The 45,514-nt window shown below is 70.8% G+C and carries 31 protein-coding genes and 4 pseudogenes (1 of these 35 only partly in view); 15 read left to right on the top strand and 20 right to left on the bottom strand.

Annotated features, from left to right (window positions below; translation table 11 throughout):
- The 3 genes from IPJ59_RS20940 to IPJ59_RS20930 all read right to left on the bottom strand — a co-directional run.
- Positions 1-2,346 (bottom strand): LamG domain-containing protein (locus IPJ59_RS20940; RefSeq protein WP_293273039.1); only part of this gene is annotated, 2,346 nt, incomplete at its 3' end.
- Positions 2,324-4,132 (bottom strand): LamG domain-containing protein, encoded by a 1,809-nt coding sequence (locus tag IPJ59_RS20935; RefSeq protein ID WP_293273038.1) that lies wholly within the window; start codon positions 4,130-4,132, stop codon positions 2,324-2,326. The genes IPJ59_RS20935 and IPJ59_RS20940, both read right to left, overlap by 23 nt.
- A 370-nt stretch (positions 4,133-4,502) precedes the next feature.
- Positions 4,503-5,237 carry a metallophosphoesterase gene (locus IPJ59_RS20930; RefSeq protein WP_293273037.1) on the bottom strand — a complete coding sequence of 245 codons (735 nt, stop codon included), beginning with the start codon at positions 5,235-5,237 and terminating at the stop codon, positions 4,503-4,505.
- A 115-nt stretch (positions 5,238-5,352) separates the two neighbouring features.
- Here IPJ59_RS20930 and IPJ59_RS20925 point away from each other — a divergent pair, with 115 nt between their 5' ends.
- Complete coding sequence (locus tag IPJ59_RS20925; RefSeq protein WP_293273036.1) at positions 5,353-7,206, top strand: IgGFc-binding protein; 1,854 nt, start codon at positions 5,353-5,355, stop codon at positions 7,204-7,206.
- A 50-nt stretch (positions 7,207-7,256) separates the two neighbouring features.
- On the opposite strand, the gene IPJ59_RS20920 is transcribed toward IPJ59_RS20925, so the two are convergent.
- From IPJ59_RS20920 to IPJ59_RS20905, 4 genes are all read right to left on the bottom strand, one after another.
- Positions 7,257-9,428, bottom strand: a complete 2,172-nt coding sequence (locus IPJ59_RS20920; RefSeq protein WP_293273035.1) for a CHAT domain-containing protein — start codon at positions 9,426-9,428, stop codon at positions 7,257-7,259.
- Between the two features lie 69 nt (positions 9,429-9,497).
- Positions 9,498-10,502, bottom strand: coding sequence for a hypothetical protein (locus IPJ59_RS20915; RefSeq protein WP_293273034.1), 1,005 nt, complete (start codon positions 10,500-10,502; stop codon positions 9,498-9,500).
- Positions 10,503-10,581: 79 nt separating this feature from the next.
- Complete coding sequence (locus tag IPJ59_RS20910) at positions 10,582-11,304, bottom strand: SIR2 family NAD-dependent protein deacylase (protein ID WP_293258466.1); 723 nt, start codon at positions 11,302-11,304, stop codon at positions 10,582-10,584.
- A gap of 56 nt (positions 11,305-11,360) precedes the next feature.
- On the bottom strand, positions 11,361-12,302 hold the full coding sequence (locus IPJ59_RS20905; RefSeq protein ID WP_293273033.1) for a hypothetical protein: 942 nt from the start codon (positions 12,300-12,302) through the stop codon (positions 11,361-11,363).
- A 289-nt stretch (positions 12,303-12,591) separates the two neighbouring features.
- Here IPJ59_RS20905 and IPJ59_RS20900 point away from each other — a divergent pair, with 289 nt between their 5' ends.
- From IPJ59_RS20900 to IPJ59_RS20890, 3 genes are all read left to right on the top strand, one after another.
- Entirely contained in the window at positions 12,592-13,692 is a 1,101-nt protein-coding gene (locus tag IPJ59_RS20900) for a hypothetical protein (protein ID WP_293258462.1), read from the top strand.
- A 135-nt stretch (positions 13,693-13,827) separates the two neighbouring features.
- Complete coding sequence (locus tag IPJ59_RS20895; protein WP_293273032.1) at positions 13,828-14,616, top strand: sulfite exporter TauE/SafE family protein; 789 nt, start codon at positions 13,828-13,830, stop codon at positions 14,614-14,616.
- 61 nt (positions 14,617-14,677) lie between these two features.
- Positions 14,678-16,369, top strand: coding sequence for a dipeptidase (locus IPJ59_RS20890; RefSeq protein WP_366524651.1), 1,692 nt, complete (start codon positions 14,678-14,680; stop codon positions 16,367-16,369).
- Between the two features lie 57 nt (positions 16,370-16,426).
- Here IPJ59_RS20890 and IPJ59_RS20885 read toward each other — a convergent pair whose 3' ends face one another.
- From IPJ59_RS20885 to IPJ59_RS20875, 3 genes are read right to left on the bottom strand one after another with little or no spacing between them, the layout of a single operon-like run.
- Positions 16,427-18,379 (bottom strand): D-arabinono-1,4-lactone oxidase, encoded by a 1,953-nt coding sequence (locus tag IPJ59_RS20885; RefSeq protein WP_293273030.1) that lies wholly within the window; start codon positions 18,377-18,379, stop codon positions 16,427-16,429.
- Positions 18,380-18,402: 23 nt separating this feature from the next.
- On the bottom strand, positions 18,403-19,059 hold the full coding sequence (locus IPJ59_RS20880; RefSeq protein WP_293258454.1) for a hypothetical protein: 657 nt from the start codon (positions 19,057-19,059) through the stop codon (positions 18,403-18,405).
- Positions 19,060-19,115: 56 nt separating this feature from the next.
- The gene (locus tag IPJ59_RS20875; protein ID WP_293273029.1) at positions 19,116-21,206 is read right to left on the bottom strand and encodes a PQQ-dependent sugar dehydrogenase; all 2,091 of its coding nucleotides are present in this window, start codon (positions 21,204-21,206) and stop codon (positions 19,116-19,118) included.
- A gap of 168 nt (positions 21,207-21,374) precedes the next feature.
- On the opposite strand from IPJ59_RS20875, the gene IPJ59_RS20870 reads away from it, so the two are divergent.
- The 3 genes and pseudogenes from IPJ59_RS20870 to IPJ59_RS20865 all read left to right on the top strand — a co-directional run bounded on the left by IPJ59_RS20870 (position 21,375) and on the right by IPJ59_RS20865 (position 24,202).
- Positions 21,375-22,442: a lipocalin/fatty acid-binding family protein gene (locus IPJ59_RS20870; RefSeq protein WP_293273028.1), complete on the top strand. Its 1,068-nt coding sequence runs from the start codon at positions 21,375-21,377 to the stop codon at positions 22,440-22,442.
- A 156-nt stretch (positions 22,443-22,598) separates the two neighbouring features.
- Positions 22,599-23,021: pseudogene (locus tag IPJ59_RS37995) on the top strand (hypothetical protein); the annotation flags it as partial.
- Between the two features lie 20 nt (positions 23,022-23,041).
- Positions 23,042-24,202, top strand: a complete 1,161-nt coding sequence (locus tag IPJ59_RS20865) for a DUF4215 domain-containing protein (RefSeq protein WP_293273027.1) — start codon at positions 23,042-23,044, stop codon at positions 24,200-24,202.
- A 72-nt stretch (positions 24,203-24,274) separates the two neighbouring features.
- On the opposite strand, the gene IPJ59_RS20860 is transcribed toward IPJ59_RS20865, so the two are convergent.
- From IPJ59_RS20860 to IPJ59_RS20835, 6 genes are all read right to left on the bottom strand, one after another.
- Positions 24,275-26,710, bottom strand: a complete 2,436-nt coding sequence (locus IPJ59_RS20860) for a DUF4215 domain-containing protein (protein ID WP_293273026.1) — start codon at positions 26,708-26,710, stop codon at positions 24,275-24,277.
- A 159-nt stretch (positions 26,711-26,869) separates the two neighbouring features.
- Positions 26,870-28,753 carry an IgGFc-binding protein gene (locus IPJ59_RS20855; protein ID WP_293258418.1) on the bottom strand — a complete coding sequence of 628 codons (1,884 nt, stop codon included), beginning with the start codon at positions 28,751-28,753 and terminating at the stop codon, positions 26,870-26,872.
- Between the two features lie 89 nt (positions 28,754-28,842).
- Positions 28,843-29,118 carry a DUF5989 family protein gene (locus IPJ59_RS20850; protein ID WP_293258416.1) on the bottom strand — a complete coding sequence of 92 codons (276 nt, stop codon included), beginning with the start codon at positions 29,116-29,118 and terminating at the stop codon, positions 28,843-28,845.
- Positions 29,115-30,824: a carbamoyltransferase family protein gene (locus IPJ59_RS20845; RefSeq protein WP_293273025.1), complete on the bottom strand. Its 1,710-nt coding sequence runs from the start codon at positions 30,822-30,824 to the stop codon at positions 29,115-29,117. Before IPJ59_RS20845 ends, IPJ59_RS20850 begins: the two co-directional genes overlap by 4 nt.
- 3 nt (positions 30,825-30,827) lie before the next feature.
- On the bottom strand, positions 30,828-31,538 hold the full coding sequence (locus tag IPJ59_RS20840) for a ferritin-like domain-containing protein (protein WP_293273024.1): 711 nt from the start codon (positions 31,536-31,538) through the stop codon (positions 30,828-30,830).
- Positions 31,539-31,591: 53 nt separating this feature from the next.
- A complete protein-coding gene (locus IPJ59_RS20835) occupies positions 31,592-33,904 on the bottom strand; it encodes an alginate O-acetyltransferase AlgX-related protein (RefSeq protein WP_293273023.1) in 2,313 nt (770 codons plus the stop codon).
- A 198-nt stretch (positions 33,905-34,102) separates the two neighbouring features.
- On the opposite strand from IPJ59_RS20835, the gene IPJ59_RS20830 reads away from it, so the two are divergent.
- Positions 34,103-34,972, top strand: a complete 870-nt coding sequence (locus tag IPJ59_RS20830) for an aldo/keto reductase (protein ID WP_293258409.1) — start codon at positions 34,103-34,105, stop codon at positions 34,970-34,972.
- Positions 34,973-34,988: 16 nt separating this feature from the next.
- Positions 34,989-37,064, top strand: a complete 2,076-nt coding sequence (locus IPJ59_RS20825) for a carbon starvation CstA family protein (RefSeq protein WP_293273022.1) — start codon at positions 34,989-34,991, stop codon at positions 37,062-37,064.
- On the opposite strand, the gene IPJ59_RS20820 is transcribed toward IPJ59_RS20825, so the two are convergent.
- Positions 37,042-37,815 carry a tetratricopeptide repeat protein gene (locus IPJ59_RS20820; RefSeq protein WP_293273021.1) on the bottom strand — a complete coding sequence of 258 codons (774 nt, stop codon included), beginning with the start codon at positions 37,813-37,815 and terminating at the stop codon, positions 37,042-37,044. The genes IPJ59_RS20825 and IPJ59_RS20820 overlap by 23 nt on opposite strands.
- A 508-nt stretch (positions 37,816-38,323) precedes the next feature.
- Between IPJ59_RS20820 and IPJ59_RS20815 the strand changes: the two genes are divergently transcribed.
- The 5 genes and pseudogenes from IPJ59_RS20815 (at position 38,324) to IPJ59_RS20800 (ending at position 41,775) form a co-directional block, all read left to right on the top strand.
- Positions 38,324-38,740: a hypothetical protein gene (locus IPJ59_RS20815; RefSeq protein ID WP_293258403.1), complete on the top strand. Its 417-nt coding sequence runs from the start codon at positions 38,324-38,326 to the stop codon at positions 38,738-38,740.
- Between the two features lie 731 nt (positions 38,741-39,471).
- Positions 39,472-40,014 (top strand): annotated as a pseudogene (locus tag IPJ59_RS38735) (collagen-like domain-containing protein); the annotation flags it as partial.
- Positions 40,015-40,041: 27 nt separating this feature from the next.
- On the top strand, positions 40,042-40,374 hold the full coding sequence (locus IPJ59_RS20810; RefSeq protein ID WP_293258401.1) for a hypothetical protein: 333 nt from the start codon (positions 40,042-40,044) through the stop codon (positions 40,372-40,374).
- A gap of 54 nt (positions 40,375-40,428) precedes the next feature.
- Positions 40,429-41,013, top strand: a complete 585-nt coding sequence (locus IPJ59_RS20805; protein ID WP_293273020.1) for a hypothetical protein — start codon at positions 40,429-40,431, stop codon at positions 41,011-41,013.
- A gap of 339 nt (positions 41,014-41,352) precedes the next feature.
- Positions 41,353-41,775: a hypothetical protein gene (locus IPJ59_RS20800; RefSeq protein WP_293258397.1), complete on the top strand. Its 423-nt coding sequence runs from the start codon at positions 41,353-41,355 to the stop codon at positions 41,773-41,775.
- A gap of 526 nt (positions 41,776-42,301) precedes the next feature.
- Here IPJ59_RS20800 and IPJ59_RS37990 read toward each other — a convergent pair.
- Positions 42,302-42,496: pseudogene (locus tag IPJ59_RS37990) on the bottom strand (hypothetical protein); the annotation flags it as partial.
- Between the two features lie 595 nt (positions 42,497-43,091).
- Here IPJ59_RS37990 and IPJ59_RS20790 point away from each other — a divergent pair.
- Complete coding sequence (locus tag IPJ59_RS20790) at positions 43,092-43,538, top strand: hypothetical protein (RefSeq protein WP_293273018.1); 447 nt, start codon at positions 43,092-43,094, stop codon at positions 43,536-43,538.
- A gap of 18 nt (positions 43,539-43,556) precedes the next feature.
- Here the strand turns inward: IPJ59_RS20790 and glgA are convergent.
- Both glgA and glgC read right to left on the bottom strand, forming a co-directional pair.
- Positions 43,557-45,010 (bottom strand): annotated as a pseudogene (glgA, locus tag IPJ59_RS37985) (glycogen synthase GlgA).
- 76 nt (positions 45,011-45,086) lie between these two features.
- Positions 45,087-45,514, bottom strand: partial view of a glucose-1-phosphate adenylyltransferase gene (glgC, locus tag IPJ59_RS20775; protein WP_293273015.1) — the 3' portion only. Its footprint extends 835 nt past the window's final position; 428 of the gene's 1,263 nt are visible here — the last part of the coding sequence; its start codon lies off the right edge, out of view; the stop codon is at positions 45,087-45,089.

Below are 45,514 nucleotides of genomic sequence, written 5' to 3'. Positions count from 1 at the left end.
GCTGGATTTGTCGTAGACAAAGGCCCAGTGGTGCCAGATGCCGTCGCGGTTGGCGTTGCTGGTCACGTTCAGGTCGTTGTTGTAGAACGCGAATTGAACCTGGTTATCACAGTTCTCGCCGCGCACCCCCATGAACCCGATGAACAGGCATTGGTTCGTCCCCGGGTTCGCCGTATTCTGCGTGAGGATGAAGCCCTCACGCAACGAGTCGCTGCGCCTGCACCAGAATTCGATGGTGAAGCTCGACGTGAGTTGGATGTTCGGCGCCACGACGGTCGCCGAGGTCTGGCCGTTCCAGTACATCGCGTTCAGCGGTGCCGGGGCCAGGGTACCGCTGCCGCTCAGGCTGCGATCGACGACCTTCGGGACCGAGCTCCAGCCTGACGCGCTGTCCAGCGCGTAGTACGCGAGGAGGTCGCCGCCGTCCTCCAGGACCTGGCCCGACGGATCACGCGCGAGTGGGCGATAGATGTTGTTTGCGATCGCCTGCGGGGTGCGCTCGGTGCTCCAGATGCGCACCTCGGCGACCTGGCCAGCCGGGGCCGTGACTGGGCTGAAGTCGCCGAGGGAGAGGTTTGCCGGGGGGATGTACGCCACCCAGGAAATCGGCGCCGTCCGCTGGGCCACGCCGTTGAGGTAGAGCGTCCAGCCGGACAGCGACGGGTCGGGGCTCGGCACCCAGGTGTAGCCATTCATGAGCATCGCGGAGCTGCGGCCCGTGGGGCCCTCGTCGATCGCTTGCGACCCGCTGCGCTCCTCAAAGCGCCAGCGCGAGGCCAGGCCGTTGGTGGTGGCGTCGGCGCTGTCGAGGTTGGCCCATGGGGGGTTCTGGACTGCGCTCCAGAGCCGCACCTCGCTGAGCACTCCGGTGAACGAGCTCGCGGCTGCGGGGGTCGGGGGCGTTGCGGTCATTCCCTTGCCACCGGGGGCCGCAGCGTGCGTCAGGGCGGGCGTGCAGCGGCCCAGGATCAGCGAGGCGCTGTTGCCCACGATCGGGCTGGTGTCCGAGACTGTGGGCGCGCTCGTCGGGTTGATTGTGTAGACGACCTTGGGGGCCGTGGGCGTCTGGCCGCGGATGTAGAAGGTGATTTCATCCCAGATGAACACGTTGCCGTTTGTGTCGGTCCTAGAGAGGTTGCAGCGGCGGGTGACGGCGATCGCGGTCGGGCCGGTCGGCAGGGGCGGGCCTTCCGCGTAGCAGAGATTGACGCTGGTACGCGAATAGACGAAGGTCAGATTTCCGGTGTCATTGACATAGAGCGCGTAAGGCACCCGCGATACCGTCGCGGCGCGCGTGAGCGGGTCGACCGCACCGTTACCGAGGAGGCCCCGGCTGAGGATACCCAGGGGCCAGGTCTGGTTGGCGGGAACAGACAGCCACGCCTCGATCGTCAGATCGCCGGTGATGTTGGTGCCGTCGTCGTCGCCGCAGTCGGCGAACGCGCTGGTGCCGTCGAAGCGCACCGCCGACTTCTGGCGGAACGCCGCGGCCACGTGGCTCCACTCGCCCGCCGGGATCAGGGTCGAGAGCTGAGTCGGGTCCGGGGTGGTCTGGGCCTGGATCGTCCATTGGGCGCCGGACGAATTCGCCTTGATCATGGAAGCGGCGGCGGCGAGGCCGTTGGCGGTCGATCGGAGGCCGAGCACGTACCCCGTCGCGGGGGTCGAGCCTGCGGTGGGGACATTCTGGCCGATCAGGATCTGTCCATTCGCGTTGACGGGCTTCACCCACGTCTCCAGCGTCAGATCCCAGGGCGGGGTCGCCGGGACCGCAGCGCCTTGCGCGGGTGGGGTCGCCAGCTGGAGCGGCACGTCCAAGGAGATTGCGTTCGCGATGGGCACGGCGCGAAAGCAGGCTGGCGTGCCCGCCGTCGTCGCCGTCGACTGGCTGTTGTTCAAGACGGTGACGGTGCTCGTGGAGGGCTGGACCGACACCCACAGCGATCCGCCGCTGAGCTCCGCGCCGGGCCAGGTCGACGACGCTTTCGTGTAATCGTAGGTCTGCGGGACGATCGACCCGGCTGGCGGCGGCAGCGGGGTTCCGTTGAGCACCGCCGCGAAGCTCGGAGAGTCGGTGGGCACGAGCGGCCAGGTCTCGGTCCCCAGGGTGCCATGGCTGATCAGCACAGTGCAGGTGGCGCCGCTCACCGCCGAGATCGACACGACGACGTCGTTCAGGTCGGCGCCCGCCACGGTGCCGATGAGCGCGATCGTTCCGTTCTGCCCGACGAGCTGATATTGCGGGCGGGTGACCCTCGTGTCGTAGGTCAGTGAGGAGAGGGTGGGGGAGTTCGTGCTCGTGGTGCCCCAGTAGAGGCGCAGGTCACCCGTGCTGCTGTCGAGCAATTGCGGCGACAGGGCACCTGGCGCGACGTCGAGGCGGCCGCCCGAGAGCGAGAGATAGTGCCCGTCGCTGAAGATGCGGGTGAGGGCGACGGCGCTCTGCCCGGTCAAGGATTCCAGCGTGACGACGCCCGGCGCCGCGACCAGGCGTCCGTCGGCCCCGATCGCGAAGTCGAGGACGCCGAGGTTGATGCCGACCGAGCCGCCGTCGAGGGCGAGCATCAGGTGGGCGGCGGACTTCTGCGGCTTGCTGCCGCCCGGCGGGGTCTCCTGCTGGTAGTAGAGTTGTGCGGCCAGGTTCTTGTGCCCCCCGATCACCGTGAAGCGGCTGTGGCGGAAAGCCGTGGGTCTGGAAGCTGTTGTGACGGACGCCGCCGCTCGGGGTGACTGTCGGAGCGGCGGCCTGCGGCCCGGCCCAGCCGCTGGCGGCGCTGAGGGTGCCGCTCTCCCAGATGCCATCGGGCGCCAGATCCATGAGCGTGGTCCCCTTCCCTTCATTGAGCCGGAAATAGTGCAGGAGCCCCTTTTCGTGGCCGGCGCGGCGGGCCTGCATGCCGGTCTGGATCTCGGCGGCGGAGAGGCCGATGTTCCACACCCGCAGTTCGTCGACGTAGATCGTCGAATTCGTCGTACTCGTCCCCAGGGTGAGCAACTGGCTGCCGATGGAGGCGGAGAACGAGCCGTTCGAATCACTGGCGACGGCGAGGCCATCGATGTAGAGGGTCCGCGTCGCGCCGGCATAGACGACGGCATAATGGTGCCAGTACGTATCCGGGGTCTTCGTGGACGCGAGCGCCGCAGCGCCGCCCCCGGTGCACTGGAAGCCCGTGGTAGCCGCGAAGCCGAGGACCAGTCCACCGCCGCCCTGGGTGAGGCACGAATCAGCCAGCGAGGCCTGGGATCGCCGGCACCACAGTTCAATGGTGAAGTTGCTCGGCAGCTGGACGCCCGGGAGGGTGGCCGAGACTCCGCCGCCGAGGGCGACACAGGCGTCCGCGCTGGTGGCCGTGGAGACCTGGGCCAGCGCGAGCCCGCAGGCGTGGGACAGGGGGAGGGGCGCCGCTCCCCAGTCGGCGGGTTTGGTCCACGTGTGGCCGTTGGGACAGGTGTACGTCGTGCTGCTGCCGACCTGCGTGAGCGTGCTATTGCAGGGCCGGCCGCAGGTCCCGGGATGGGGTTGAAAGTCCGGGTGGTCCCGGTTGGGACAGGCGAAGGAGAGCGAGCCGGCGAAGTCGAAGAGGCCGTCCTGCGCCTGCAAGACGCTGTATGCGTCGATCGGCCCCGCGGTGCTGTGGGCGAAGATCTGCCAGTACGATGTGCTCGCGACCGCGGTCGGGATGAGCGAGACGGTGAAGCTGTCGAAGTTCTGGACGAAGCCGAGCTCGATCGTGGGCTCGTAGAACGGTTTGCTGTTCATGTCCTTCGGGGAGAGGCAGTCCTTGTTGTTGGCCGGGAAGTCCTTGCTCCGGCTGCGCTGATAGCGGGCCTCGGACTTCTGCAGGAGCGACCCGCCCGAGAGCGAGTAGCGGTCGACGAGGAGGGCGCCATCGCCGAAGGTCCAGTTGGCCACGGCGGTGCTGGTGTTTGGCTGGTTGGACTTGCGGAAGACGAAGACGGAGGAGCCGTCGGAGATGGCACAGAACGGCGCGGGGGCGGTGAACTGCCCGGTGCTGGCGATGGTGAGGAGGTGACGGTGGTCTGGCCGAAGCTGCCCTGGCCCGCCTTGCGGATCTCCGTCGGGAAGGCGAGCGGGATGGGGCTTGTGCCGTCGGGAAGGCGGGTGGACCAATACTTCACGTCGAGCTGGGCCGGGGGGAGCGTCGGATCGTTGAAGTTGAGGACGGAGTAATAGATCACCCCGGCGGCGTCCATGGCGAAGGCGATCATCGTGCCTTGATGCAGGACGGTGGTCGTGTACGCGTAGGTCGTGCCTGCCGGTGCAGGGAAGGTCTTTGTGAAGGCCGCGTTGGTGATCAAACCGGGCATGGGACTCTCCAGATTGTTATCTACGCCGGGTGCCGCCGCTCGGCCGCACTCGCCCACCGCAATATGCGACCTGGGGGCGACGGAAAGCCAGTGATATTATCGCAAGGTGGACGTCGCCGATTCGCGGATGCGCTCAATTGGTGCGGGTATCATCCGCAATGCGCACAATCGCGTCAGTAGGCGCGGGCCGCCTCGACTTGGACGACGCGGTCCTCTTCCTGGCACCACGCGGTGAGCTGGCCGCCGTAGACGCAGCCCGAGTCGAGGCCGATCGTGTGCTTGCCGCGGTAGTGGCCGCGCCAGGCCCAGTGTCCGTGAGCGACCATGGCGGGGCCGCGATAGAAGGCGTCCCAGGGGCGGTAGGGCGGCGGGCAATCGGCGGGATCGCGGTCGAACTTGCTGCGCTCGCCGGCGGCGGTGCAGCAGCGGATCCGGGTGGCGGTGTTCACCTGCGGGGAGACCAGCCAGGCGTCGTCGTGGGGCAGGGCGTTGATGGTGGCGGCGAGCGTGGGGAGGTCGGTCCAGCGGGGGTCGAGGCCGGCGTGCACGACCCACAGATCGGGGACCTTCGCGCCTTGCGGGCCGGGCAGGTGGGCGAGGGCCGGGAGGGCGCGCAGGCGGGCCAGCAGGTCGTCGGCGTCCGGGGCAGCGAACAGGGCGGCGAGGGTGTCGCGCTTGCGGGGCCAGGCGCCGCTGTGGGTGAGCAGGGCGTAGACGTCGTGGTTGCCGAGCACGCCGTGGCCGCCGACGTCGCGCCACAGGCGGAGGGCGGCGAGCGAGTCGGGGCCGCGGTTGACGAGGTCGCCGAGGCACCACAGCTCGTCGCGCGCCGGGTCGAAGGCGATCGCGTGCAGCAGGCGCTCGAACTCCGAGGCGCAGCCCTGCAGGTCGCCGATGCACCAGCGCATGGCGTGGGAGTGTACCTGTCCTTGCGGTCCGTCATGGGTCGGGGGTGGGGAGAGGCGAGAGCATCCGCACGCGTGTGGGGTGGCTCGGCGAGCGCAGAGGCGCGACGCTGCGGCGATGTCAATCAGGTCCCCTCAGCTCCCCCTCGCGCTCCTGCTCGCCGCGGCCTGCGGCGACAGCGGTGACGCATCGACCACCAGCGTCTCGTCGACCGGCGCGACGGATCCAACGGTTGGCCCGACGGTGGGCACGACCGAGAGCAGCGCCAGCACGCCGACCACCGGCGATGTGCCGACGACCGCCGATGTGACGAGCAGCGGGTCGCAGAGCGGGACGACCGACGAGTCGGCGAGCACGACCAGCCCGCCGGCGACGACGACCGGGGTGTCGGCGACGGACGCCACGAGCGTCGGCAGCACCGGGGTGGACTGCGTGTGCGAGCCCGGCAGCAGCAACGGCTGCGACCCGGAGGGGCTCCTGACCTGCAAGCAGGACTGCAGCGGCTACGAGCCGGTCGCCTGTCCCATGGGCCAGAATTGCCTCGGCGACGCCTGCGTGGCGCAGCTGTGTCTGCCGGATGAGGTGGTGTGCGAGGGCATCGACCAGACCAAGAAGTGCAACGCGCAGGGGGACGCCTTCGAGCCGCCGGTCGCGTGCGGCCTGACCCAGCAGTGCAGCGGGGGCGCGTGCATTGAGCTTTGCGAGCTGATCAAGAGCGACCCGAGCAGCGTCGGCTGCGTGTTCCGCGGCAACAAGATGCAGAACTTCATCGAGGAGCCGTCGGCGGTGACGGTCGGCAACGTGTCGAAGACGCTGACCGCGAGCGTCTCGATGTACTACTTCGAGAACGGCGCCGAGCAGCTGGTGTCGGGGCCGCTCATGGTGATGCCGGGGAAGAGCGCGCAGTTCGACCTGCTCAAGCCAGCGCAGCCGGGGCCGGTGAGCGTGCTGCGCCCGGACTCGACCTTCAAGATCGTCAGCAACGTGCCGCTGGTGGCGTATCTGCACAGCCCGATCAAGGCGGCGGCGCACAACGACTCGTCGATGCTGCTGCCGGACCACGCGCAGCAGAAGAACTACATCATCCCGGCGTTCACGCCGAGCGTGGGCGGCAACCCGGCCTACTTCAACGTGGTGGGCCTGAAGGACGGCACCGAGGTGTCGTGGACGCCGCCGGTGGCGACGGCGGCCGGCAACGGGGTGCCGGCGGTGGCGGCGAAGGCGACGGGCAAGGTGGTGATCGGCGACTATGATCTGTTGCAGGTGAGCTCGGGGCAGAGCGACCTGTCGGGCACGATCGTCTCGCTGTCGGAGCCGGCGTGGGTGGTGGGGGCGGTGCAGTGCGTCAACGTGCCGGCCGGCGTGACCTTCTGCGACCATATCGAGGAGCAGGCGATCCCGCTCGAGTACTGGGGGCTGACCTACGTGGGGGCGCACGCGCCCAAGCGCGGCAACGAGAGCTACTGGTGGCGGGTCTACGCCGGCGAGGACAACACCACGGTCTCGATCGTGCCGGCCCAGCCGGGCTTCCCGAAGGTTCTGAACAAGGGGCAGTTCACCGAGTTCAAGACCAAGGACAGCCTCATCTTCGACGCCGACAAGCCGATCATGCCGGTGCAGTACCTCGAGGGGCAGGACGGGGGCGCGGGCACCGGTGACCCGGCGTCGTACCAGATGGTGCCGGTCGAGCAGTTCCTCGACCGCTACGTGTTCGTCACCGGCATCGGCTACAACCTGCATTACGCGCAGGTGGTGCGCGACAAGGGTGGGGCGGACGTGAAGGTCGACGGAGTGGTGGTCACCGGGTACTACGCGGTCGGGGCGTACGAGGTCGCCGACTGGAAGATCAACGAGGGTAGCCACCTGGCCGAGAGCGACGCGCCGTTCGGCATCTACCAGGTCGGCTACACGGGGGTGACCTCGTACGCGTACCCGGGCGGGCTGCGGCTGAAGGTCATCAACCCGCAGTAGCGCGGCGCGGTCTCTGAAGACGCGGTGAGCTGGCCGGAGGGACAGGTCCCTCAGAGCAGGTCGCGGCGCTCGTGGAGGGTGCCGGCGTGGTCGAGGGCGAGGCGTATGAGCTCGCCCTTGCGGCCCTCGAGGGCGAGGATGCTGGTGCAGGCGGGGCCGCCGAGGGGGGCCCAGGTGTCGGGGCCGAGCCAGTGCGCGGCGCCGTCGCCGTCGATGGTATGGACGACGATGGTGTCGCGGAGGGGCGCGACGTGGACGTCCAGCAGGTCGAGCTCGTGGTGTCGCCACGGGGTCCAGGGGCCGCCGACGCTGCGCTGTGTGCGGGTCCGCAGGCTGCGGTCCTGGGCGATGCCGGCGAGGAAGAGGCGGCCCTGGAGGTCGGCGGCGACGGTGAAGCGATGGAGCTCCTCGCCGATCTGCTCCCACTCGCCGAAGTCGTCCTCCGCTTCATGGGACCCCCAGAGGGTGTGGTCGGCGTGCAGGCTGAAGACGGTGAATCGGCCGCGGGCGTCGCGGACCAGCGCGATCTGCAGGTGGGTTTCGTCGTCGTTCTCCCAGTCGCCGGCCCACTCGCCCCAGGGTCCGCCGGGGTGGTCCTCGGTGCAGGTGTACATGAGGCCGTCGCGGCCGACGATGAGGGCCATGAGCTGCCCGGTGGCGTGGCAGGCGGCGGTGAGCTGCGCGGCGTCCGTGCCGAAGCGGACCCAGCGGGCCCACTCGCCGGCGGCGACGCGCCGGCGGATCCACACCTGGCCGCCGGGGTCGAGGGCGAACAGGGCGACCTGGCCGCGGGCGTCGAGGGTGACGTGCACGCTGGCGACCAGCGGCTCGGGCGGCTCCCACGGGCCCCAGGGGCCGCCCGGCTGCTGCTGGCGGCGCACGTGCAGGGTCTTGTTGCTGGCGAGGGCGAAGAGCTCGACGCAGCCGTCGCGCCCGCGGATCGCGGTGACCTCGCGGAAGGGGCCGCCGATCGCCTGCCACGGGCTGGCGGTCTGGATGGCGGGCGGAGCCGGCCGGGGTTGTGCGATCGGTGACTGTGCGATCGGTGATTGTGCGATCGGTGATTGTGCGATCGGTGATTGTGCGGTGGATTGTGCGATCGGCGATTGTGCGATCGGTGATTGTGCGGTGGATTGTGCGATCGGCGATTGTGCGGCGGGGTCGCGGGTGAACAGCTGGTTGCTGGCGAGGGCGCTGTAGAGCACCGGGACGGCGCTGCCGCGCAGGCGGCTGGTCAGGAGGGTGGCGCGGGCCCGGTTGGCGGCGCGGTCGACCTCGCCGGTGCTCCACAGCTCGCTGTAGAGGGCGCGGGTGAAGGCGCGGCCGGTGTCGACGGGCATGAGGTCCTGCATGGCGAGCACCGCGGGCACGCCAGCGGCGAGGACGCGCGGGGCGAGGCCGACGCTTGCGTCGCCGGGGCTGCGGAGCGCGCTGCTACAGACCATGAGCACGACCAGGCGCAGGCCGCTGCCGAGGCGCTCGAGCATGGCGGCGAAGCTGCTGTCGTCGACGCGGTCGACGCTGCCGTCGTCGCGCTCGAGGAAGATGGCGAGTTGGCCGTCGCGGCGGGCGACGCCGTGGGCGACGAGGTGGAGCACGTGGTAGCCGCGCTCGAGGGCGGCCTCGAGCGCGGCGAGGGTGCAGGGGCCGGGGAGGGCGTCGTGGTGGACGAGGCCGGCGGGCGCGAGGGCCATGACACCGGCGAGCGCGTGGGCCTCGGCCTCACGGTCGATCGGGGGCAGGCGGTAGACGTCGAGGTCGCCGGGGGCCGCGACGGCGCTGAGGATCCGCAGCGGGCGCTCATCGACCGCGGGGGGCAGGGCCAGCGACCACGGGACCAGGCGCGAGAAGGGCGTGTCGCGGTCGGCCGCGGGCTCGCGCTCGCTGGCGCCGGGCGAGGCGTCGCGCAGGGCCTCCCACGGGAGCGCGTGCAGCCCGGGCGCGTCGTCGTCGATGCGCAGGCGGATCCGTCGGCGAGGCGCGAGCGCTGCGGCGAGGTTCCAGGCCATGCGCACGCGCTCGTCGGCGGTGAAGCCGGCGAACAGGCGGGCGCCGGCCTCGTCGGGGCTGGCCTCGGCGACGGCGGCGACGAGCGCCGGGTCGAGCGCGCCGTCCGGGAACTCGCGGTCACCGAGGCGCAGCTCGACGTAGTAACCCAGGTCGCGGCCGCGGCCGATGCGGATGTCCAGCGTGTCGACAATCGTGGCTTGTTGCATCACCATCCACCGCGGCTCCCGCTGCGAGTGTAGGCCGGGCGATGCGGCGACGTCACCGCGCGAGGGCGCGCGAGCTCAGCGGCGCGATCGCTCGAGCAGCAGGAGTGCGCCGGCCATCACCTCGAGGTGGCCGTGGAAGCGGGCCATGCGGAAGTAGCCGTGGCTGGCGTGCATGAGGTCGAAGGCGGCCCACACGGCGATGCCGAGGGCGAGCAGGCCGGCGATGGCGAGGCCGGGGCCGCCGAAGTCGGCGCGCAGGTCCTCGTAGCTGGCGCGGAAGGTCGGCGGGGTGGCGCGCTGGCGGTCCTCGTCGGGGAGCAGCTGCAGCCACACGGCGTAGTGGATCGACTGGGCGAAGCAGAACAGGAGGACCAGGCGTAGCGCGAGGTCCGGGGCGACGCCGGGCGAGAGGCGCCAGACCTGGTAGTCGGGGCCCATGCGGCCGGCGAACCACGCGAGGCCGCCGCTGTGCTGCGCGAGCCAGAGGGCGGCGTCGCTGAGGAGGAACAGGCTGGCGGCGACCAGCAGCGCGAGCGGGAGCCAGTGCAGTCGGCCTGAGCGCGGGCGCCACAGCCACCACAGGGCGACGGCGATGAAGTTGTGGGCGTGGGCGAAGGCGACGTCGCCGAGGCGGCCCATGACGACGAAGCCGGCGCCGCCGAGGGCGAGCAGGCCGACGGCGAGCAGGCGCGGGGCGAGGCGGGCGCGGGCGCAGGCGGCCGCGAGGGCGGCGCCGACGAAGCCCCACACGAGGCCGCCGCCGAGGCCGACCCACAGCAGCGGCGCGCCGGCGACCAGCCACAGCAGCGGGCGCCGGTGATAACCTGTCCGAATGACCAGGTAGCGAAGATCACTGACGAGGTGGGGCACGCCCCACAGGAGGGGCCCGAGGATGAGCAGCCACAGCGGGGCGACGAGGGTGGCGGCGAGGGCGGTGCAGATCATCGCCGAGAACATCAGCGTGACCCGCAGCTCGCGGCGGCGGACGAGCGGCCGGGCGAGGTCGCCGAGCAGGTGCAACCAGCGGCGACGTAACCAGTCGGCGGCGGCGATCGGCGCGTGCGTGGCGGCGCTCGGCATGCGGGCTGGCAGTCTCGCACGAGGGCCCGGCGCGCGAGCAGCGGAAAGTGCGAGGTGGCCGCCAACCGGGCGCTCGCGCTCAGGTGAGCAGCGCGGGGTCGCCGGCGGCCAGGCGGGCCAGCATCGCGGTCGCCGGGCCGCGCAGGTGCAGCGAGTAGAGGTGCGAGGCGGGGGTGGGGTCGGGGTTGATCTCGACGCAGAGGGCGCCGTTGTCGGCGGCGTAGGCGGGCAGCGATGCGGCGGGGTAGACGACGGCGGAGGTGCCGATCGAGATGAACAGGTCGCAGCCCATGATCGCCTCCGTGGCGGCCTGGACGACGGCGTCGTCGAGGTAGTCCTCGAACCACACGATGTCGGGGCGCCACCAGCTGTTGCAGGTCGGGCAGCGCAGCTCGTCGCGCAGGACGGGGCCGTCCTGGACCTTGACGCCGCAGCGATCGCAGCGGACCCGCCAGAGGTTGCCGTGCAGCTCGTGGATGCTGCGGCTGCCGGCGCGGGCGTGCAGGCCGTCGATGTTCTGGGTGACGATCGTGACCTGCGGGAGCTGCTGCTCGGCGCGGACGATCAGGCGGTGGCCGGGGTTCGGGTCGCAGCGGGCGACCAGGCCGCGGCGGAAGTTGTGGAACTCCCACACCGCCGCGGGGTCGCGGACGAAGGCGTTCTGGCAGGCGTAGCGGCGGTAGTCGTACTCCTTCCAGATGCCGCCGGCGCCGCGGTAGGTCGGCACGCCGCTCTCGGCCGACATGCCGGCGCCGGTGAAGAAGACGATGCGCTGATAGTCGCGGAGGCGCGGGTCGGGCATGGAGTTGGGGATGATACGCCGGGGCGCGGAGCGGCGGCGCGTCAGGTCATCCTCCGTCAACAAGTCTGTTGACAACAGATCTGTTGACGGAGTCGCCGCGGTCGCCACGCATGCCCGACCGTGCGCCCGAACGGAGGCTGTTTCAGGCGCGGCGGCGGCGGCGGCTCACGCCGAGGGCGCCGAGCGTGAGCAGCAGGGCGCCCAGGCCCTGTCCGGTGCGGTCCACCGAGCAGCTGCCGAGGTTGCAGCCGAGGGCACCGTCGGCGTCGGCCTTCGGCCTTGAGCATGACCTCGACGTGGATCGAGAACTCGGCCTCGATCTCGTCGGCGCAGGCCTGCACGTCGGTCGCGTTCATGAACTGGCCGCTGCAGAAGATCGCGCCGCCGGTCTGCTCGCACTCCTCGTGGCAACGGTCCACCAGCTCCGTCTTGCACACGGTGTATTGCTCGGCCTGGCACGAGATCTGACACTCGCTGCTGGCCCGGGCCCAGCACGAGCCCTGGCAGGAGGTCTCGCACTTCGGGGTGCACTCGACGTCGTCGTCGTCGTCGCGGCACTTCGCGCGGTCGCACTTCTCGCCGCAGTTCTGCGCGCAGGTCGAGCGGCACTCCCCGTGGGCCCCGACGCCGTCACAGGTGGTGTTGCACTCCTGCTGGCAGCTCGACACGCACAGCCCCATCGAATTCGGCGGGGTGGCGCTGGCCTGCTGCACGTCGCAGTCGGTGCTGCAGTCGGTTTGGCAGGTTTCGGTGCACCCGGCTTCGGCCGTCGCGGTGCATGAGGTATCGCAGTCGATGGAGAGCCGCGCCGCGCAGGACTCCTCCATAGCGACCGGCTCGCACGAGGTGGTGCAGGTCTCGGTCGGTACGAATTTGCAGTCTTGCTCGCCGAACAGCCAGAGGCCGCCGCAGGCCTCGAGGTCGGCGCGTGCGACTGACGGCGCGAACAGGGTCAACAATGCAGCTGCCGCGATTCCAAGGATGTTCAGATTGGCCATGAGTTGGTTCCTGGCCGGACCGTGGCGGCCCTGTCCAGGCGCCGCCAACAATACGGCGCAGCGGGCCACGGGGGGATGATGGCGACGGATGGCTGGGGCGGGCCCCGATGTGCGAGGTCTGCGGCGGCAACGCAGCGGCCGCGGGCGCGTCCGCGGCATGCCCCGCCCGCCTCGGTCGCGTCCCGAGCCGTGGGATTGATGCATGGATAATGGCTCTCGGTGGAATGGTGGGTTTCGAGCGTCGCGTTGCCTGGCGAGCCCGTCAGGGATACGATTGCGAGGATCGAAAATGACCGCGTATCTCAATAAAACGATCACAAAGACCCAGACGATCCCGCCGGGAAAGAGCGTGGAGCTGTGGTTCCAGCCGGGCTCCGCCGGCGTGGTCACGCTGACGGCCGTCGTGAGCGCGAAGCCACCGCCGAAGTCGGCGCCTGGCGCCCATCCTGCGGTCGTGGCGGCGGTCCTGCCTGCGCGGCACCGGTTGCAGCTATTTTGTGCCGGGGTCGACCGGCCGTTGGTCGACGCGACGAGGGACGACGCGAGCTCGACGCTCACGCACGCGGTCTCGGCCCAGGAGGCCGGCCACGTCAAGTGGTACTACCGGCTGAGCAACCTGGATCGCGCCATCGCATACACCGCGACGGTGCGATATCCGACCGCGATCGAGCTCCGGACGGAGTCGATCGAGCTGGCGCTGATCCATCAATTGGCCGGGCCGACGGTCGCGTCGCTCCAGCTTCATTTGCAGAGCGGGGCGGCCAATGGCGATAAGGCCAGCTGGCTCGACGTCGATGATGACGATATCCGCAGGGTCTTGAAGAACCGGGGGGTGAAGCTGCCGCTGGCGTTCGAGGTGCCGCGGATCCGGGCGTGGGACGCCCCGGGGAAGCTCAAGGACACCATGGCGTCGGTGCACGACCTCAACAGCAGTTCGATCGCGCTGGCCATCGAGGCGGCGTCGGCCGAGCTCCCCCGCGGAGCGCTGCACGTGTGGGCCAGCTTCGAGGAGGCCGGCCCGGAACTGGTGCTGGAGGGCTGGTCGAACATCCAATTGACGCCCTTGAAGATCGACGTGCGCCTGGGGCTCGCGGTCCGCGGCGGGCTCATCTCCTGGGACACCGTGGAGGTCGACTTCTCGACCAGCGCGGAGGCGGTGACGTGGCCGGGTTGGTTGGTCGCGCTGATCGTCAACACGCGGGACATCATTCGCACGGGCGTCGAGGGCTTCATCAAGCAGTCGCTCACGCACGGCAAGACGCGCAAGAAGGTGGCCAAGACCGTCACGAAGTTCGTGCGGGGGCTCGCTCACTCGCTCACGGCGAAGGTGACGATCTACGGGGTGACGGTGACGGAGGCCGCGCTTGTCGTCACGTATTATGAGGATTGAAGTGCTCGCCGCTCACGAGCTGCCGGGCCCTCGGCCGTGGATTTTGCGGGATCGATCTCCGCCGGCTCCGCTGTGCTCGTCGGGGCGGGGACGATTGTCGGGGCGCGCGGCGGCGTGATCGCGTAGGGTGGGCGGGTGCTGCCGGGCGAGGCGATGGCGTGGCCGCTGGGCGATCCGGTCGCGGGCGTGGTGGTGCTCGTGCTCGTGGGGGTGCTCGCGGGGGTCGCCAACACGCTGGCGGGGGGCGGGTCCTTCGTGGTGTTGCCGATCTTGATCGGGCTCGGGTTGACGCCGGGGGTGGCCAACGCGACCAGCAGGATCGGGGTGCTGGCGCACGGGTCGGCGGCGGCGTTGACCTTCGCGCGGGCGGGCGCGCTGTCACGGAGCCTGGTGGGCGGGCTGGTGCTGCGGGTGGCGCCGATGATGTGCGTCGGGGCGCTGGGCGGGGCGTGGCTGGCGACGCGGCTGGACGACGCGCTGTTGCGGCCGCTGTTCGGGGCGATCCTCGTGGTGTGGGCGGTGCTGCTATTGGTGCGGCCGGGTCGCTTCCTCAAGCCGCCGCCGGAGCCGCGGGCGCCCGGGTTGGTGGCGCAGCTGGTGGCGCTGCTCATCGGGGTCTATGGCGGGTTTCTCCAGGCGGGGGTCGGGTTCCCGTTGATGGCGCTGTTCGTGTCGCTGCTGGGATACCCTGCCTTGCAGGCGAATGCAGCGAAGGTGACGGTGGTTTTTATCTACACCTTGCTGGCGATGGGTGTGTTCGCGGCGGCGGGGCAGGTGGCGTGGCGCGAGGGGGCGATCCTCGCGGCGGGGATGGTGCTCGGCGGGGTCCTGGGGGCGCGCCTGCAGCTGAGCGTGGGGCCCGGGCTGGTGCGCTGGGCGATGGTGGTGATGGTGGCGATCAGCGGGGCGGCGCTATTGCTGTGACGCGCGCAGGCGAGGTCATTCCCCCAACACAATCGCGGCCGGCTGCGATAACATCGGCGGCATGATCCGAGGCACTCTGGCCCTGTGCACCGCCGTCGTCCTGACGGCGGCTCTGGCGACTCCACCCGTTCAAGCGTGCACGAGCATGCTCGTGACGAAGGGGGCGACGACGGACGGCGCCACCATGATCACGTACAACGCCGACGCGCACGAGCTCTACGGGGAGCTGTACTACACGCCGGCAGGGCGGCATCGGCCGGGGGCCCAGCGCGACGTCATCGAGTGGGACACCGGGAAGCTCCTCGGGCGGATCGCCCAGGCGCCGGTGACCTACACGGTGGTGGGCAACATGAACGAGCACCAGCTCACGATCGCCGAGTCGACCTTCACCGGGCGCAAGGAGCTCGAAGCGCCGGCCGGCATCGTCGATTACGGCTCGCTGATCTACATCACGCTGGGGCGGGCCAGGACGGCGCGCGAGGCCATCACGGTGATGACGAAGCTCGTGGCGGAGTACGGCTATGCCTCCACCGGCGAGTCGTTCTCGATCGCCGATCCGAACGAGGTGTGGCTGATGGAGATGATCGGCAAGGGCGAAGGCAACAAGGGCGCGGTGTGGGTGGCGCGTCGCCTGCCCGAGGGCACCATCTCGGCGCACGCCAACCATGCCAGGATCCGCCAGTTCCCGCTGAACGAGCCGGACACGCTCTATTCGCCCGATGTCATCTCATTCGCGCGGGAGAAGGGCTGGTACAAGGGGGCGGACAAGGACTTCAGCTTCGCGGACACCTACAACCCGCTCGGCTTCGAGGCGCAGCGGTTCTCCGAATCGCGGGTGTGGAGCATCTACCGCCGCGCGGCGCCCTCGCTGGGTCTGGGGCCCGAGTACGCGGACGGCTCGGCGCCGGACAAGCGATTGCCGCTGTGGATCAAGCCCGATCGCCAGCTGACCGTGCAGGACGCGATGGCGCTGATGCGTGATCATTTCGAGGGCACGCCGCTCGACCTCGCGAAGGACGTGGGAGCCGGTCCGTACGCGGCGCCCTACCGCTGGCGCCCGATGACGTGGGAGGTGGACGGCAAGAAGTACCTCCACGAGCGCGCGATCTCCACCCAGCAGACGGGGTTCACGTTCGTGGCCCAGATGCGTGCGTGGCTGCCGGCCCCGATCGGCGGCGTGCTGTGGTTCGGCGTCGATGACACCGCCACGACGGTGTACACGCCGATGTACGCGGGCATCCGCAAGGTGCCGAGGAACTTCGCGGTGGGGGTGGCCGACCGCGGCACGTTCTCGTGGGACTCCTCTTTTTGGGTGTTCAACTGGGTGGCTAACCAGGCCTACGCGCGCTGGAGCGACATCGTGGTCGACGTGCAGAAGGAGCAGCGGGCGCTGGAAGGCGGATTTTTCGCCGACCAGGCGGAGGTGGAAAAGACCGCCGTCGAAAAGTACCGGCGCAGCCCCGAAGCCGCGCGCAAGTACCTCACCGAGTATTCGGTCCGCCAGGGCGAGAAGGTCCACGCGCACTGGCGAAGGTTCGGCGAGCAGCTCCTCGTGAAGTATATCGACGGGAACGTCCGGGACGCCTCGGGCAAGGTAGATCATCCCAGGCACACGGATTCGTGGTACCGCCATATCGTGCGCGACACCGGGAAGCGGCTCTTGGTGCGCGAGGCTCCGCCGGTCGCCACACCCGCCACGAAGCCGGCGCCAACGCCGGCGCCGAAGCCCGGCGCCGACCCGCGCAAGGGATAGGGCCCGAGTTGCCGCGGGCGTGTGGGCGTGACAGCCGACGTGCGCCGGGAGGCGCGGTCAGGGCGGGGCGTGATGCGCCGCCGTCACGCGGTCGAGGATCTGCTCTGGCAGCAGGTGCTGCGAGGGGGTGACGGTGGTGTAGTGCAGCTGGTGGGTCGCGGGGTCGTGCTGGACGGCGAGGACGTTGACCTCGCCGTGCGCGGTGAGGAGGTAGGCGACGCCGTGGGCGACGTCGTGGGCCAGCTCGACGGGGCCAGTGGCGAGCGTGCGGGTCCACGGCGAGGAGAGATTGGGGAGGCGCTGGAGGTCGAGCGGCGGCAGCGGGACGCTGCGGGTTGAGGGGGCCGTGGGGGTGGCGATTGGGGAAGCGATTGGGGAGGCGATGGGGGCGGCGAGCGGGGAGGCGATGGGGGCGGCGCGGGCGGGCAGGTCGGTGCCGGTGAAGAATGCGGCGAGGTAGTCGTTGGTGAAGGTCTTGCCGCCGGGGTCGATGCGGTCGCGGACCTGCAGGAATTGTTGCAGGCGGGTGCCGAGGCGCCCGTGCACGTAGCTGGCGACTTTGGGCACGCTGGCGAGGTCCTTGCCCCAATTGGGGATACCGCCGTACTTCTTCCAGCCATCGGCGTGGGCGGGGCTGTAGAAGTCGCGGCTGAAATCGTCGTAGTCGGCGGTGAGGCGGCCGTGGGAGTAGCTGAGGTATTCGATGTAGCAGGTGTGAGTGGAGGAGCCGGCGGGGGCGAAGGCGGGGGAGAGCGCGGCCTGGCTGTTCTTGACGAAGCGGGCGTGGACGTTGAGGTTGATCGGGTAGGGCTGGTCGCCGCCGCTGTTGCGCCAGGCCTCCATGCGGTCGACCAGCTGGTAGAAGCCGGCGACGACGTCGGCGAAGCCCTGGCCGCCTGGGTCGCTATTCATGGGGATCGTGAACTCGAGGTCGAGGAAGCTGCGAAAGTAGCGCTTCTGGTAGAGGAAGGCGTCGCGGGGCTTGAAGACCACGCCGTCGTTGAAGAGGTTCTTCCACTTCATGCTGCCGAGGGCGAGGCTCGAGTACATCGGGGCGGCGTCGGGGCGGCGCGAGAGGACCCAGCCGTTGGCCTCGCCGATGACGGCCAGCACGCCCATGGCGTCGTTCCACAGGTTGATGAGGGCGTCGGTCGCGGTCGGCGGGTCGCTGGTGCGATCGAAGATCATGACCCAGAGGGTGTCGGTCTCGGGCCCGAGGGGCTCGGCGTGCAGGCCCTTCCACTTCCAGTTGTTGTAGGGGAACCAGAACAGCTCGACATAATCGTGGCCCTCGATCAGGGCCTTGAGCTTGCCGGGGTCGTTGCGATCGAGGACTTCGGTGAGGCGGACGAATTTGTTGGTCGCGCGCAGGTTGAACGGCTGGATCGGGAGTTTGAAGGTGATCCGCGAGAGCACGCCGAGCGCGCCGAGGTGCACGCGCACGAGGTTGAGCATGTCGGGGCCGGAGATGCCGAGGCTGCGCAGAGACTCGGGCATGCTGGTGGCGTCGAAATGTAGGGTCTCGCCGCCGGGGCCCTGGAGCTCGATGGCGTGGACCAGCTCGGCGATGGTCGGCTGCTGCCAGCCGGTGCCGTGGCAGCCGTTGGCCGTGAAGCCGCTGAGGGTGATGTCGGGCGCGGGGCCCTGGGTGGGCAGCGGGCAGCCGTGCTGCTGGGCCAGCAGCGAGAAGTCGCCCTGATTCATGCCGGGCGGGACGCTGAGCAGGCAGTACGGCTTGCCGTCGGCGCCGGTGATGATCTGCGTCGTATACGGGACCTTCGGCGGGGCGAGGCGGTTCGTGTTGATCGAGCATTCGCGGGTGACGATGGCGTCATTCCACGAGTGACCGGTGCCGCGCGGGCGGACCTTGCGGCCCTGCTGCTGCGCGGCCTTGAGGATCTGCTTGAGCTCATCGACGCTCGCGGGCTGGGCGACGCTCGCGGGGGTGTAGGTGATCGTGCCCGCCCAGTTGGACTGCGGGCTGGGCTTGCGGTCGCGTGCGTCGCTCATTGTTGGCTCCTTGCTCGGGGGTATCAGCCGAGGCAAGCGTAGAGGTCGGCGAACTGGGTCTCGCAGCCGGCGACGTTCGGGTGGCCGTCGGCGTCGCAGATGAAGCTGGGGGCGCCGCCGATGCAGGCGAGCATGATGTTGTAGACGAGGCCGCAATTGCCCGCCTGGGTGGTCTGGCAGCCGGTGACGCAGGTGTCCATGTCGGGCGGGCCGGCCATGCAGGCGAGCGGGACGACGAGGGCGCATACCGTCTCGCAATCGGGGCAGTCGGCGGGGAACACCTCGAGCTGGGCCCACTTGCCCCCCTCGCAGCGGATGACGTTGCAGAAGGAGCAGGGGTCCTCGCAGGGGCCGCCGCAGGTGAGGCCCTCGGCGTCGCAGGGGGCGCCGTCCTCGGGGAAGACGTCGGGGCAGACGGGCTCGCCGGTGGTGGCGTCGGCGGTGGTGGCCTCGGAGGTGGCGCTCGAGGTGGCGCTCGAGGTTGCCAGGGTCGGATCGCTGGTGTTGTTGGCGGTGGTCGGCGTGTCGGTGGTGGGGGTGTCGCCGGTGGAGGCCGCCTGGGTGGTGCCGGGGCCGCTGTCGGTGGTGTCGGTGCCGGCGTCGCTGGTGTTGGTGCCGGGGCCGCACGCCGCGAGCAGCGCGAGGGAGAGGACGAGGGGGGAATGCTTCGAGAAAGCCATGCGCGCGAGGGTACCGCCTCGGCGTCGCGGCGGGCAATGTAACTTTGTTAATGATGTCAGGGGCACGCGGTGAGGCCGGAGATCCAGGCGTCGATCACGGCGAGGCCGGCGGTGTCGACCTGCGCGGAGCCGAGGGCGGGCATGCGCGTGCTGCCGAGGGTGTGCATGCGGGTCGAGACGATCGATCGCGCGGGATCGCCGGGGACGAGCAGGCGAGCCTCGGCGAGGTCGAGATCGCCGGCGCGGGGGGCCGCATCGCAGACGCCGAGCTCGGCGAGGGTGAGGCCGACGCGGAGGTCGATGCGGGCGCGGCCGCTGGGGGCGTCCGGGCGGTGGCATTGCGAGCAGTTGGCGTGGAGGTAGGCGCGGGCGCGGGCCTCGAGCGAGGCGTCGCTATCGAGGGCGGGGAGCGGGACGATCGGGGGGTGTTCGGGGAGCAGGCCGAGCGTAGCGAGGTGTTCGAGCTGGTCGATCGGGGCGCCGTCGGGGCCGGCGATGGTGCGCGCGAGCTGGGCGAGCTCGAGGCCGAGCGTGCGGCCGGCGGCGTCGCTGTGGCAGAACAGGCACTCGTCGCGGCCGGGGAAGATCCACGGCTGGCCGGCGATCTCGCGGGTCTCGCCGGCGGCGAGCAGGGTGGCGTCGCGCCCGTCGGCGTCCCACGCGTAGCTGTAGCCGGCCCAGGCGCCGTCGTCGTGGCGCACGAGCAGGCGGGTCTCGATCGGGGTGTCGTCGCGGCGGAAGTGCTTGACGACGACGCTGCCGGGCGGGAGATCGAGGTCCCCGTCGGCGAGCAGGCCGAGCTCGCCGTCGTCGGGGAGCATCATGTAGCGCTGCTTGTCGGCGCCGTCGGACCAGAAGGGGTGATTGATCTCGTAGGCGACTGCGCCAGCGGGCGGGGTGCGCAGATCGACGGGGTCGACGCAGCCGGTGCGGGACAGCTTGTCGGGCAGGCCGGGGCCGCTGGGCGGCTCGGCGGGGGCGAGGCGGTAGATGCCGCCCTGGTAGTCGAGCGCGTAGAGCTCGTTGCCGGGGCCCTCGGCGAAGTTGACGAGGCCGCGGACGTCGGTCTGCGCGAGCGTGACGGGGAGGTCGCCGGGGGCGACGCCCGAGAGGGTGCTGGCATAGAAATCGGTGTAGACGAATGTGCCGACGAGGTCGGGGATATCGCTGCCACGATAGACGAGGCCGGCGATCACGGAGGCGCCGCCGGTGTTGCGGTAGGCGGTGACGGGGGGCGAGAGGCCGGCGGCGTCGCACTCGTCCTGGCCGAAGCAGACGGGGCCCTCCTGGATGTTCCAGCCGTAGTTGCCGCCGCGCTCGATGCGGTCGACCTCCTCCCACAGGTTCTGGCCGACGTCGCCGGCCCACAGCTCGCCGGTGGCGCGGTCGAAGCTGAAGCGCCAGGGGTTGCGCAGGCCCATGGCGTAGATCTCGGGGCGGCCGCCGCCGGCGGCGAAGGGGTTGTCGGGCGGGCTCGCGTAGGGCTCGCCGCCGTCGATGTCGATGCGGAGGATCTTGCCGAGCAGGCTGTCGGGGTTCTGCGCGTTGCCCTGGGGGTCGCCGCCGCTGCCGCCGTCGCCGAGGCCGAAGTAGAGGAAGCCATCTGGCCCAAAGGCCAGGTCGCCGCCGTTGTGGTTGCTGTACGGTTGGGCCTGCTCGAGGACGATGGTCTCGCTGGCGAGGTCGAAGCTCCGGCCGCCGTCGGGGCTGTGGATCCGGCTGACGCGCGAGGTGAAGACATCGCCGCCGGGGGCGTTGTAGGAGAAGAAGGCGTCGCCGTTGCTGGCGAAGTCCGGGTGGAAGGCGACGCCGAGCAGGCCCGACTCGCCGCCGAGGACGACGCGGTCGCTGATATCGAGGGCGACCTGCGGCGGGGCGCTGCCGTCGCTGGGGAAGCTGTGGAGGACACCGGCCTGGGTGGCGAGGTACCAGCGATCGGGCAGGCCGGGGGCCTGCACGAGGTCGATGCCGCCGTCGATGTCGATGTCGGGGAGCACGCGCTCGAGGCGGACGAGGTCGTGCGAGGGCGGGCGGGGCAGGGCGAGGCAGCGGTAGCTGGCGTCGGCGTTGGCCTCGGGGGCGCCGCAGGTGGCCAGGCACTGCAGGGCGGCGAGGGTGACGAGGAGGCGCGAGCCGGGGACTGGCATCGAGTCTGCCAGGATAGCCCAGGCCCGCGGTCGCCGACGAGAGCCGCGAGGACGCGGAGCGGTGGGTCCGGGATGGCATTCGTCGCGGTATGTCGCGGGGCGGCGGTCGCGGATGACGGACGATCAGGACCGTAGATCGGGGCGGTGCGCGGCTGCTATCGTGCGCGGATGCTCGTCGGGTCTCGGTCTTTGCCTCGTCTGCGTTGCGTTGCGGTCCTGCTGTGCCTGACGGTGATCGCCTGCGGTGAAGCGGCGGCGCCGGCAGCCGTGCCGGAGGAGTTTGACGATCCGTTTGCGGACGATCCGGTGGTCGCGGCCAAGGCTGTCCCTGGGGACAGGTCGGCAGCGGACGGGGCCACGGGGAGCGGGAAGACCGAGGCTGTGGCGCGGGTGGGTGCAGAGGCAGCGGGGGCGAGCGCGGGCAGCGTGGGAGCGGCGAGCGCGGGTGCTGTGGAGGCGAGCGCGGGCGGTGTGGAAGGGGCGAGCGCGGGCGGTGTGGAAGGGGCGAGCGCGGGTGGTGTGGAAGGGGCGAGCGCGGGTGGTGCGGCGGTGGCGAACGCGGAAGGGGCGGGTGCTGGGGCAGCGGGTGGGGCGAGCGTGGGGGCGACGGGCGAGGCGAAGAAGGGCGCGAAGAAGCCAGCGGCGGCGAAGCCGGACGCGCCCGCACCTGTCCCTTCGGACAGCCCGCCAGTGGCGCCCGAGCCGGCACCCGCACCTGCGCCTGCGCCTGCGCCCGAGCCCGAGCCTGCACCGGTGCAGCCTGCGCCGCCGGTCGTGCCGGCGGAGCAGCGCTTTGTGGGGACCTTCAAATTCGTCGGCGGGGACGCGCAGCGGCAGAACCTCGAGACGGCGATCGAGGCGGCGGCGATGGAGCTGAACGCGCTGATCCGGGGGATCGGTCGCAAGCGGCTGCGCGATGCCAACCCGATCCGCGAGCAGGTGACGATCGCGGTCGACGGCGACAAGGTGTCGATGACCTCGGTGGTGGGGCGCACGCTGGTGCACCGGATCGACGGTCCGGCGGTGCCGTGGACCAGCGACAGCGGCAAGGCGGTGCAGGTCAGCGTGAGCCTGGTGAAGGGACGGCTGGTGCAGACGTACACGGCCGACGACGGCGGGCGGCGCAACACCTGGACGCTCGATGAGTCGGGCGACCGGCTCACGCTGAGCGTGACGGTGACGTCGGATCGCCTGACCAATCCCCTGAAGTACGCGCTCAGCTACCGGCGCAACTGACCGGGCGGGCCAATCCCCGGACGTACGCGCGCCGCTACTGGCGCAGCTGATCCGGGCGGGTCCATTACAGCGGATCGCGGGCGCGGATCCGGGGCGCGAGGGTATGCCGGGGTAGGTTGAAAAAAAGCCCTTCGCGGCGCTGGCACATTGCCTACAATGGCGACCATGAAACTGCGTAGTTTGGGTGGATGGAGCGGGTTGGCTGTGATCGCGGCGGCGCTTGCGGCCTGTGGCGGTGACGATGGCGGCGCGAGCGGGGGCTCGAGCGGGGCCGGGCCGACGACGCAGTCGACCGTGGACGGGACCAGCACCGGCGCGCCGGACGAGACGACGGGCGCGCCGACGACGGGCCTCACCGAGGGGACCGGGAGCGTGAGCGACGGGAGCACGGGCGACGGGAGCACGGGCGAACCGACGACCGGGCCGGCGCCGATCTGCGGCGACGGGGTGCAGGACGCCGGGGAGGAGTGCGACGTCGGGGCCGAGAACGCCGACGACGCGGCCTGCACGTTGGCCTGCAAGGCGGCGAAGTGCGGCGACGGGCTGGTCCAGGCGGGGGTCGAGGCCTGCGACGACGGCAACCCGGTCGACGACGACGAGTGCAGCAACACCTGCGCGCTGGCCAGCTGCGGCGACGGGTGGTGCAGCCCGGTGAGGTATGCGACGACGGCAACGCCGACGACACCGACATGTGTCTCGCCACCTGTCTGGCGGCCAGCTGCGGCGACGGTGCGGTGCAGGAAGGGGTCGAGGCGTGTGACGATGGCAACCAGGACGACACGGACGCGTGCCTGGCGACCTGCGAACCGGCGAAGTGCGGCGACGGTGCGGTGCAGGCGGGGACGGAGGAGTGCGACGACGGCAACATGGAGGAGACGGACGCGTGCCTCAGCAGCTGCGTGGCGGCGAAGTGCGGCGACCTGCTGGTTCAGGTGGGCGTCGAGGACTGCGACGACGGCAACATGGACGACACGGACGCGTGCCTTAGCAGTTGCGCGGCGGCGAAGTGCGGCGACGGCAAGGTGCAGGCGGGGGTCGAGCAGTGCGACGACGGCAACGGGGTCGAGGAGGACGGGTGCACCAGCAAGTGCACGGCGCCCAAGAGCTGCAAGGAGCTGCTGGCGGCGCTGCCGATGGCGAAGAGTGGGGTGTACAGCGTCGACCCGGACGGCGGCGGCGGGCAGCCGGGCTTCCCGGTGTACTGCGACATGGTGACCGCGAACGGCGGCTGGACCCTGCTGGAGAAGAGCCCGTTCGGGGCGCAGACGATCGGCAAGGCGCTGTACAACGACCTCGCGGTGAACGCGGGCGACCCGACGATGGCCAAGCATCGCCTGGCCAAGGCGACGATGACGGCGCTGCGCGACGTCTCGACCGACATGCGCATCGACTGCCGCGGTAGCGACTACCTGTTGACGGCGGCGACCAACCTGTTCAACGGGCAGGGTGGGCCGAACACCTGCTTCAACTGGACCAAGGTGCTGTACAAGGAGGCCCAGCTCAAGGGCAACCTGGTGCTGAACAAGACGATCTGCACCTGGCACATCGGGACCACGGAGGGGTGCGCGGGGGCCTGGCACATCGACGAGTTCGCGCAGAACGCCTACGGCTGCGCGCTGGCCAACTATCCGTGGAAGGGCGTCGCGATCACGAGCAATTCGGCGGACACCTTTGCGACCGACGCGGCCACGCCGGATGGGGCCAACCCGGTGCACGATTGCCACAAGAACGGGGCCTCGCGCTGGTTGATGGTGCGCTGATACGGCGAACAGGAACGGGGCCGGGCTCGCGGATGGCGAGCGACCGGCCCCGGGTCGTGGTGGTGTGGTGGGTTAGCAGTCGTTGGGCGAGCAGATGACCCAGCCGGTGTAGGTCATGGTGTTGTTGGCGTCGTTCCAGCCGCCCTGGACGCCGCAGCCGGTGTTCCACTTGTAGATGCGGTAGTTGACGTTGTTGTCGCCGTTGGGCTCGAAGCCGCCGCACGAGACGTCGCCGTTGACGAGGTCGGTCATCCAGAAGGTGCAGGGGGCGCCCTGGCACTTGCCCTGCCAGTTGAAGATCGTGGTCGCGCCGTTGAACTTGGGGAACACGTTGTAGAGGTTCGGCACCTCGTTGCCGTTCCAGCCGTAGATCGCGGTGGCGTGCGGCTTGGTGCGCGCCACGATGACCTCCATGCCGACGCCGGCGCACTTGGCAGTGTAGAGATCCTGGTTGTTGGTGAGGGCGCCGTCGTTGAAGCGGACCATGGTGTAGCCGCAGGCGTCGACGGCCATCTCGCAGTGGACCGTCAGCGGGGCGATGCCGCCGCCGCCGTCGGGGTCGATCTGGTAGTTACCGGTGGGCGTCGCGGGGGCGCCCTGCTTGATCGCGTTGCAGCTCTTGGGCAGGTAGCAGGTGTTGTTCAGGCAGGTGTTGCTCTGGCAGTCGCCGTTGCCGGTGCACACCTTGTTGAGGATGCACTTGTTGCAGGATGGGCCGCCGCAGTCGATGTCGGTCTCGGCGCCGTTCTTGATGCCGTCGTTGCAGGTCGGCGTCTTGCACATGTTGGTGCAGGCGTCGTTGTTGATCATGTTGCCGTCGTCGCACTGGTCGACGCCCTGCTGGACGTAGCCGTCGCCGCACTTGGCGGTCTTGCACATGCCGACGCACAGGTCCGTGTTGGACTGGTTGCCGTCGTCGCACTGCTCCATGTTGCTGGGCTGGGTGAAGCTGTCGCCGCAGAAGGGGCTCTTGCACAGGAGGGTGCAGGCGCCGGTGTTGCTGTTGTTGACGCCGAGGTCGCACTGCTCGCCGGGCTGCTTGAAGCCGTCGCCGCAGGAGGCGAGCTTGCACACGTTGGTGCAGGTGTCGTCGTCGTTCTGGTTGCCGTCGTCGCAGGCCTCGCTCGGGCCCTTGTCGCCGTCGCCGCAGACGTTGTTGCTGCAGTTGGCCTTGCAGGCCTTGCCGGGGCCGTTGTTGTTGCCGTCGTCGCACTGCTCGACGTTTTGCTGGATCAGGTTGTCGCCGCAGAAGGCGTTCTTGCAGGCGAGGGTGCAGGCGCCGCCGTTGCTGTTGTTGCCGCCCTGGTCGCACTGCTCGCCCTTGCTCGGCTGGAGCAGGCCGTCGCCGCAGATCGGGAGCTGGCAGGCGTCGGTGCAGGCGTCGTCCTGGTTGCCGTTCTTGCCGTCGTCGCAGCCCTCGCCCGGGTCGAGGATGGAGTTGCCGCACTCCTCGAGCTTGCAGCTGGCGGAGCAGCCGTCGCCGCCGCCGTTGTTGCCGTCGTCGCACTGCTCGCCGGGGCCCTTGTCGCCGTCGCCGCAGGTGTTCAGGTTGCACTGGGCGTTGCAGGCCTTGCCGGGGCCGTTGTCGGCGCCGTTGTCGCACTCTTCCTTGCCGTTGCCGGTGTTGTAGAGGGCCCCGTCGCCGCAGACGTTGTTGGTGCACTCGGCGGTGCAGGCGGCGTTGTCGGCGTTGTTGACCCCGTCGTCGCACTCCTCGAGGTTGCTCGGCTGGACGTAGCCGTCGCTGCAGATCGCGTTGGTGCAGGTGTCGGTGCAGGCGTCGGTGTTGTTCTTGTTGCCGTCGTCGCACTGCTCGCTGGGGCCGACCTTGCCGTCGCCGCAGCCGGGGACGGCGCAGTCGTTGCCGCAGTTGTCGTTGTCGTTTTGGTTGCCGTCGTCGCAGCCCTCGCCGGGGCCGACGTAGCCGTCGCCGCAGGTGTTGTTGGTGCAGTTGCGCTTGCAGCTGCCGTTGTCGTCGTTGTTGGCGCCGTCGTCGCACTCCTCGCCGGGGCCGAGGTCGCCGTCGCCGCAGATGTTGAGCATGCACAGGTCGTTGCAGCGCTCGCCGGGGCCGTTCATGTCGCCGTCGTCGCACTCCTCGCCGGGGTCCATGATGCCGTCGCCGCAGCGCGGGGGCTCGTCGCCGGTGGTGCCGTCGGTGCCGTCGGTGGCGGAGGCGGAGTCGGTGGCGGAGGCGGAGTCGGTGGCGGAGTCGGTGGCGGAGGCGGAGTCGGTGGCGGAGACCGAGTCGGTGGCCGAGTTGGTGACGGTGGCCATCGTCGGCTGCGAATTGGAGCCCATTGTCGCCGAGTCGCCGGAGGTCGTCGGGAGCTCGCCGGTGTCGGGCGCGGTCGGGCCCGAGGGCTGTCCGCTGGAGGTCTGTTGTCCGCTGCCGGTGGTGGCGCTCTCGCTCACGCTGGCGGAGCCGGCCACGTCATCGCCGCCGCAGGCCGGCAGTAGGCCCAGAGTCACAACCACGCCCATTCGCGTCCAGAGATCGCGTCGCATTGTTCCACCCTCCCCACGGACCGCTGTGCGCGGTCCAGTCCAACTCATCGACGGCACTGTCGCCGTGGCAAGCCGCTACAGTATCGGAGTCGGGGCTTGTGGACAACAGGGGATTGTGCGGCGCGAGATCGCCAGGGTGCGATCACGACCATGCGGCGCTCACTGCGGAATGACGTCGAGGTCGAGGCCGCCGGGGTACCAATAGCTGCCGTAGCTGACGACGCCGTAGACGGAGATGCCGACGCCCTGGTCGCCGGTGACGCTGTGCGAGCCGTCGCCGCCGTTGCTGAGCTTGACGTGGGCGAGGGAGAAGCCGGTGGCGCCGATGGGGGCGAAGTTTGCCACGCCCATACCGTCGACCATCACATTGGCGCCAGCGGGTGCGAGGATATCGACGTAGTTGGCCTGCCAGCCGGTCTGGGCATAAAAGAGGTAGTTCTTGCGGAACTGGGCGGTGGGCACGGCGATGAGCATGGCGGGGTCGGAGGTGCCGTAGCCGCCGTCCTGGCCGACCATGTATTCGGCGACGAGGATCTTCTTGTCGGCCTTGACGACGAACTTGGCGATCGTGGGCGGGATCTCGACGAAGTCGCCGGCGTTGGCGAGCAGCTTGTTGACCGCCTGGTCGGGGTCGAAGGTGAGGGTGGTGTTGGCCTCGGAGGCGACGATGCGGACGATGACGGCCTTCTCGGCCTGGTCGTTGGGGACCTGGACGGGCGGGACGACGATGTACTCCTTGGCCAGGGCCTCGATGGGGAACATGCTCTCCTCGAGGTGGTCGCAGGCGGTGACGCCGATCGGGACCTGGGTGCACTCGTGGCCGCCCATGACCTGGACGGGCTTGTCGGCGGTGACGATCGAGCCGGTGAGCTCGCCGCCGGAGGCGGTGATCACCTGCAATACGTCGCCCTCGTTCATCACGACGACGCCGTTGCCCTGGCCGTCGACGCCGCCGCCGGCCTGGGTCGGCGTGCCGCCCTTGGCGGCCTTGACGGTGACCATGGTGTTGTCTTTGCTGGCGGTGACGGAGTACCAGCCGGGCAGGTTGATGCCGTCCCAGTTCTGCCAGGCGGCGACCAGGTAGTTGCCGGTCCAGGTGTTGACGGGGAGCAGGAGCGATGCGTCGTTGGTGACGTCGGCGTTGAGCGGGTTGTACTGATAGACCGTGACGGGCTGGGTGGAGCGCAGGCGGTAGGCGGCGTCGACGGCGAGGACGGTCGGGCCGGAGCCGTTGGCGAGCTCGCTGACCCAGGGCAGCGGGATGACCTTGACGCTGCTGGCGGGGACCATGTCCATCAGCACCGGGTTGGCGCCGCGGGTGATCGTGATGGTGGCGGCCTGGGCCGTGGTGTTGGCGACGGCGACGGCGTAGGGGTTACCGCCGACGTAGGGGTCGTACTGCTGGGTGACGACGGGGTAGTAATCGCAGCCGATGTAGCTGGTGCCGAGGCCGGCGCAGGCGCCGAGGCAGGCGCCGGTGCCGGGGTCGCAGGCGAGGCCCTGGACGGCGTCGCAGGTCTGGCCGTCGACCCAGGCCATGCCGTCGTCGGTGCAGACCTGGGAGACATCGCCGGTGCACTGGTAGGTGCCGGGGACGCAGAGGACGCAGCCGAGCATGGGGGCGCAGGCGGTCGGGCAGGGGGTCTCGCTGGAGAAGCCGCCCATGCCGTCGCAGACCTTGGCGGTGTTGCCGTCGCACTCGATCTGTCCCATGGGACAGGGGGCGTCGCCGGTGCTGGCGGTGTCTGCGGTGGTGGCGTCGGTGGTGGTGGCGGTGAGTGGGCCGGTGCTGCCGTTGGTGGTGGTCGCGCCCTCGGTGGCGCTCATGCTGCCGCTGGTGGTCGGGCTGTCGCTGTCGCTGGCGCTGCTGGTGGGCGGGGTGGTGTCGGTGGCGCTGACGCTGACCGAGACGCCGGTGGCGTCGGTGGCGGTCGCCTGGGTGGCGGTGGTGTCGGCGCGGCTGTCGTCGCCGCAGGCGGCGAGCAGGAGGACGGTGCACGAGGACAGGGCGGTGACGCGACGGGACAGGGTATGGCAGGCCATGCTCTGCGCATAACACGAGCACCGCGGGGCTGTCGCGGCGGAGATCCACGGGGGCGCGAGCGTCGGTGCGCGCGGGTTTGCAGCGAGCCCTAGAAGAGCGTGTAGACGAAGGGGGCGACGTAGGCGAGGCCGCCGGTGAGCGAGAGGAGGATGCCGGCGAGGAGGAGGACGATGAGCAGGGGGGCGAGGATGAAGCGGGCGGGGTGGAGGAAGTGGAAGATCAGCCGCGCCGCGGTGCGCAGGCGGGCGGCGAGGCGGCGCGCGAGGCCGGGGGGTGGGGGGCGCGGCGCGAAGCGGGCGCGCGTGTGGTCGGGTGGGGTGGGCGAGCTCGGTGGTGGTGAGCTCGGTGGGGTGGGTGAGGTCATGGGTCGCGCTCGATGATGAGGTCGTCGATGATGAGGGCGTCGACGGGGTGGCGCAGCCAGAAGCCGAGGGCATCCTCGCCGCTGGCGACGATCGGCTCGCCGGCGCCGTTGAGGGAGGTGTTGAGGACGATCGGGTCCTCGCCCAGGGTGGCGAGGGCGGTGAGGACGGCGTGGAGCTCGGGGGCGCGGGCGGCCTGCACGGTTTGCAGGCGGGCGCTGCCGTCCTCGTGGGTGACGGCGGCGAGGCGATCGCGGGCGTCTGGGCGCACCGGGGCGACGGTGGTCATGAAGGGGGTCATGTCGTCGGGTTCGCCGGCGAAATAGTCAGATGTCCTTTCGGACAGGATGGCGGGGGCGAAGGGACGGAAGGGCTCACGCTCCTTGATCAGCTTGTTGAGGCGATCGCGGGTGGCGCGGGCGCGGGGGTTGGCGACGATCGATCGCTGGCCGAGGGCGCGGGGGCCCCACTCGAAGCGGCCGCGGGCGTGGGCGACGATGCGGTCCTGTGCGACGAGCTTCGCGGTGGTCTCGGCGGGGTCGCTGATGCGCCGGACCGGGAGGCCGAGGGCGCGGGCGATGGCGTGGGTGCGCGGGGTGTCGATGGCGAGGCCGAGGGCGGCGCTGGTGAGGGCGGGGGGCCTCGGGTCGCCGAGCTGCTGAGATATCAGGAGGGCGGCGCCGATGGCCCCGCCGGCGTCGCCGGCGGCGGGCTGGACGAAGATGCGAGCAAAGCCGGACTCGCGGAGGAGGCGGGCGTTGGCGAGGGCATTGAGGGCGACGCCGCCGGCCAGGCAGAGATATTGGCTGTGGGTGAGCTCGCGGGCGCGGCGGGCGAGGCCGAGGAGGGCCTCCTCGAGCACTTGTTGCAGGGTCGCGGCGATGTCGGCATATCGCAGGTCGGCGGGGTCGGCGAGGTCCCATGGTTTGCCGGGCGGGCGACGCGGTCCGAGGAGGCGCTCGAGGGCGGGGCCGAAGCCGAGCTCGGCGTCGCTCATGTGGGCGAAGCAGGCGAGCTCGAGCTCGTAGGCGCCGTCCGGGTGGAGGCGGATGATCTTGGTGAACTCGTCACGGAAGCGCGGGCGGCCCCAGGCGGCGAGGCCCATCACCTTGTACTCGCCCTCGTTGACGGCGAAGCCGAGGTAGGCGGTGAGGCCGGCGTAGAGGAGGCCGAGGGAGTGGGGGAAGTCGACGCTGGCGAGCGGGCGCAGGCTCTGGCCCTGGCCGTGCCACAGGGTGGTCGCGTGGGCCTCGCCGACGCCGTCGACGACCAGCACGGCGGCGTCCTCGAAGGGCGAGACGAGGAAGGCGGAGGCGGCGTGGCTGCGGTGGTGTTCGCAGCTGACGACGCGGTCGCGGGGGACGGCGAGGGCCTCGGAGAGCTGGTCGAGGACCCACAGCTTGCGGCCGAGCTGGCCGGCGAGGGCGCGGGGGAAGCTGCGCCAGGTGCGAGGCAGGTGGCGCAGGAGGTGGACCAGGACGCGCTCGAGCTTGGCGAAGGGCTCCTCGTAGAAGGCGACGCGGTCGACGTCGCCGGGCTGCATGCCGGCGTGGGCGAGGCAGGCGAGGGCGGCGGAGATCGGGAGGCCGGGGTCGTGCTTGATCCGCGAGAGGCGCTCCTCCTGGATCGCGGCCACCAGCTGGCCGTCGACGACGAGGGCGGCGGCGGCGTCGTGGTAGTAGGCGGAGATGCCGAGGACGCAGGCCATGGGTCACTCGGGGGGCGAAGGAGCTGGAGTTGGGAGGAGGCCGCGGCGGATCGGTCGGGCGAGGCGGACCAGCAGGGCGAGCGGGGCGGCGAGGATGTAGAGGACCAGCATCGTCGCGACGTAGACGCGCTCGGCGACGAAGCGACCGGCGCGCAGCCAGCCGCGGCCGAGCTCCCAGCGGGCGACGCGACGCAGGGCGCGGCGCAGCTCGTGCTCGTCCGCGCAGAGCTCGGCGAGCAGCTCGCGGGTGTAGTCGCAGTGGCGGCGCTCGTCGACGAGGATCGCGCTGAGGAGGCGGTGCTCGGCGTCGCGGCCGGCGCGGGCGAACCATTGCAGGTAGGCCTCGAACTGGTCGCGGGCCCGGACCTCGCCGTGGTGGACGAAGGCGAGGAAGTCGCGCTCGCCGAGGGCCTCGAACAGGCGCTCGGAGTCGGCGCGCAGCGGCGGCAGGGTGAAGGGGCGGCGGGCGGCGCCGGCGAGGCGCTGGGCGTGGCGGGCGAACATCTGGGCGTGGCGGGCCTCGTCGTCGGCGTGGCGCAGGTAGAGGGCGGCGCGCGCGGGCGAGGGGGTGTGGGCGGCGGCCAGCTGCATGTCGAGCATGCTGCCCTGCTCGGCGAGGGCGAAGGAGAACAGCTTGTGGGCGCTGCGGGCCGGGGTGCGCCAGGTCAGCGGGGACAGGCGGCGGGCGAGGGTGGCGCTCAGTCGGGGACGCACGCGGGCCGCCGGGTGCTCGGGCGCGGGCGCGGAGGTCGCGGCGAGGGGGGCACTCAGTCGGGGACGCACACGGACCCCTCGTTCCACGGCGTGCAGGCTCCGGTTGCGCAGGGGTGCTGCGGGTCGCAGACGGGGAAGCAGGCGTTGCTGGCGAATGCGTGTACATGGCCCTCGGGACAGGTGATTGTAAAGAGCGGGTCGTTCTGGGCGCAGGCGAGGCGCTCCTCGCACTTGCTGAAGGCGGCGATGCAGGGGGCTGCGAGGCGGGGGTCGCCCCACAGCTTGCCGCAGGCGAGCGGGCAGCCGTCGTAGTAATCGTTGTCGGGGTCGGCGCAGACGCGTTCGTTGTGGAGCTGGCGGTGGCAGTCGCAGAGGCCGGCGATGGGGGCGGCGAGCGGGTGCGCGGGTGGGGCAGCGTCGGCGCGTTGCTGGGGCGGGGGCTCGACGAAGGCGCCGGTGAATTGCGGTTTGCCATCGGGGCCGGCGGGCCAGCGGATCTGCAGCTCGCGGACGTTGCGCTTCCAGGCGAAGCGGGCGGTGATCGGCTGACCGATCGTCATCGGCGTGACCAGGCTGAGGGCGTCGTCGCTGTGCATCGCCATGGTGGCCGGAGTGGCGCCCTCGAGGACGGCGACGCCGTCGAGGCGGTCGCTGGGTTTGCGTCGGGCGCACTGGATCCGCAGCCACTCGCGCTCGATCTGGGTCGAGCAGCCGAGGGCGCTCGAGCCCTTGACCACGACCTCGGGGGCGGTGGCCCACTCGGCGCCGGTGGGCACGAAGCTGCGGCCGGCGGGGAGCCCGGGGCGCGGGCCCTGCATGGGCGTCTGGACCGGGGCGAGCAGGGCGGCGGCGAGGGCCTCGGCGAGGGCGGCGTGGCCCTTCGCGGTCATGTGGATGTCGTGATCGAGGAAGGCGTCCGGCTCCGCGGCGCGCAGCGCTGCGACGGCGTCGAGGCTGCGCATGCCGAGGGCCTGGGCGTCGGCGATCAGGTCGTCGATCAGGACCAGTGAGTCATGCATGTCGGGCGCGTCGGCGACGCCGTACTTGGCCCATTCGCCGCGGTCGACCTGGACGTCGATCGGGAGGGCGACGACGACGAGCTCGGCGCCGTGCTGGTCGCACAGGGCCTTGAACTCGTGGAGGTAGCCGCGAAACTGCGAGGCGGGGCGGGGCACCGGGGGGATGCCGGCGGCGATCGCCTCGCGCAGGCGCTTGCGCTCGGCGGCGAGGTTGACCTCGGCGGCGATGAGGTCGTGCGCGGGGCGCTTGTCGGCCCGCTTCTCCTCGGCGCGCAGGAGGCCCTCGAGGGTGCTGTCGCGGGTGCGGGCGGCCTCGCGGATCATCGCGGCGGTGATGACGATCGATCGGCTGGACTCGGCGGCGTCGTCCTCGACGATGTCGCCGGGGCGGCTGCGGGCGATGATCGTGTCGTTGTAGCTGAGACGATATTCGCTGGCCTTGCGCAGGAGGGCGTCGAGCTCGTCGCGGGCCTTGTCGATCTCGCCGTCGATGCTGGCGACCCGGGTCTTGGCCTGGACCAGCGCCTTGGCGGCCTCGTCCTGGGCGCGCGCGACCTCCTCGTGGGCGCTCTGGCTGGCGACGACGAGGTTGTGCAGGCCGCCCTCGGAGGGGGTGCCGAGGTCGACGGGGGTGTCGAGCTCGGAGCCCTCGGGGGCGGCGGCGCTGCCTCGCTCGTGCAACCAGCGGCGCAGGGCGTAGACGGCGTGCGAGCGGGAGAACAGCCAGCGGCGGCCGGGGAAGTCGGTGACGCTCGCGGGGGCGGTCTCGCTGCGCACGGCCCAGCCGTCCCACACGGCGTGGCGCTCGTGGTTCGGGCGCCCCAGCTCGAAGGGGTCGTTGACGAAGTTGAGGACCACGACGACGGTGGCGAGCTTGCGCTGGGCGAGGAGCTCGCGGGCGGTGGCGAGGTACTCGCGCGGGCCGTAGGTGGGGACGCCGGCGTTGAGGACGGCGCGACCGGAGGCGGCGGCGAGGCGGGCGGAGAAGGTGGCGTCGTCGTCGACGCCGAGGCCGAAGACCTGGGAGTCACCGACGACGAGGATGTCGGTGGGCGCGGGGTCTGGCCACTCGGGGCCGCGGAAGCCGCGGCTGTTGACGTGGATGGTGGAGACGGGGTTCTCGCGCAGGCGAAAGCGCATGCTGGCGCCGGGCTCGAGGCGGACGCCGAGCTCGGGGTCGGGGAGGTAGAAGTTGACGTGGGGGAAGGCGCCGTCGTCGCGGCGATCGAAGGCGTACTCGGAGGCGGCTGCGCCGAGGCCTGTGCCGATGAGGATCTGGGCGCTGATGACGAGGGCGCGGCGCCAGAGCGGGCGTCGCTTCACGCTGGGATCGATCGACTTCGACATCTCACCTCGGCCGCTTACGAGCGGCGCAGGTCAGGGTATTCCTGACGCGAGGCGGCGAACAGGGGCCGTGGGGATGAGGGTGTCGGTGAGGGTGACGGTGGTTGCCCGCCGCCGCGCGGCTTCGTGCCGTGGTGGGCGCGAAGACGTGGGGCTCGCGGGGCGGTGGACTTGTGTTATGGAGGCGGCGAGAGCCCTGGTATGAACCTTCGTCCGCTCGGCAGCTCCGACCTCCAGGTGTCCCAGATCGGGCTCGGGGGGATGCCCCTCTCGATCGCGGGGCGGCCGTCGCGATCGGAGGCGATCAAGGTCATCCACGCGTCGCTGCGGGCCGGGGTCACGCTGATCGACACGGCCGACGTGTACTGCCTCGACCAGTCGGACATCGGCCACAACGAGAAGTTGATCGCCGACGCGCTGGCGCAGATCAACGGCGCCGCGGCCCCGGTGGTGGTGGCGACCAAGGGCGGGCTGCAGCGGCCGGGCGGGGCGTGGGTGACGGACGCGCATCCGCGGCGGCTGCGTTCGGCGTGCGAGGCGAGCCTGAAGGCGCTGCGCCTGACGACGCTGCCGCTCTATCAGCTGCACGCGGTTGACGACGACGTGCCGATCGAGGACAGCGTGGGGGCGCTGGTCGAGCTGCGGCGGCAGGGGAAGATCGCCCACATCGGCCTCAGCAACGTCGGGGTCGGCGAGCTCAAGCGGGCGCTGGCGGTGGCGCCGATCGTCAGCGTGCAGAACCGCTGCAGCGTGTTCGAGCGGCGGGACCTGAGCAGCGGGCTGGTCGCGTTCTGTGCGGCGCAGAAGATCGCGTATCTCGCGTACAGCCCGGTCGGTGGCGGGCGGGGCAAGGCGCGGGTGGCCGACGATCCGACCCTGCGAGCGGTGGGCGCCCGGCACGGGGTGTCGCCGTTTCAGGTGGCGCTGGCGTGGTTGCTGTCGCGTTCGCCGGTGGTGATCCCGATCCCCGGGGCGAGCCAGATCGCCAGCGCGATCGACAGCGCGGCGGCCGACGGCTTGCGGCTCGTGGCCGAAGACCTGTCGGCGCTCGACCGCGCGTTCCCGGTGTAGTAGTGGTGGCGGGGCGATGCAGGCCCTCTGGTTCATGCTCGCGGCGCTGGCCGTGCTGGCGATCGCGTACCGCTACTACTCCGCGTTCCTGGCCGCGAAGGTGCTGGCGCTCGACGCCAGCCGGGTGACGCCGGCGCACGCTCGCAACGACGGGCAGAACTATCACCCGACCCACCGCTGGGTGCTGTTCGGGCACCACTTCGCGGCGATCACGGGGGCGGGGCCGCTGGTGGGTCCGGTGTTGGCGGCGCAGTTCGGGTTTCTGCCGGGCTATCTGTGGATCTTGTTCGGGGTGGTGCTGGGCGGTGCGGTCCACGACTTCGTGATCCTCACGGCGTCGGTGCGCCGGGGCGGGCGCTCGCTGGCCGAGCTGGCCCGCGAGGAATTGGGGCCGGGGGTCGGGGCGGTGGCCGGGGTGGCGATCCTGTTCATCGTGGTGATCGCGCTGGCGGGGCTCGGGCGGGTGGTCGTGGGGGCGCTGGCGGAGAGCGCGTGGGGGGTGTTCACGATCGGGGCGTCGATCCCGATCGCGCTGGCGATGGGGCTTTATATCTACAAGGTCCGCGGCGGCAGCGTGAAGGGGGTGCGCGAGGCGACGGTGGTCGGGGTGGGGCTTTTGCTGCTTTGTGTGGTGTTCGGCAAGCAGGTGCAGGACTCGAGCTTCGGGGCGTATCTGCGGCTCGACGAGGTGACGATCACGCTGCTGCTCGCGGCCTACGGGTTTGTCGCCAGCGTGTTGCCGGTGTGGATGCTCTTGTGCCCGCGCGATTACTTATCGTCGTACATGAAGATCGGGACGATCTTGCTGCTGGTGGCGGGGATCGTGATCGTCAACCCGGTGATCGAGATGCCGCTGGTGAACACGATCGGGCCGGGGAGCGTGGGGGTGGACGGGGAGCTGTTCCCGGCGGTGGTGCGCGGCTCGCTGTTCCCGTTCGTGTTCATCACGATCGCGTGCGGGGCGATCTCGGGGTTTCACGCGCTGATCGCCAGCGGGACGACGCCGAAGATGGTCGACCGCGAGACCGACTGCCGGCCGATCGGCTACGGGGCGATGCTGATGGAGGGGTTGGTGGGGATCACGGCGCTGCTGGCCGCGACGGCGCTGCCGCCCGCGGATTATTTTGCGATCAACACGGATCCGAAGATCGCGGTGGTGACCGGGGCCGACGGAGCTGGCGGGCTGGCGCGCAGCGAGGCGGAGCTGGTGGCGTTAGAGGCGGTGATCGGCGCGGATGACCGGCGGCGGCTCGGGCTCAAGGAGGGGCAGGCGATCGCGGCGGTGGCGGGCGGGACGATCAAGCTGTCGGACGCGCTGCGCCTGTCGAACCCGACGCTGGCGGCGCTCGGGTATCACGTCGACCCGCGCGAGGCGCACGCGACCGAGCTGAGCGCCGGGGACTTCGCGCGGATGGGCGTGAAGGTCGAGGAGCTGCCGCGCCTGGCCGAGGCGACCGACGAGGTGGTGGCGGCGCGGACCGGCGGTGCGGTGTCGCTGGCCGTGGGGATGGCGCGGGTGTTCTCGGGGCTGCCGGGGATGCGCCTGCTGCTCGACTATTGGTACCACTTTGCGATCATGTTCGAGGCGTTGTTCATCTTGACGACGATCGACACGGGGACGCGGGTGGGGCGGTTCCTGTTGCAGGAGTTTTTGGGTCGACGCTGGCCGCGGATGGGGGATACGTCGTGGCCGCCGGCGGCGGCGCTGTCATCATTGATATTGGTGTGCGCGTGGAGTTACTTTATCCTCACCGGATCGATCGCGACGATCTGGCCGATGTTTGGCATCGCCAATCAGCTGCTGGCGTCGGTGGCGCTGGCGGTCGGGACGACGATCTTGCTGCGCGAGGCGAGCCGGCCGGCGTACGCGTGGGTGACGCTCGGGCCGCTGTGCTTCGTGGCGGGGACGACGATCACGGCGGCGATCCGCTCGCTGTTCGAGGTCTACATCCCGATGGCGCGAGCGCCGGCGACGGCGACGATGGGGGCGATCAACGCGGGGGTGACCGGGACGCTGCTGGTCTGCGTGCTGGCGATCTTGACGATGAGCGCGCGGCGCTGGCGGCAGATCATCGCTTCACGAAGGGGTTGACGAGGTCGCGGCTCTCGGCGGGCTTCTGCTTGCCGTCGCGGGCCGCGCCGCTCGGCTTGGCGAAGGGGTCGACGAGGTCGCCGCCCTCGCCGGGCTTGGGGGTTGCGGGCTTGCTGCCGGGGTCGGCGGCGGGGGCCTCGGGGGTGATCTCGAGGCCGAGCTGACGGCGGAGCTCCGGGGCGCGGGGGTCGTTGGGGGCGAGCTCGAAGAACTTTTGGGCGTGGTGCTGGGCCTCCTGTTTGGCGCCGGCGTCCCAGGTGAGGACGGCCAGGTTGTAGCGGCTGGCGGCGTAGCCGGGGTCGGCCTTGAGGGCGGCGATGTAGCGGGTGCGGGCGTTGTTGTATTCGCCGCGGCGCTGGGCGATGAGGCCGAGGTTGTAGAGGACGAGGGCGTCCTTGCCGTCGGCGGCGAGGGGCTCGAGGAGGCGGAGGGCGGCGTCGAGGTCGTCGCGGAGGATCGCGAGCTTGGCGGCGAGGAGCTTGGCGTCGCGGCCGGCTCCGGCGGCGAGGGCGAGCTCGACCTCGTTGCGGGCCTCGACGAAGCGACCGGCGGCCTCGAACTCGAGGGCGAGGAGGTAGTGCGGGTCGTCGTCAGGTTTGGGCTCGGTGGTAGCGACGGGGGGCGTGGCCGCCGCGGTTGCGCTCGGCTGGGGCTCGGGCTGGGGTCCTGTCTGGGATTTTGCGGCGCCGCTGTTGCAGGCGGCGACGAGGACGAGCGCGACGAGGATGCGAGGGATGGTCGACGGGGCCACGGCTGCAGGGTAGCGGGTCTCGGGGAGCGCGTCGCGCGTTGTAAATGGGGGGCGGTCGCGCGCACGATCGCTGGCGCAGCTGCCGCTGATATTGCTCACCTGTACAATGTATATGTTGGCCGCAGGGATCCCCCGCTCCATGCAAGCAGGTCGGGGATCACGGGAATCAGGCGTGCAGAGGAGGTCGCACTGAGAGGGCATTGGCCAAGCCAGGCGGACGCGGGATACACATCCGTGGACCTTGTGTGGGTAATGCGGTCGGCGTAGGGTGGCGAGGATCGTGCCCGTGTGGGCCACGAGCGAGCACGAGCGAGCACAATCGAGGTTGTTCGGGTTTTGACCTGGCTTTCGTGTGGGCTCTGGTGTGGGCTTTCGTGTGGGCTTTCGTGTGGGCTTTCGTGTGGGCTTTCGTCGGGAGGCGTCTATGCGCCGAGTGCGGGGGAGCGGCTGGAGATACTCGATATTCGCGGTTTGCCTCTGCGCGGCCTGTGGTGATGACGGCGTCGCGGTGACCGAGGGCGGGACCGGGTCGTCGACGGGGACGACCACCGATGAGCCGCCGCCGACGACCACGGTGACGCCGACGACGGATGTGCCGACGACCGACACGCCGACGACGGATGTGCCGACGACCGACACGCCGACGACGACGCCGGTGACGACGGGTGACACGACGACAACGGGTGACACGACGACGACGGGTGACACGACGACGGGCGACACGACGGGCGACTCGACGACCGGCGGGGTCGAGGTGGTCGGCAAGTCGGTGACTCAGACGGTGAACGGCGGGACGGTGGCGAGCAGCGCGAACTTCCGGATGGTGTTCACGCTGGGCCAGCCGACCGCGAGTCAAGGTACGTACAAATCTGCGAATTTCCGGCTGCAGGGCGGCCTGGTGGGCGCGAACGGGAGTCCTCCATGAAGAAGTATGTTGGGTTGCGGCGGTGGGTGCTGGGTGGTGTGATCGCGGCGACGGCGATGTTGTCGCGGGAGGCGCGGGCGGATGTGCCGCAGGTCGTGACCCACCAGGGGCGGCTCTTCGATGCCGGTGGGATGCCGGTGACCGGGCAGCAGGACATCACCTTCGTGATCTACGACTCGGAGCTGGCCGGGCTCGAGCTGTGGGCGGAGACGCTGACGGTGGACCTCGACGAGGGCTACTTTTCGGTGCGGCTGGGTGAGCAGACCGTGCTCGACGAGGTCGTGTTCGATGGGTCGATCCGGTGGCTCGGGATCGCGGTCGGGGTCGATCCGGAGATGACACCGCGGGCCGCGATTGCGAGCGTGCCGTATGCGATGTTCGCGGGGGACGTGACCGGGGTGATCCACCCGAAGAGTGTCGAGATTCAGGGCTTCGGTCCGGTGATCGACGTGAACGGGCAGTGGGTCGGAGATCCGACGGGATTGATCGGTCCGGCGGGGCCTCCGGGGCCGGCGGGACCGGCGGGCGCGGATGGTGCGGCCGGCCCGGCGGGGCCGAAGGGGGACCCGGGCGACAAGGGCGACAAGGGCGACAAGGGCGACGATGGTGCGGCGGGTCCAGCAGGGCCAGCGGGGCCAGCGGGGCCCGCGGGGCCAGCGGGGCCGCCGGGGCCAGCGGGCGCGGATGGTCCGGTGGGGCCAGCGGGGCCAGCGGGGCCAGCGGGGCCAGCGGGGCCGGCGGGGCCACAGGGACCTCAGGGTGACATTGGGCCAGTGGGGCCGGTGGGGCCGCAGGGGCCGCAGGGAGCAGTGGGGCCAGTGGGGCCGCAGGGACCGCAGGGGGACGTCGGGCCAGTGGGTCCGGTGGGGCCGCAGGGCCCGGCTGGGCCAGTGGGTCCGGCGGGTCCGCAGGGTCCGGCGGGTCCAGCCGGCATGGACGGGGCACCGGGTCCGCAGGGCCCGGCGGGCCCGGCTGGGCCGGCGGGGCCGCAGGGTCCGGCGGGTCCAGCAGGCATGGATGGAGCGCCCGGTCCAGCGGGGCCGGCGGGTCCGCAGGGTCCAGCGGGGCCGGCGGGTGCGGTGGGGCCGATGGGACCGGCGGGCCCGGCAGGGGCACAGGGTCCGCAGGGACCGGCGGGACCGGCGGGTGCGGTGGGTCCGCAGGGTCCCGCGGGGCCAGCGGGCGCGGTGGGCCCCATGGGTCCGGCGGGTCCGGCAGGGGCGGTGGGTCCAGCGGGTCCGCAGGGTCCGGCGGGTCCGCAGGGTCCGGCGGGGCCGACCAGCATGCCGAGCTGCCCGGTGGTGGGTTTCGCCAACCAGACGGCCAGCGTCAGCACGGCGCGCTCGCTGCTTTGCGTGTACCACGAGAACTTCGGCACCAACTGGAACACCTCGGCGAGCGATTGTTTCAGCTTCTACGGAGGCGCCCACCTGTGCAAGCACGAGGAGATTCGGCGCGCGTGCATCAATGGCGGCGGCTTCGTGCCGATCGTCAGCTCGTGGCTGGCCGACCGCTCGGGCGACGACAATGCGCTCAATGTCAACATCGCCGATTGCAACAACTTCGACGGGGCCTCGGGTGCGGGCACGGTCCTGACGGGCAAGTATTGCTGCTCGGAGTGGCCGAAGTACTGAGCGCGCGCGGGGCCCGTGCTATTGTGCGCGGGTCCCGGGGCGAGAGATATCATGGTGGCGATCCGTGACCGGGGTGTGATCGTGGCGGGCTCGGTGGGGCTCAGCCTGGCGCTGCTCGCGGGCATGGCCTGGTGGCTCGCGGGTGGCGATGCGGCGCCCGCCCGGGCGCGGCGCGGCGATGCGGCGGCGCCGGTGGGGATCGCGGCGGCCGGGCAGGATTCAGCGCGCCGTGATGACGCTGCGCCGGAGCCGGCCTCGGCGCCGCGCTTCATCCTGGGGCGCGAGGTGCCGACGACGCCGCCGGAGATCGACGACGAGGCGAAGGCGGCGCGTGACGCCTATGTGGCGCTGCAGGCTTCGGTGGTCCGCGACGTGGCGCCGCAGCTGGAGGCGCGACGCGGCGCGCTGCGGCAGCGCTGCTGGACCGCCGAGCTGGCGGCCGGGCTGGAGCAGACCAGCTTCAAGGTGAGCGCGGGCTTTGACGCCGACGGCAAGCAGACGGAGCTCGGGGTCGAGACGCCGGCCACGGCGCCAGGCGCCCGCGACATCGGCCAGTGTCTGCGGGAGCAGCAGATCGAGCTGAGTGCGACGGCGCCGGGCCAGGTGGTGACGATCGACCTATCGCTGGTGTTGCCCTGAGCGCGGCGAGTCCTGGCGCGGGCCGGGTGGCGCGATGCAAGTGGGAGCCGACCATGCAGAGGGTGTGCTGCGGTGACAGCCGCAGTTGGGGAATGCGAACATTTGGTGGCGGTGTGGCGCGATTTGTATGCTGGCCTGCGCGGGCGACGTGTCCGACTGAGGACCTTGTGAACGCAAAGACCGGATTGTAGTGTGGCGCATCGCGTGCCCGTGATGGGGGCGATGGTGGTCTGGCTTACATACGAGGAGGCGTGTATGCGCCGGGTTCGGGGGCGAGGTTGGCGCGTCGCGGTCGCGGCGCTGTGGCTGTGTGCTGCGTGTGGTGACGATGGTATCGCGTTGACCGAGGGCGGGACGGGGACGTCTGGCGGGACGACCACGGACGATCCGCCGACCACGACGGTGACGCCGACGACGGATACCCCGACGACGGACACGCCGACGACGACGGTGCCGACGACGACGGAGACGACGGATACGCCGACGACGACGCCGGTGACGACGGGCGACACCACGACGACGGGTGACACGACGACGGGTGACACGACGACGGGCGACACGACGGGCGACTCGACGACCGGCGGGGTCGAGGTGGTCGGCAAGTCGGTGACTCAGACGGTGAACGGCGGGACGGTGGCGACCAGCGCGAACTTCCGGATGGTGTTCACGCTGGGCCAGCCGACCTCGAGTCAGGGTACGTACAAATCTGCGAATTTCCGGCTGCAAGGCGGCCTTGTGGGCGCGAACGGGAGTCCTCCATGAATACTTACAATGGGTTTCGGCGGTGGATCGTGGGTGGGGTGATCGCGGCGGCGGCGACGTTCTCGCAGCAGGCGCGGGCGGACGTGCCGCAGGTGGTGACCCACCAGGGGCGCCTGTTCGACGCGCAGGGCGACCCGGTGGTCGGCGCGCAGGACATCACCTTCGTCATCTACGACTCGGAGATCAACGGGCTGGAGCTGTGGAGCGAGACGATCAACGTCGACCTCGACGAGGGCTACTTCTCGGCGCGGCTCGGCGAGCTGTCCGTTCTCGATGAAGTGGTGTTCGATGGGTCGGTCCGGTGGCTCGGGATCACGGTGGGGGCAGATCCGGAGATGACGCCGCGGGCGGCGATCGCCAGCGTGCCCTACGCGATGTTCGCGGGCGACGTGACCGGCGTGATCCACCCGAAGAGTGTCGAGATTCAGGGCTTCGGTCCGGTGATCGACGTGAACGGGCAGTGGGTCGGCGATCCGACCGGGCTGATCGGGCCGGCGGGACCTCCGGGGGCCAAGGGCGCGGACGGTGCGGTGGGGCCCGTGGGGCCGAAGGGCGCGGACGGTGCGGTGGGGCCCGTGGGGCCGGTGGGGCCGGTGGGTCCTGCGGGCCCGGCGGGTGCTCAGGGAGCGCAGGGTCCGGTGGGGCCGGTGGGGCCAGCGGGCGCTCAGGGAGCGCAGGGTCCGGTGGGTCCGGCAGGTCCTGCGGGGCCGATGGGCGCGATGGGTGCTCAGGGAGCTCAGGGTGTGGCGGGTCCAGCGGGCCCGGCGGGTCCAGCGGGCGCTCAGGGTCTGCAGGGCCTTCAGGGCATTCAGGGCGTGGCGGGCGTTGCGGGACCGCAGGGTCCGAGCGGCATCGTCTCGACCGGGAAGTTCTCGGGGGCGATCGGTGCTGTCGCCGCCAACGGTGTCGCGTTCGTCTTCGTGGGCGGAACCACGACCGTGAGCTTCACCGCCATAGAGCGCATCACCGGCGCGGCGACAACCGCGTTGGTGGCGAGTGCGGCCGGCAGCTTCAAGGTCGACCTCTGCTACAAGAATGGCGCGAACCCGATCGTCAACTTTGCTGGCGGCGGTGCGACCACCCAGGTCTCCATCGCGGCCGGCGTTCGCGCACCGGTTGGCGCCGTGGGCACGGTCGTCCCGGGCTTCGCGGGCGTCAATGTGACGGTCGGGTTCTGCGTCGATACCGACACCAGCGGCATCAACGCCAGCGACATCGTCAACGGATGGATGCAGGTCACCAACTGAGCTGATAGGCTGCAGCCCTCCGCACGGAGCGGAGGGCTGTTGCGCATGAGTACTGCGAATCATCAAACGATGCCTGCCGCGGTCGTGATCGCCGGGGTGGCGATCGCGTTCGGGCTGTACTTTGGGCTGCGCGCGCAGGCGCCGGCCGGGTCCGTGGGACCCGTGATGGTCGCGGCGCCCCCGGTGGCTCCGGTGGCTCCGGCGGCGCCGGAGCCGGTGGCGTCCAGCGTCGAGGTGGTGACGCGGCAGGCCGTCGAGGCGCTCAGCTATCAGCGCAGCGGGCTGCGAGAGCGCTGCTTTCGGGCGGCGCTCGCGGGGCGGCCGGGGTTGACGATGGAGCTGATGTTCAACGTGACCTTCGATGCCCAGGGGCAGCAGATCATGCGCGGGACGGTGGAGACTCCGGGGACCTCGACGCCGGAGTTGACCACGTGCGTTCAGGAGCAGATGGCCCCGCTGCGGGTGCCGCCGCCGGGGCGCACGGTGCAGGTCGAGGTGCCGCTGCGGTTTCCGTGAGCTGTCCCTCAGGACAGATCAGCTGCTGCGGGCGATGCTGCGGTAGATCGCGGCGTAGCGGGCGGCGGAGCCGCGCCAGCTGAAGTCTTGTTGCATTGCGCGGACGACCATGGCGCGCCACAGGGGTTGGTGGTGGTAGAGGTCGATGGTGCGGCCGAGGGCCCAGGCGAGGGCGTCGGCGTCCATGTCGTTGAAGACGAGGCCGGTGGCCTGCTCGTGGGCGAGGTTGTGGGCGTTGGCGTCGACGACGGAGTCGGCGAGGCCGCCGGTGCGGCGGACCACGGGGATCGTGCCGTAGCGCAGGCCGTACATCTGGGTCAGGCCGCAGGGTTCGGTGCGCGAGGGGACGACGATCGCGTCGGCGCCGGCCTGGAGGAGGTGGGCGAGGGGCTCGTCGTAGCCGTGGCGGACGGCGATGCGCCCGGGCCAGTGGGCGGCGGCGGCGTCGAAGCCCTGCTCGATGCGCTGCTCGCCGGAGCCGAGCACGGCCAGCTGGGCGCCGCGGCGCAGCAGGGTGCTGCCGGCGGAGATCAGGAGGTCGAGGCCCTTCATCGTGACCAGGCGGCTGACGACGCAGAACAGCGGGGCGTCGGGGTCTTGCTCGAGGCCGAAGGCGCGCGCTGGGCCGCTTGTTTGTTGATGGCCTTGCCGGCGAAGGGGTCGCGGTGGTCGTAGTGGGCGACCAGGTGGGGGTCGGTCGCGGGGTTCCAGAGCTCGGTGTCGATGCCGTTCAGGATCCCGTGGAGGTCGGCGTCGCGCGAGCGGAGCAGGCCGTCGAGGCCGTGGCCGTAGGTGGGGGTCTGGATCTGGCGCGCGTAGGTCGGGCTGACCGTGGTGATCTTGTCGCTGTACCACAGGCCGGCCTTGAGGAAGCCGAGGTGGCCGTTGTACTCGAGGCCCTCGACGTCGAACATGCGCCACGGCAGGCGCAGCTCGGGCAGGACCTCCTTGGAGAACACGCCCTGGTAGGCGAGGTTGTGCACGGTGAGCACGGTGCCGGGGCGCGGCGCCGGGGTGAGCGAGACGTAGGCGGGGGCGAGGCCGGACTGCCAGTCGTGGCCGTGGATGACGTCGGGGCGCCAGCGGACGCCGCCCTCGGGGCCGGCGAGCCAGGAGGCGGCGTCGCAGAGGGCGCCGAAGCGGAGGTGGCTGTCGTGCCAGTCGCGGCCGTCGGGGCCGGTGTAGGGGTTGCCGGGGCGCTCGTAGAGGTGGGGCGCGTCGAGGACGAGCAGCTGGAGGGCGCCGACGCGGCCGTAGAGGAGGCGGGCCGTGTGACCGCCGAGCAGGCCGCCCAGGCGGACGGCGCGGCCGGTGAGGTCGAGGCCGTCGAGGACCTTGGGGTAGCCGGGGACGAGGACGCGGACGTCGACGCCGAGCTGGCCGAGGGCGGGCGGGAGCGCGGCGACGACGTCGGCGAGGCCGCCGGTCTTGACGAGGGGGAAAACTTCGGAGGCGACGAAGAGGACGCGCATGTTGTGGTGGCTGTCTTTCGGGACAGGTGCGAGCAGAGGCGACGGATGGGCTGGCTGTCCCTCGGGCCAGGTTCTATCAGAGGCGGCGGAGCATGTCCTGGGTGATCAGGGTGACGCCGCCGTCGGTGCGGGCGAAGCGGCGGGCGTCCTCGACGGGGTCCTCGCCGACGACCAGGCCCTCGGGGATGACGACGCCGCGGTCGATGACGACTTTGGAGAGGCGGGCCTTGCGGTTGATGACGACGTCGGGGAGCACGACCGCCTCGGAGAGCTTGCTGAAGGAGTTGGCGCGGACGTTGGAGAACAGGAGGGAGCGGCGGATGTCGGCGCCCGAGATGATGCAGCCGCCGGACACCATCGAGTTGACGGCCTGGCCGCGGCGGGTGTCCTCGTCGTGGACGAACTTCGCGGGCGGGAGCTGCTCCTGGTAGGTCCAGATCCGCCAGTTGGGGTCGTAGAGGTCGAGCGGGGGGATGACGCTGGTGAGGTCGATGTTGGCCTCCC

Origin of the sequence: Nannocystis sp. (assembly GCF_016714285.1) — a bacterium.
Classification (GTDB): domain Bacteria; phylum Myxococcota_A; class Polyangia; order Nannocystales; family Nannocystaceae; genus Nannocystis.
Note: the sequence above shows the minus strand (reverse complement) of the source record. Positions and strands in the feature narration are given on the sequence as shown.

What these genes read in the sequence shown, in the direction of transcription:
- IPJ59_RS20920 (WP_293273035.1), bottom strand. Translation starts at nt 9,428, where the DNA reads ATGGTGATGCAACAAGCCACGATTGTCGACACGCTGGACATCCGCATC.
- IPJ59_RS20905 (WP_293273033.1), bottom strand. Translation starts at nt 12,302, where the DNA reads ATGGCCAATCTGAACATCCTTGGAATCGCGGCAGCTGCATTGTTGACC.
- IPJ59_RS20930 (WP_293273037.1), bottom strand. Translation starts at nt 5,237, where the DNA reads ATGCGCTGGTGCATCGGCGACCTGCAGGGCTGCGCCTCGGAGTTCGAG.
- IPJ59_RS20890 (WP_366524651.1), top strand. Translation starts at nt 14,678, where the DNA reads ATGATCCGAGGCACTCTGGCCCTGTGCACCGCCGTCGTCCTGACGGCG.
- IPJ59_RS20900 (WP_293258462.1), top strand. Translation starts at nt 12,592, where the DNA reads ATGACCGCGTATCTCAATAAAACGATCACAAAGACCCAGACGATCCCG.
- IPJ59_RS20845 (WP_293273025.1), bottom strand. Translation starts at nt 30,824, where the DNA reads ATGGCCTGCGTCCTCGGCATCTCCGCCTACTACCACGACGCCGCCGCC.
- IPJ59_RS20850 (WP_293258416.1), bottom strand. Translation starts at nt 29,118, where the DNA reads ATGACCTCACCCACCCCACCGAGCTCACCACCACCGAGCTCGCCCACC.
- IPJ59_RS20925 (WP_293273036.1), top strand. Translation starts at nt 5,353, where the DNA reads ATGTCAATCAGGTCCCCTCAGCTCCCCCTCGCGCTCCTGCTCGCCGCG.
- IPJ59_RS20825 (WP_293273022.1), top strand. Translation starts at nt 34,989, where the DNA reads ATGCAGGCCCTCTGGTTCATGCTCGCGGCGCTGGCCGTGCTGGCGATC.
- IPJ59_RS20835 (WP_293273023.1), bottom strand. Translation starts at nt 33,904, where the DNA reads ATGTCGAAGTCGATCGATCCCAGCGTGAAGCGACGCCCGCTCTGGCGC.
- IPJ59_RS20880 (WP_293258454.1), bottom strand. Translation starts at nt 19,059, where the DNA reads ATGGCTTTCTCGAAGCATTCCCCCCTCGTCCTCTCCCTCGCGCTGCTC.
- IPJ59_RS20875 (WP_293273029.1), bottom strand. Translation starts at nt 21,206, where the DNA reads ATGCCAGTCCCCGGCTCGCGCCTCCTCGTCACCCTCGCCGCCCTGCAG.
- IPJ59_RS20790 (WP_293273018.1), top strand. Translation starts at nt 43,092, where the DNA reads ATGCCTGCCGCGGTCGTGATCGCCGGGGTGGCGATCGCGTTCGGGCTG.
- IPJ59_RS20885 (WP_293273030.1), bottom strand. Translation starts at nt 18,379, where the DNA reads ATGAGCGACGCACGCGACCGCAAGCCCAGCCCGCAGTCCAACTGGGCG.
- IPJ59_RS20915 (WP_293273034.1), bottom strand. Translation starts at nt 10,502, where the DNA reads ATGCCGAGCGCCGCCACGCACGCGCCGATCGCCGCCGCCGACTGGTTA.
- IPJ59_RS20860 (WP_293273026.1), bottom strand. Translation starts at nt 26,710, where the DNA reads ATGCGACGCGATCTCTGGACGCGAATGGGCGTGGTTGTGACTCTGGGC.
- IPJ59_RS20870 (WP_293273028.1), top strand. Translation starts at nt 21,375, where the DNA reads ATGCTCGTCGGGTCTCGGTCTTTGCCTCGTCTGCGTTGCGTTGCGGTC.
- IPJ59_RS20830 (WP_293258409.1), top strand. Translation starts at nt 34,103, where the DNA reads ATGAACCTTCGTCCGCTCGGCAGCTCCGACCTCCAGGTGTCCCAGATC.
- IPJ59_RS20855 (WP_293258418.1), bottom strand. Translation starts at nt 28,753, where the DNA reads ATGGCCTGCCATACCCTGTCCCGTCGCGTCACCGCCCTGTCCTCGTGC.
- IPJ59_RS20910 (WP_293258466.1), bottom strand. Translation starts at nt 11,304, where the DNA reads ATGCCCGACCCGCGCCTCCGCGACTATCAGCGCATCGTCTTCTTCACC.